This window comes from Bythopirellula goksoeyrii (assembly GCF_008065115.1).
Taxonomy (GTDB): domain Bacteria; phylum Planctomycetota; class Planctomycetia; order Pirellulales; family Lacipirellulaceae; genus Bythopirellula; species Bythopirellula goksoeyrii.
Genome location: NZ_CP042913.1, coordinates 4,496,621 through 4,554,291, shown reverse-complemented (window position 1 = coordinate 4,554,291; position 57,671 = coordinate 4,496,621). Strand labels below are relative to the sequence as shown.

The following is a 57,671-nucleotide window of genomic DNA, read 5'->3' as shown; positions in this document are numbered from 1 at the left end:
CACCGCCCCCCCCTCCACCGAAGGCCGCCAACAATTCGTTGGTGCTGGAGAATGAAATGGCAGTAGGATCGATTTGCTGCAATGAAGCCAACGATGCTCCTGGGCCGACACCAAAGGCTCGGAGGTTGTGCCCGAGGGTGGTTCGTATTGTTTCGACTTCGTCGGTGAACGAACCTCCTTCGTTGGGAAAGCCGTCTGAAAGGAAGACGACATTGGCTGTCCCGTTGGCAATACCGGCTCCACCGATGATGGAGATAGCATCTTGCAGGCCGGCTTCGAAATTCGTGCTTCCCAAGTCTTGGAGCTGCATCAATGCTTCGTCGACGTCACGAATTCCATTGGTGTTCGTATCAGCCAGTGGTGTTGTCGTTAGTTGTACGCCCGCTGCTACGGGGTCCATGTCGACGATCGAACTGTTAGTATCAAACGCAGCGATGCCAACTTGAGCCGAATTGCCAAGCCCGCGATCGATCAGTTGTTGATTGAGCAACTTGAATGCGGCAATCTCAGCATCGAGTATCGTATTGGAAATACCGTCACTGTTTTGATCTCCTACAGGGTCTCCACCAAATGCATTACTAGTACTGCCGGAAATGTCGATTACAAAAATGGCGTTATCGCCGACGATCAGTCCACCGCCGAGGCCGAATTTGCCTGCGAACACAAGGTCATGAACGTTATAGGCTCCGGGAGCCTGTACTCCATTGAGGTCGGCCACTGGCAAAGTAAAAGCAATATCCACGTTGCGGGAGTCGCCACCCAGAGGTGGATTTGGATCCCAATTAAAATTGCCATTGATATCGATCGATATGCTTTGAGCCACAAAGGAGCCGATTTCGGGTCTGGTGTCCACTGTGAAGCGAGCTTGGAAATTGCCTCCAGGAACACCGTCTCCTGACGGGAAACGCGGATTATCGAGCGGCTCGACGCCGTTGGATTCACCGTCCAGCTTGTTACCAACGGGATCGACCAGATTGTCGAGGATCGTCAGAGTAAAGCGGTCGTCAGGGAGCGGTTCTGTGAAGGTGAGAATTACAGAATCGACGGCTGGCTGACCGTCGACGTTGACCCCAGGTACAAACGTGACTGTTTGAATGGGAACGATTCCCACATGATCCCCCACGAGACGATAGTTTCCAGGCGCCTCGGCGATACCTTCGACTAACCCAGGATAGTCGAAACCTGGGATCACTCGGTTGGGGTTGTCCGTGAACTCAATTGTCAATTCATTGATCAAAGGGGTTGGCCCATCTACCGAAGGCTTTGGATCGAACAGATCATATTGGCGTTCATCGGTAATGAAGACCTCGTTTACTTGAGGGCCTTGGGTGTCGATGAAGATCTCAAGAGATTGCTGTGCATCTCCGACTAAGTCATCGGGAAGATTAACGTTTCCAGCGACGTCTTCGGCTGTGACGAGTAAATTGCGAACCCCATCTCTGAGGGCAAAGAATGCCGGGTCGTTGAGGTCGATCGAAGTAGTAATTTCCCAGTAGCCGTCGGCGAACGCAAGATTCCCATCGTAAGGTAGTGCGACTGATAGACCAAGTAGCACATCACCCGCATCAACTGTTCCATCGTCGTTGAGATCTGCATAGACACGGACGATAGAATTTGCTTCGGCAAGTCCCCAGAATGTCGGTGTCGTATCGTTGGTGATGCGGTCATTGAGTGTTGGCGGGACTGTAGCAACTCCCGAATCGCTTCCGGATTTCAGACCATCGAAAGCTACTGCAGGTTCTCCAAAGGAGACGGGTGGTACAGCGGTATCGACTTCAAATGGAAGTAGGAAATCATGGCTAATATTGCCAGCCCGGTCTTCGATTTCTAACTTGAAGTTGTGTACGCCGTCAGGAATCACAGCTCCCGCGGGATTATTAAGCACGAGGGAAATAGTTTGAGTGATCGAAGAAAGTGTCGTGAAACCTCCCAAATCAGAAAAGCTGTCGTAAACCAGAATCTCAGAGGTGGGGATTGCTCCATCAGGCCGCAGATAGAGCCGGAATTTTACATCATTGGGGAAGGGATTGGTTGGGCCGCCGTTAACCGTGTCATTGCCCCGCATAACGACTGTGGGGCGATTGGTGAAAGTAATGTCATCTGCGTTGTCGCGGCCCGTGTCGGAAGTTGCCAAGAGATCAAGGAAAGGAGTATTGGGATCAGTGGTGTCGATCCAGATGTCGGTCGATGTACCCTCGTTCAGGCTTGGATCGATTATCGTGACATTGCCCGCAGGATCTTCGATTTCTAGTGTGATGTCATAGGCACCGTCTGCTAATGGTTCTGTTGTTATTTCCCAGATACCAAAACCGTCGTTATTGGCTCCTCCCAAGCCGTCTATTGCGCCTACACCAACATCGGAAGTGTCTGACCCGGCCACGGTTTGTCCTACAAGAGAACCATTCGCATAGAGTCGTACTTTGAAGCCAGCGGGTGCAACTCCGACAAAGGCCGGGGACATCTTGTTGGTGACATTGTCCGTATCGGACATACCCGTGTCACTCGAGGTGACCAAATCCGTCGTAGCAGTCGCGGGCACGCCATCTGGCAAGATCGTGATAATCAGTGGATCGGAAAGCTGAGCTCTTCCTGTGGATCGGCTCGGATCCTGCTGACCGTCGACAATCTGTACGGCAGAGGAGACAAACCAGTCGCCCGCTGTGAGTGCTTGAGCGGCTGGAACCGTGAATGTCCAAAGAATTCCCGTGGGACCGACCGGATTGGCAAATCCTTGGACGAGGGCACCCGATACGATGTTGATCAGTGAGACGAATACTCCAGCACCATCGTTAGTTGCATCGGTGGCTACGCCATTGCCATCTGGGTCTATCGTGGCCTGATTCAGAAGCGTAATCCCCATGTTCTGGAAGTCTGCCAAATCGGCTTGGATTGCAAACGTGGGAGTCGTGTCGCTTGTAATATCGTCATCGTTCATCATGCCCGTGTCGCTAGAGGGCAAAAGATCGGCAAACGTCGGTTGCGGTGCCGCGAAGTTCTCGATTTCCAGATCGTAGGTGTTCATCACGCCGTCACCGACGCCGAATACTCTCAAGAAGTACATCTCCTGGGTAACAACTGGGATGATGAGTTGCTCGTCGTCAGAGACGCTTGTCGAACTGGCAATTACGTTTCCTGCTGAGTCTTGAATCTCGATGTCGATGTTCCCAACGGCATGCTCGAAAAAGGCATTGACAATTAACTTGCCAGTTTTGTTGGCAGTAATCTTGTAAAAGTCTTGGTCGTCCTCGTTGTGAATGGAGAGGTCTTGAAGCGTAATGGCTGGAAGCGATCCCAAGATCGTGGCTGTGGCAATCGTGTGATTTGGTTCAAACGTGTCGCTCGTGATGAGGTCGAGCTGATAGAGCTGCACGGCGTTGTTTGCTCCGGTGACTCGTACGAAGTAATTCCCTCCAGCGGTTGCTACGAAGTCGTCGATTACTTCGATACCTCCTAGACCATTTGCATCCATAGAGGCTACGACTCCGCCGCCGCTATCGAGGATTTCCAAAGCGAGATCGCTCTGCATAGATGAATCGAAAGAAGTAGGTGCCGGTGGGGGATCGTCGTCATCACCCTGTGGTCCCTGTAGATAAGTTGGTCCCAGAGGCGTCAGCATCACTTTCAAGCCTGCTCCAGCCACCAGTTGCAACTCAAAGAGATCTTCATCGCTATCATCATCGATGCTGAGGAAATCGACATCATTGGCAGCAACGACTACGTCGGGACCGCCATCAGCACCGAGAGTGAGCATAGTTCCGGGAGGCAGCGCGCCCAGATTTGTGGCGGTGCCGGTAGAATCATTTCCGCCGTTCTTTTCGAGCACATCACCGTAGCCCCTTTGCATTGCCAGGATGTCGTCAATCTGGGGGCCATCAAAGTTGGCGGTAATGCTGGGTTCCATCAATTTGGTTTGATCCGTCGGCAGGACATGATTGATGCCGATCCCATGCCCCGCTTCGTGCATGACGGTGTTTCGAAAGTTCACCGAGTTGTTGGCAGTATTTGTGTAGAAGTTAACGTTGCCTGTGTCGATTACCATGTCGCTATCGTTTGGGCCTGCATTGTAGGCAAGAGTACTACCTCCAGAAGGCTGACCATCGACAAATCGACCCCCGATTCGTACGTCACCGCGATCACCCAAACTTCCCGAAGCGGAATTCAGTTCTACGCCATCATCGGCAGCCTCATAAACGTAGGTAAGGCCTGAAACCGCACCCAGGCGATCAAATGCGTCGACAAAGACCTGAAACCATGGTCGATTGGTTAGGTCAGCTCCACCCCCCCCGGCTCCTCGAATGCCATCCAAGAAACTAATGAGATCGCTGGGGCCTTCTCCTCCGCCGTTGTCATCAAAGCTGCTCGCAGGAATATTCGTTCCATCGGGTACGATACTCCAAGTGAGGGTTGTCGCGTCGCCTTGTCCCAAACCGCCGCCGTCGGTTGCTGTTGAGGACCAGCGATTTCCATCTTGGAATTGAAAATAAGAAACAACGGTATCACTCTCAATAATCTCCAGTTTTGCCTCAAAGGTCTCATCGAAGCATGCACCAGGCGTGAGCGCGTCTGCGGCTAGCATGTGACGCTGTTCGAGCGACTCAAGTCTCAAGTGACGACCTCGGTAGGACTTAAATTCGAGGATGCGGTCCAAAGAACGGGACCTTGAGAAGAGAGAGCGAATGCGGCCAACCATGATGTACCCCCGGATGTTCGTGACTTGAACCCTCCGTGGTCACTTGAGCTGGCAAATCTCGAAGAATCATCGAGCGCCTTAGGCTGGACCGCTCCCCAGTCCTCCTGTAGCGATTGCGCCATTACTATAGTCTAGGTAAAATAGGAGATACAAGTGTTTTTTATCCAAACTACGAAAAAAGCCCTGGCGGAACTGCCGCCAGGGCTATGAAAGTGTTTAGGAGTAAGGAGTTACGGCGATAAGCCGCAAGCGGCTGCTTACCAGCGGAACTCGGCTCGCGTAACCAGTCCGCTGAAGGAGAGAGGACCGTTAATGTCCACGTAGTTGTCCGCTTGGACGCCGTTGATTAACGAATCGGTCGTTACGGCATTGAACCAGTGGTAGACCGTGTAGCCTGCAGAAATGCGGAAGCAGTCGCAGGTTCCACAGGAATAGGCCAGTCCCGCTTCGTAATCAAGCAAGGTGGTGATGCGGTCGTCTTGCCAGTTGGCCAATGCCAATTGAGCATCGGTGGAAACATTCGTCATGGAATAATCCGCGTGGAAACGTCCCGTCATAGGTGAGACATTGATCTTGCCATATAGCGACAAGCCACAATCGCCACAACGACGTTCGCCATCCAAACCAAACAGGAGACCTCCGCCATCGAAACTGATGGCAGTCTGAGTGTCGATCTGGCCGGCGGAACCGCCCGCGAAGACTCCAGATTGGAGAAAGTCTTGTTCTAGGTGCCCGTACCGTCCACCAACACTCCAGTTGATGACCTGACAGGGGCCTGACCGCCAGACACGGCGAATACCAAAGTCAGCAAGTTGATAGTCAATGTTGTAGGCACTATTGACCGGTCCTGTAGATGCGGTGATCGCAGCTCCCGGATGATGGACTAGCGAACCAATTGCTCCGCCGCCGCCAGGGATCACAGGAGGTAGCAATGAGTCGAACGATTCGCTTTCGAAGAATGTGTAAGAACCAAAGATGCTGGAGCAATTCGACAAGCAGATCGACCCCCCCACGCGATAACCGGGTTCGTGTTCCAAACTAGCGACACCGATTTGGCCGAACGGAACGGTTCCCGCTCCGCCGATGCCGTTCTGTTGCTGGGCATGCGTGACATCGGCGTCGGTAGGTTGGAGATAAAGGAACTCCCCGAATACCGAACAACGATGTGCCCACCAAGGTGGACAGCAGCAGCACTCGGTGCAGCAAGTGTCGCAACAGGTATCACAGCAAGTATCGCAACAACCTTGAGCAGGGCCGAGATCGCATCCCATGTTGTATGGAGCCGGCTGCATGTACCCTTGGTCTGGGACGGCTGCCAGGTCGTCTTGGACGCTAGCAAAGCCGGCGCTGGTTGGCATGACTTGATTCTGTGAATCGGATTGGGATAGCCAAAAATTGGCTCCTCGAACCTGATTCGATTGAGCGAATGAGTTTTGGACGCTGAAAAGACTGACAAACGTCAGCACTATTTGTAGCGTGGCTACGGGAAAAGAACTTCGCATTGGAAAACCCCCTATTAGCTGATTCTGGGTCGAGCTGAATTCCTGTTATCAGCCTCTGCGATGGCGAATCAGATATGAGGGTTATTCGGAATGTTCCAACCTTGAGGATAATATCGTTTGTTGGGCTAGGCAAAAGCTGCCTAAGCTTCTCAGATTAACAATTAAGTGGTTTGTGCTGGAACCGCTCGAAGAGGGCTTATAAAAGAACTTTTTACCTCGGACCGGTTGCATTGGGGATGCTCGATGTCGACTGCTATCATTATTCATTGCTGCTATTTGCCACGATCAATCGATTAAAGAAGCAGTCGGTTTGCCCATGACATTATTCTTCAGGAAGTTTTTGAGATAGGTCTTGAATGGTTCTGCTTTGAAGGGGTCGCCGCCATGCATTCCGCCTTTGACAACATGGAATTCGGACGCGACACCTGCTTTTACTAGTGCTGAGTGGAGTAACTCACTTTGATTGAGCGGTACAAGCGGGTCGGCATCACCATGGATGATAAGAAACGGTGGATCGGCCGGAGTGATGTAAGTAATCGGATTCGCTTGCTCGGCCAGCTCTGCTTTTTCGTTGACGGTACCTCCCAACAACTGGGTCACCGCAGACATTTTCCTTTCATAACCGGGTGTTTGGGCAGCCTTCATCAGATCGGTCGGGCCGAAGTTATCAACTACGGCACAGACTGCACTGGAGAACTCTAAGTTCTCGCCGACATCAAATTGCCTGCTATCTCCAGTCGTGCCCAACAGCGCCGCCAGATGACCTCCCGCCGAGGAACCGACTGCGCCAATTCGCTCCGGGTCGATTCCATAATCCTCTGCATGGGATCGCAGCCAGCGAATTGCGGCTTTACAATCCTCGATCTGAGCGGGAAAGATGTTCTGTTGGCTAAAGCGGTAGTTGATTGCTACACCTATATAGCCTTGTTTGACATAGCCGGCGACGCCTCGTTGTGCACTCTTATCGCCATGCCTCCAGGCACCTCCATGAATGCGCACCAAGACCGGACGGGGATTGTCGTCATGGATCTGTGGCAAATAGAGGTCGAGCTTTTGCCGTTCGTGTCCGTTGGAGACGTAGGGGACATCGAGTAATTGACGAACCCCTTCAAGCGTCTGCTGGGCAGCCAAAGCAGTAGGAAAGCTAATCAGAGCAATAAAGAAGAATGCAAAGAGAAGAATTGTACTCTCGAAGAGACACGAAGGCAGCAGAGAAGAACCTGAGATTTTCTCTGCGTCTCTGCGTCTCTGTGAGAGATAAACTTTTTTCATGGGGTGAATTACCAAGTTGTTCCCACCTCGGCCCTTGGGATCGCCTCTAGTGGTGTCCACTCGCCATCACTCGTTTTGATCCCATCCACAGGAGAGATTCCTAATTCTTTCCCAGTAAAGTGATTGTCTAGCCAAGTAATCCCATCCAGGTCGCACCGAGCTTCGACAGCGGTGTATTTTGGAGCGTGAATGCAATTACCCCTGAAAATAGTTTCCACCGGGGGTAGACTGGCATTCTTATCATCGCTCAAACCGATCAATAGGGATTGCTCGCAATCGACCAGCACATTGTCTTCGACAAGTGCACTTTTGACCTGGAAATAGCGGTTGAGAGGAGAGTTGGGAATGCCTGTCATGATAGAAAGTCCGGCGCGACTGTCATCACCAGTGAGTTTCTCAAGGTAGTTGCCCCGCACCACATGGTTCTCGCCGATGATACGGATGCCACCAGTGCCACGAGCTTTGTTTCCAAGGAAGACGTTGTGCTCCACCAGGCAATCGTTCCCGTGGCGAAGCGTCAGCGTGCCGCTGACTTCCAGAAATGTGTTGTCACGATAAATATTGCCACAGGATTTATTGGAGATACACTCATTCTCTCCATTGCATTTCTCAAACAGGTTTTTCTCAATCACACACTTTGCATCGATCATCGATGAATTGCTATCTCCAATGCGGATGGTTTCTCCACCATTCTTGCCAAGTTTTTCACGCGGCCCGAAGTAGTTGTGGTCGATTCTGTGTCGGCCGCCACTGCCGTTGCCCAGCCAGACGACGAAAGTTGTTCCTTTGTCGCTCTTTCCCTCGAAGTTGCAATGATCGACTCGATTGTCCGAGCCATAGAGCCCCATCCAACGACTCTCTTGCGAGCCATCGACTTGCTTCGTGCCAATCACGGTGCAATCAGTCATGCGGCAGTTGTGGCAAAGCTCGTCCGAATCCAAGCGAAAATTGATCAAATCGCTCACCGAAGGGTCCGGGTCCTGGAACAGCAGTCCTTCGACGACAAGATACTCACCATGCATACGGAGTATGCTCTTGCCCGTGATTACCGTCTTGCCGGGAGTGGCGGCCTTCAAGATGATTGGAGCAGCGTTTGTGCCCTGGCCTCGGAATACGATTTTGGCATCTCGCCACTCTCCTTCGCGTAGGAGGATGTTGTCGCCAGGTTGAGCCGTTTCGAGAGCCGCTTCGAGAGCCGGTACATCATCGACTAGGATGTCTTCGGCCTTAGCGATCGATACTCCCCAGAGCAGCACTATGCCGAACTTGATCAGTAGTTTGTTAAAAAAGGTGTTTGTAAAGTTCATTTTGTGGAGCCTTACTATGGTTCAGCTGCCCGCTGAAGCGGGCAGTCCGACAGTTACTTTGTGTCGGGCTTGTGGGTTTTGAGCCATTCCTCGCCCTCTTTGGTGAGGAAGAAGTCCATCCACATGTAGTACATCCTTTTTCCATCTTCTACTCGGACGCCATGTAGCGATCCCAGGGGAATGTGTAAGAGAGAGAACTCAGGAAAGGGCGTTTCAGTGTCGTCCGTAATGACGATGGAATCGTTCTTCGACAAGCCGAGAAATAATTGGTCAAGCATCGCGTGACGATGCGCACCCACTTCATCCGGCCCCATGGTTTCAACCGTTCCCATCGCACAGCGAGAAATGTGATCTTTAGGAAGCACCGTGCGACTGGTGGTCTTGGGGCTTTTGATTGCTTCCTTGTAGGATTCGCAATCGGTGAATTTCTTCAGATAGATCCCGTCGGAATCTCGTGCAGCAAACTCTTTCATGTCCTCGATATCTTGCTCCGAGTATTGCTTGCGTATCACCAGACCATGGAGAGTATCTCCATCTTCAACGTGAACGGTCAATTTATCGTTGCTGATTGGCATGGCGATCGTTTCAGGGACCAACTCATAATCCTTGCCTTGGAATTCCAACTTTCCCTTGCCATCCACGAATAGTAGGACGAGTGCATGATCATCGTTGGCCGACTCTGAATAGGATGCCGGTCCAGCAACGGCGATATGTGTTGCTTCGACTCCAGGTATTTCGCCTGTGAGCAACGGTTCGATCAACACTTCACCTGCGGTGAGGGTGTTCATGGTGAATTGTTGCTGTCTTGCTTCTACGGCCCAAATGGGTGCGGAGAGCAGCATCAGAACGCAGACAGCAGAAGGTATTGCAGAACATTCTTTGAGTCGGAATAAGGCCTGCGACGGCATCGCGAATCTCCTTTTAAAGCGTTGCTCAATATCTAGAGAGGGCTAGGACGACAAGTGAGTGCGGCAATCACTACGAGGGATGCTAGAAGTTGACAGCAGTGAGGCTCTGGAACATTTGCCGAGAGTGTCGATGGGAGAGATGAGCTACCAAATTGCCTCTGCCACATCAAGAAATCTGCCGCATCGACATCCCCATCCCCATCCGCGTCGCCATCCTGGTGAGTTGCTGATAGCATACCATAGCCGTTTTGCCAGTCTACGAGATCCGAGTTGTCGACAGTTCCATCGGCATTGAAGTCTGCGGAGTAAAGCACAGAGAGTGTGACATCAGCTTGGTTGTAAGCTAGATTCCATGTTAAGCCGGAAGCTAACTCAGGAAGATTTGTCTGCTGGAATTCTCCATTCACCGAGTTCGCAGAGATGAGTTCAAAGGTGTCACCTGCGGCAGGTGAGAGAAGTTCGTCCAAGTCTACGGTTAGGCTTCCTCCTACATTCGCATTGCCCAACACGTTGAGCGAACCAAGGCCTCCCACAGCAAGCTCCAATGCCAAAGAGCCCGACGAGGATTGAGTGAAGTCGTGCGCAATGGATACGGTCCCTGTACTCGCTAACGCAAGCGTTCCAGGGCTTGCCCCTCCCAGATGGAGTTCTCCAATAGACCCGACTGCAGTATCCACTTGGATTGCCGCACCTCCATCGATGTATACCTTCGTACTAGCAGAATCGTTGAGCGGGGTCGCAGCAGTAATCGTGTAGATCGCCCAATCCACCCCGGTATCGTCGTTGATCTGGACATTTACTGCACCGCTTTGGAGCTGATCTAGATAAGCACCCAAGTCGAGTACTCCGACAAATGTGCCGCTCTGATCGATCTGGGTGTCCCAGCCCAGGTCGCTAAAGTTGAATCTGTGAGCTGGGTCTGTATCGAACAGGCGAATAAAGTCTGTGTCCACCAGCCCGCCGGCACTTTGTTTAAGTCCCAGGGCGACGAAACCATGGACGACCTTTTCACCGACGTCTAGCGCGTGCTGAATCGTAAAGGCAACGTTCTGATTTCCTGACAGGTTGTCGAATCCTGTGATTGGCAGTGCCGAGGAAGTGGTGATGGCAGTTTCCCAGGCGGGGTCGATGAACGCATTGTCGACGCTCGTTGATCCATCGAAAACAAATTCATCGATGTCACCGATCAGATAGTCTCGCAGCGAGACTTTATAGGCATCTTCCGGGGCAATACTTTGATCCCAAGAATTGCCGTCTGTCCATTTGCCCGTACCCTGAGCATGATATTCCCGGATGTCCCGTGAATCATTCATCTGGGCATCGTAAAGGCTGGTCGATCCCCCGGCGATGACGGGTGAGGCACCGGGACCCGATTGGTCGTAGTAACCCTGAGGCTGGGGGCCGAAGGTTGTGTCCTCGATGATGGTGCCCGCAGAGCCTACCAACCAATTCTGCGACGTTGGCGGATTTTGCACGATGAAACTGTCGGCCGTTGAGTTCCAGATCACCATGTTTGCACCGGCCCAACCGTGGCCGGTGCCAAAATTGCCCCGATTGCGGGCGTTGATCTGATCCCCATCGATGGTGATGTTGTCGAACAGAGTACCGGTAGCCCAACGCTGATGGGGACCAGTTTCGTCGAGGGCAGTATGCGCTACGGAGTTATGGAAAACGTTTGGGCCTCCTGGCTGGGTGCTGTTGTTAACAAAGTCGTGGCGTCCTTCGTTAGCCACCGAATTGGTGACCAATCCTAGTTCGCCGCTGAGATCAAAAGTATAGCGTCTACTTCCGGTGATGACACTCACGGGACTTTCATTGATTGCATTATCAACTGTCACCCATTTGGCACTGGGATTTGCAACTACCGCGGAGTCGCCGAAATATTTCGACAAAGTATTCTGGACCCAAACGTTCTGGGCATCATCAATGGAGATAAACTCCCAGCCATGGTTTTCGTCAGTGGGAGATGTGAAATCTGATTCGCCGCGGAGATTTTCTATTCCCACGTTTTGGATGCGATTGTTCCACGTATATCGTCTGATCGTACCACCACCGTAGGTCTGATCGAAGGATTGGGGGAGCGGTGCATCGACAAAAATGCGGTCTCCCTCGATGCGCGTGATAACACGGTCGAACTCCAGCTTTATATTGACGTTCGGATCAGTCCACTGGTACACCGTCCCGCCATCGGAACGAGGTGGGATCATATCCATTCCCAGGTCACTGAACCAATTGTTGGGCGTGGGACGCGTGACGCGAACCGTATCCCCCACTGTAAAACCAGAGGTCGAATCAACCCGGAAACTCCGTGAGCCGACCGGAACGACCTTGTCGATCATGTTTCGAGTCGACCCCGTGAGCGATTGGGAACCGGAACCTTCCACCTCGATAAGCGAGCGCTGCCCGGTACCTCGGGCGTGGAGTACCGTTTCGTTGCTCTCACGGCCTACCCCTCGCAAGACTACTCCGCTGGTATTGATAGTGAGATTCGTGGCGATGTCGTAGTCGCCCGCCTCGAGTAGCACGGCCCCCCGAAAGCCATTGGAGCCGAGCGGCATCGACGAGACTTGGTTAATAGCCGCCTGGATGCTGGCCGTATCATCGCCGGCAACGGGAGAGACAGTGACAACCGTCGGCACATCATTGGGAATCAACTCGATACCTCGGCCACGATAACCAACGTCCGAGAACTCCATGATGCGATCTCCTTCCGCATCAGGCACATAGACGAGTCGGCCCGTTGCACCGGTCTGAACCCATTGGCTTTCCGCAGCATGGCAGGGAATAGCCAACAGCACACATATGGCGATCTTACAGGAGCAAAATAGAGACTTCATGCGTAGCCATTCATTGCTTAAGGAAAAAGAGCATGTCCGGCGAGCGCGAAACGCCACCGCAGAAGAGCAACTCTGTTCTAATACTATTAAACCCACGTTTATCTTCAGACGCACCTAATTGGTTGACAACCAGAAGGAAAGGAAGCGACTTCCGTTTTTTTTACAATCACCAGAGTTGACTATTCTTTCTGCGGATCGGTCGCCGTAATTGGCAGGCTGACTTTCTCAAGCTAGATGCCTACCCCCAGGTATGTCAGGAAATCGGTATCAAATGCTGATTATTTGGATTACCTCTTCAGCCGCAGTCTTGTAGACTTTCTGGAATGTGCTTCCGACTTTATAGCAAGTGCGTTTAGCTCTTCATTGGATTCTGGACCAATAGGCGGTCATTTTGCTTCATGTAGCCTTACTCATTGAGACTTCCAGGGAATATGCGCGGGGACTGCTCCGTGGAGTGGCCCGTTATCACCGCGAATTCGGGCCTTGGTCCATCTTCTTCGAGCCCCATGGACTCCACGATCCACCTCCCTCCTGGTTAAAGAACTGGAAAGGAGATGGCATTCTGGCACGTATCGACGATCAGCAGATGGCCGACGCGATTCTTGCCACGGGGATTCCGGCGGTAGACGTCCGCGGTGCCTATCAGGATTTGGGGCTTCCATTTATCGGCGTCGACAACAAGCCCGTCTCTCAATTGGCATTTGATCATCTCAAAGATTGCGGTCTACGGCACTTTGCTTTTTGCGGGACCCCTCGCGGCGAAAATCCGAATCAGGACCGCCGCTGCGATTTCTTTATTGAACAAGTAAACCAGGCAGGTGCAGAGTGTGAAGTATTTCTTGTCGAACAAAGAAAGAGGAAGACACCTGATTGGGAAAAACAACAACAAAAGCTGGCAGAGTGGCTCAGAACGCTCCCCAAGCCAGTGGGAATCATGGCCTGCCACGACGACTGTGGCAGACAGGTGTTGGATGCTTGCCGTCGGGCAGAGATACAAGTCCCCGACGAAGTGGCTGTGATCGGTGTCGACAACGACCCTTATCTTTGCAATCTTTGCACACCTCCCTTGACGAGTATCGATGTCAATTCGAGCCGAATCGGCTTTGAGGCGGCCAAGCTGTTACATGCTTACATGGAGGGGAAGAAAGTCCCTGCTGAGGCTGTCCTTCTGGGGCCTCCTTCGGGTGTCGCCGCTCGGCAGTCTACCGACATGCTCTCGGTCGAAGATGAAGAGGTAGCGTCTGCTATTCGCTTTATCCGAGAAAAAGCGGTTGAAGGCATTCTGGTCCAAGACGTTTTGAAACTAGCCTCGCGTTCCCCAAGCACGCTGGAAAGACGCATCAAGAAAATACTCGGCCGGACGATCAAGGCAGAAATAACTCGAATCCGCCTTACACGGGCCAAACTGCTCTTGAGCGAGACCGAGCTGCCGATTTCAAAAATCGCGATTCGCACTGGGTTTAGTGAACCAAAGTACTTTTGTGATGTATTCCGCAAGAACGAGAACATGACTGCGACGGCCTATCGTAATCAATTCCGAGACCGGGAATAGGCCGGGAGGTGACTCACAATACAGGCTAAGACAGGAAGAAATAGAACACGGATGAATGCTGATTCGGCGGATTTTCGCGGATCAGAATAACTCCAATTGAATCCGTATCTACCTGCTGGATTAGCGTTTTCCGCGGCCCATTTGTTGCTATTTGGGTTGTGCAGCGTGCCGAAAAATCGGAGTCACTATACGAAATAAAAGATTGCCTGATATGTAATCCATGCCTTTAATGGAAGAAGATCTTATCTATTTAGCATGCGTTGTGCTTCTTTGTTTCTTGTTCACTTTGAGAGGGGAATGATCTAATGAACTCCACTGGACGAACGACTTTTCTACTTTTTTTGGGTGCTCTTGTAGTAGCATCACTTCTTGCTTCTTCTTCAATGGCGGCGGTTATTGTCAATGATAGCTTCGCCGATGGCGATGTCACCCAGACTGGTGCATTAGATACCGATTGGTGGACTTCCAGTTCCTCGAGCGGGATTGAGATTTCACCTGGATCGCTAGGACTTGTCACTGGTACTTCGGGCCGAGGCATACATACGGTCTTCCCGGCCCAAACTTTGGCGAATGTTGGCGATGAGTTGAAGGTGTCCTATACGTTCACCACTCCAGATACCGTCGGCCGGCCATCGTCTTCTTCTATCCGAGTTGGGCTCTTTGACACCCTCGGCAGAGCGGGTTTAGATGACAATGTTTCGGCTTCTTCGAGTTCGCCGAACGATCTTTACGGAAACGCGGCTAATAGTGTCCCTGGTATTCCGGGCTATATGTTAGACATGGATCTTGGCGATGGGACCTCCGAAGATCTTAATTTCCGTGAGCACGATACGGCCAACGCCTCGGGTCGATTGATGGCCACGACCTCGGGGTTTAACAACATTCCAAACAGCGGACCAGATGGTGAGTATCAGTTTTTGCCAAATACAACCTACAACGGCACTTTCAACGTCAAGAGGATTAGTCTTACAGAAATGGAGCTATTTGGCTCACTTAGCCCTGGAGCGAATGGTATAGCTACTCATTTTACAACGGACGTGTTCGATTCTGCTACTATTGATATGCTAGGTTTCCATGTGAATTCAAATATCTTCGGATCATCCAACACTGCAGGAGATCTGGATAATGGGATCGATTTCTCCAACGTGACTATTGAGTTTTGCCCAGTACCGGAGCCCTCGAGTATTGCTCTAGTTCTAGGTGCTCTGATTGCCATGCCTGGAATACGAAGACGCGGCTGAATCCTATTTCGCGTTACGGTCTTTTTGGGTTAGCGGTCAGGATGTTGAATTGTTCAACATCCTGACCCGATACCCTTATATCTAATTAGATCCTCTCAATCAGAGAGATTGCGGCGCACTTATTGCCTTGGTCATTTCGTGATCCGGTTCGCACTGCGCAAGTAGTTTCCAAAACTGAGAGGAAGAAGTTGATCAATTGTGCTGGGTTCTTGGCAGTGAAGTTCGCCAATTAATGTCCGCACAAAGTTCAACACTAATCTTGATAATTAAAGGGGGTGCTTCATGTTGATTACTAAACAAAGTAAACAGACCAGCGTTGTTATTGGAAAATTGGTTCTCATTGGTGCGATCGGCTGCCCGTGGTTGGCAGGAACTAGCCACGCCACAATCATCGGCCAAGACAACTTTAGCGATGGCGACCGAACCACTGCAGACAACACCGCTGGCAATGGTGGAGGGCCGGGGCTGGAATGGTTCGCTTTGACCAACGAAGACAGCAGTACTACTGCACTTACTATTGTGGCGGATGATGGTAGCCCAGGAATCGGTGGCGGCAACAGTCTCAATATGCGGCCCAACTCCAGCAGCGGTAACCGGCCAGTGGTTACCAATTTCGCTCCGACTACCTTGGGAGCTGCCGTGGGGGACAAGATTATCACGAGCATGGATATTCGGCTCATCAGCGGGTTTGATTCGGATGGGTCGAATGTGACATTTCGAGTCGGGCTGTACAACTCCAACGGAACACCAATCATTGCCGATGGTCAGCGATTTGATATGGAGAGCGGGACCGGAAATGACTTCGGCTATTTTGCCCGTATTCCCTTTGGTGATGGTACTGGTTCTGGTAGTACCGATGCTCGGTTGAGTAAAGAAACAGGCGTTGCATCCGGCTCGTCAGAAGATCCGCTCTTTGGACAAGACAACTCGGCTGGCACGGGTGATGACGTAAGCGAACTTGGGCAGACTTCGACATTCCCTGTCACGATAGGTGACGACCAGAAGCATAGCATCCTCTTCAGCCTGGAGCGCACGGCGGGGGGTGTGCTGACTTCGATCCAAGTCGATGGTGCAACTCCCTTCACAGCGGAGGACACGACCTCACCATTTGAGACGTTTGATGAGTTCGCGATGACCAACATGCGTGCTACCGCAGAATGGCGCGTAGACAATGTGGTGATCGAGTCGGTCGCAATTCCAGAGCCTGCTACTCTGGGCCTGTTGATGGCTGGGATCGTTCTTTTGGTTCCGAGGAACCGTTTTTAGGGCAGTGCTACCCCTCCCCGGCCAGTTTTCAGATTTGTGGTTGGGGAGGGGTATTTCCACACGAACTTGTTTTTTACTCATATCCCGGAGTTCGTTGCATGTGCACGATTCGAAGGGGGACTTTGCAAAGATAAGGGATTTAGAGATGAGGGCTCGTTCTGCAAGTACATTCAATGCGCTATCTGCTGCAGTCATCCTGCTTGGTTTCTCGAGTTCGACAATTGCCGCGGATTTTTTCGTGTCGTCCGCCGATGATATCGAGACTGCCATGGAGACGGCCGCCCCGGGCGATTCACTGATCATGACCAATGGCACCTGGACGAATCAGGAGATCTATTTCGTAGGCTTGGGCACTGCGGGCAATCCAATTACCTTGCGGGCGCAGACGCCAGGTGGCGTCATCCTCAATGGTACGTCCCAACTTTTGATTTCGGGTGATCATCTCGTCGTGGACGGCTTGCACTTCAAAGGAGGGAGTATCGAAAACTCGGATCACGTCGTCCAGTTTCGCGGGCCCTTAGGTGAGGCGACCAATAGTCGCTTTACTAACTCTGTGATCGAGTCCTACTTCAATCCGAACGATCTTAACGACAAATGGCACTACGTCTCTCTCTACGGCCAGAACAATCGAGTGGACCACAACCGGTTCCTCGACCAACAGAACAGCGGCCCTCAGGTTGTCGCTTGGCTGGACGAGTCGAATCCACTTTCCGAAGCGCATCACACGATCGACGCGAACCATTTTGGAGACCGTCCACAAGGTTGGGAGAATGGTTTTGAAGCGATCCGACTTGGTCTCAGCGAAACAAGCAACTATGACGCTCACATTCTGGTTGAGAACAACCTCTTCGAGCGGGTGGATGGTGAGATCGAAATCATCTCTAGCAAGGCGAATGACAATGTTTTCCGCTACAACACCTTCCGGGAATCGGCAGGTACCTTGACACTCCGCCACGGGCACCGCGCAACGGTGGAAGGCAACTTCTTTCTTGGCGAAGGCCGAGAAGGATCTGGCGGCATTCGGGTGGTTGGCGAAGACCATATTATCGTCAATAACTACATCGCGGACGTAGATGATGAAGCGGACGGGGCGATCTCGCTTGCCTCGGGAACCACCGGCTCGGATCCAACCGGATACCAGCCGGTGAAAAACGCACTCATTGCCCACAACACGATCGTCAACGTCGGTGGGGCAGCCATCACGACGGACTGGGGGCATGGTTCGAGTGGGCGCTCGGTGCTCCCGCAGGACGTCACTATCGTCCGAAACCTGATCTCCAGCACGGCGGCGCCGCTTTTTGAAGGCCAGCAAGGGAGTGGTTACGTGTATGCCGACAATATTGCCTACGGGGCATCCTTGGGCATTGGCTCACGCCCCGGCATTATGGAGGTAGATCCCCAACTCGTACTTGGTCCCGATGGACTGTGGCGTCCGTCGGCAACCAGTCCTGCTGTTGATGCCGTTTCTGCTGACTATGTCACCGTCGACATGGACGGCCAACCTCGCATCAGCCTGTTCGACATTGGTGCCGACGAAGCCTCCTTCGCCCAGATAGTTCGCAAGCCTCTGACAACTTCCGACGTGGGAGCCTCGTGGTTCAACTACGAAGCACCCGACGTATGGCCACCACCGGTTCAGCTTCCACCAGGGCCTTACCAGGTCATTCAGGCAGAGGATTTTACTGCGATTACCGATCCCGACGGCAATGGGGAAGTCTGGGCCGTCGTTCAGGATAGCGCTGCCTCGGGTGGGTCTGTGATCAAAGCACCTACTGTAGGGGTCTCCACTGCCAGTTCAGCCAATCACGACACTCTGGCACTTTATGACATTTCGTTTAGCGAAGCCGGCGACTACACCGCGTACTACCTCGCTCGAGGTTTCGATGGTTCATCTAACAGTATTTTTACGCCGAGTGGCTTTGGTATCGATCCAACTGACACCGACCATCTCTCTGAGAATGGGGTCTTCCGTTGGGAAACAGGCGACGAATTTTCCATTAGTCAGTCCCACGTCGGCATGCCGCTTGAATTTCGCCTCGGTCGCCGAGAGAGGGGCTCCGAAATCGATGCGATCATTTTTCATCAGAATGGGGGTCTTACCGCCCAACAGCTTGATACATTCCTGGCCAACAGCCTGCCCGCGAGTGCCGACTTCGATGGCGATGGGGACGTCGATGGACACGATTTCTTGGCTTGGCAACGGGGCGATGCGCCCGGGGGAGCAACCCCTGAAAACCTGCAATTGTGGCAAGCCCAATATGGAAATCCCACCCTTGTGGCGGCCAACAGTGCCGTTCCTGAGCCAAACAGCATGTGTCTAATTTTGGGCGCTGTTCTCTTTTTGGTGATTGATCGCGGTGCAATGCAAGTATCTAAGGTTTCCGGAAGATATTCGGAAATTTGATAAAGCATAGTTCTCGCGCTACTATTAACCCAGGGCAATCTGAAGGAATCAAAAAGGGGGAAATTAGACGCGGACAATCGCAGATTTAGCGGATGATGCAGATTGTTTTAAAAGCTTGTTGTCTTCTGAAATCTGTGAAAATCTGCCAATCAGTGTTCATCCGTACCTAGTTACTCTTAGTATTCCCCAACTGCCGGAATTTCAGAATCGATTTCTGAAGAATTGGATTGTCGAATTGGTTGTCTTAGGCAATTATAGGTTAAGGCGAGCGATAACTCATCTGATTCTACTTCCTAGGTATTTCTGTTTTTGTTTGCACTCGAAATGGGCTGCTTGTTGGTGGCTCGATTACACCTCTTAGCATTTTTTGCAGTACTGATCACTATGAAAGGTCCCTCTTATGAAGACGTACCGAATTTTGTCGCTGGCAGCTAATGCTGTCATGTTCTTCACGCTAGCCGTCTCGTTTTCGCATGCAGCCGTTGTTTTTCAAGACGGTTTCGGTGACGGCGATCGCAACAACGACAATGTGCTTGATGGGGCCGATACTGATACGGGCACTGATGGCATTGGTACCTATATACCGGCTCGCTCTTCAAATACCGGCATGGCTACGAATGATGAAGTTGCAATCCCTTTGAACTCAAGCGATACAGGGTTGCGCTGGTTGTCCCACTCTGGGTTTACTGGCAGTAATTCTGGTGATCGCAGGGCCTTTATTGCCATCGTCGATGATACTCAGGGTGCGATGCTTGAGACGCAACCGACTACCACAACGGGCGGACTTAATACTACTGCCATCAATGATGGGTATGCACTCTCTTACAACGCAAAAGGCCGCGGTAACTCGGCTGCTGCAATATTCGGACAAACGATCTCATTGGGACCTCAAGTGGGAGACAAAGTCAAAGTCAGTTTTGATTGGCGCGTTTGGCGAGATGCACCTAATGCGAATTCCTTCGTGCAGCCAGATGATGCGCAATTGCGGTTTGGACTGTTTCAGGATACAGACGGGCAACTCGGCCAGACTAATCCGGTGGCTGGACCCGATGTAGATCTAGATATGAATGGCTCGTTTGAAACAATGACCTCGGCGGTATGGGGGCAAGACGACGGCTATTTTGATGGCACTAGAGGTAGCGTTTCCGTCGCTGGAAGTGACATCGGTAGCACGAACGACCGGGGCTGGTATGGTCAAGTAGTCATTGAAAATCCGAATGGATCTTTTCCACCGTTTTTCCCCAATGGGGGTGATTGGCGCATTCGTGAAGAGACCAATGTCCCTGGTACCGATCCAAACGATAAACGGATCATGCAGGGTACGGGTGATGACGATACTGTCGCTGTACCCCAAGAAATGAATCCAGGAACTGGAGACTATGGTTTAGTCAATCTGAGTGTTGACAAAGTCTACAATCTGTCGCTGACACTGGAACGATTTACCGACGTAAACCCGGGAGATACGATTCTGGCAAGTTTGACCGCGACTGATCGAGCCACCGGTATTTCTTACACACTTTCGGATTACGAACCGATCCTCAATAGCATGAGCGAGCCCGACGGAATTTCTAGCGACTCTTGGGATTACTTTGCAATTCGCAATACAGGACTCGATGACTTCGATATGCTGATCGACAATTTTAAGTTGGAGATTTTTGGTAGCAACGAGCCAGCTGACAATGCTGACTATGACGGCGATGGTGACGTTGATGGAAATGATTTCTTGTTCTGGCAACGAGGGAATTCTACCAACGCCGGTTCACCTGCTGATCTGCAACTTTGGCAGCAACAATATGGAACAAACCCTTTGGTAGCTGCTGTAGCTGCTGTTCCCGAGCCTACATCCCTTGTTTTGTTGAGCTTGTGTGGGGCGGCGTCTCTCGCCTTGCGTCGTCGTAGCAAGAGCTAGTTGTTTCTCGATAACCTTGTAAGCCGGTACGAGTTGAGCGAGTTCCGGCGTGTGTCACGTGCCAGTTAGAGTTCTGCCGCAAATTGCGTAACTCCTCCCGGCCAACAGCTTCCTTATGGAGTATCAATAATGTCTTCTCACAAATCTCAGCAGGAATTCAGGATGAGAATCTCACGGGGCTTTACCCTTGTAGAACTCTTAGTTGTGATCGCAATTATTGGTGTCTTGGTAGCATTGTTGTTGCCAGCCGTGCAAGCTGCCCGCGAGGCGGCTCGGCGGATGTCCTGCAGCAATAATCTGAAGCAATACGGTATCGCGCAGCTTAACTACGAAAGTACTAAGAAGACTTTCCCCCCTGCACGTCCCGGGCCTGATGCAACTGGATCACAAGAAGTGCGTTCCGTTGGACGTCCACCTGGACCTAGGGCCTCTGGAGGCAAAGGTTATGAGCGTTCTGGCGTAAGCGGCTTTGTTCTAGTATTGCCGTTTATGGAACAACAGGCGCTGTATGACAGATTTGACATCGAGAATGGGGATAGTGTCTGGCTGAGTAGCGTAGCTCAAGTCTCGTGGAAAACGCCGCAAAAGGAAGAAGCCATCGGTACTCGACCAAATTTTGTCGTTTGTCCATCCAGCACGATGCTTCCGCAATCGGAAGTCAGTAACTTCCAATCGTGGAATATCGTCCCGGCGACCGGGTCCTATGCATTATGCGCTGGACATCGTGGTATTAATAAGTTCGGCGTGGATGCATGTATGGTGAAGCACCACAATACGGGGATTCACCTGTATTGGACGAGAGTTAAGATGCAACAAATTGAAGATGGAACAAGTAACACAATTTCTGCTGGTGAGGTGATTGATGGTCACACGCAAGATAGTTCTAACATTTGGACTTATACGCTTAGATTCGGCGATTCCTACCGTGTTACCGAGGCGGCGGTAAACACACCTACTGGCGTAGAGTGCGCAGTAGCTGGGGATAATCCAGGATGTTTCAATGGCGCGTTCGCCAGTCGACATCCTGGTGGAGCACAATTCGTATATGCGGATGGTCACGTGACCTTGATCAGCGAGGATATCGACCTGGTTACCTATCAAGACTTGTCGACTATCGCAGGAAAACCGCTTGCCATGGATGCAGTGGATGATGTTTTCTGCTCTCAGCCAGGTTATTGAATCGAGTTGAAAATGGTGACTTCCAAAACTCAGTGGTCCATTGTGAAGCGTTTGTTCCTCGTTCCGTGTGCTATTGCTTCGATATTGATGAGCCTAACCAGTTGTGGTGAGTCTGAGGCAAAACGCGTTCCTGTGGCAGGAGTCGTGTTGATAGATGGCGAGCCGCTTGAGGGGGGAACGATCCGATTTGTGCCTGAACAAGGCCGTCCGGGAAGTAGCACTATTTTGGATGACGGTAGCTTTGAAATTGCTGCCGAGAGTATCGATAAACCCTTTGAAAACGGGTTGCCCCTTGGTATCTATCGGGTGGAAATCGCTTCCTCTGAAATAGTCGATGACGAGACGATAATCTGGAAAGCTCCCCAACACTATGCTGATTTTCGCACTTCTGGTTTAGAAGTAGTCATTAACAATAAGAATGAAGCCTTGACGATTGAGTTGGTTTCCGAGGGATCCAAAGAGGACAGCGCGAAAGTTGAAAATAATGTCGACCCTGAAAGCAAAGCTATAGATGAAGTGGAGTCGTCCAAGATACCCGCTGACACTAAGTCTGAAGAGGCTGAGGAATCATGATGCAGAGTGAAGCATTCGATGTTCAGCAATGCGAGCAGTCCACCTGGGACAAACGCTGGTTTACTATTTTGCTTGCTGTCATCGTGATAGCCGGCTGTAGTGACGGTAGGCCAGAAAGAGTGCCGGTTTCGGGCACAGTGCTCATAAATGGCCAACCACTTACCAGTGGTAATATTAAATTTGTCCCCAGTAATGGTCGTCCTTCCGGCAGCAAGATTGACGAACAAGGCCATTTCAATTTGACATGTTACGACGGAAACGACGGTGCACTTTTAGGCAAACATCAAGTGCAAGTGTCCTCAAACCGCATCATCAGCGATAGCAAGATCGAGTGGTATGCACCCAAGAAATACGCTGACTTTCGAACTTCGGGTATTGAAATCGAAGTCACGGAGCCAATCGAAGGTTTAGAGGTAGAACTCAGTTGGGGCGACAAAAAAGGGCCATACATCGATTGATGGTTCGAGAAGGTTCCCCCATGAGATATTTTTTTTGCATTATATTCCGATTGCGTACAAGGTTTGCTCTGGCCGTGAGTGGTTTGGCGACTGCTGCACTCTCACCTACCCCAGTATTTGCGATCGACTTCATGGTTTCCTCCGCCTCACAGATCAACACAGCCATGCAATCCGCCCAACCAGGGGATACGCTGATTATGACGGATGGCGTCTGGACGAATCAGCAGATCAGTTTCGCGGGATTCGGAACCTCATCGAACCCTATTACTTTGCGAACTCAGACTCCTGGTGGTGTGATTCTCAACGGATCCTCGACGCTAGATATTTCCGGCGACTGGCTAGTGGCCGACGGTCTAAGATTTGAGGGAGGCGCCTTGAACAATGGTTCTAATGCCATCATCGAATTCCGTGGTTCCAATGGCGAAGCCACGAATAGTCGGCTCACGAACTCCACGATCGTGGGTTACAACCCGCCGAGTGTCAATGACCGGTATCATTGGGTCGAATTGTTTGGCCAGAACAATCGTGTGGATCACAATCGATTCGAGAATCAGAATCATTCTGGAGTGACAGTGGTCGTGCGACGGGATAATACGTCTGCCAATAGCCACTTGATTGACGCGAATCACTTTGTCGATCGTCCCGTACCTAACAACCCCGCCGATGGCAATGGATTCGAGACAATTCGCATCGGAACAAGTGATGAATCTTTGAGTGACTCCTTCACCACTGTGGAGAACAATCTCTTTGAGCGACTCGACGGTGAAATAGAGATCATCTCGAACAAGTCTGGCAACAACACTTATCGCTACAACACGTTTCGCGATTCGAAAGGGACTCTTACCCTGCGTCACGGCAACGACACGCTCGTAGAAGGAAACTTCTTTCTTGGGGGGGATACGAACAATAGCGGAGCAATTCGCGTCATCGGCGAGAGGCAGACGATCGTCAACAACTACATTGCCAATGTTGACGATCGCGCCGGTGGCGCGATTTCCATCTCAGCGGGAGTGCAAAACTCAGCACTCAATCAGTATTTCCAGGTAAAAGACGCTGTGATCGCTCATAACACCTTGGTCAATACCCAGGGGGTGATGCTTACTTTCGATGATGGGTTGGGAAGCAGCAGTCGGACCTTGTTGGCAGAGAATGTGACTGTGGCTAACAATATTTTTCGTAGCGATGGTCCGACGATCTTTGAAGGGAACGAAGGTGCAGGTTGGACCTGGGAAGGGAATATCGCGTTCGGTGGTAGCTTAGGGCCCAAGAACGGCAGCGTGGGCATTGGCAATGTAAATCCTCAACTTCAACTCGATGCCGATGGGCTTTGGCGGCTCAGTTCCGGGAGTCCTGCGATCGATAATGCTGTCGTCGGTAGTTACAGCAGCATCATTACCCACGACATGGATGGTCAGGAACGCATCGGACTGATGGATATCGGTGCCGACGAATTTTCGACGGCGCAGATTGTTCGTAAACCACTTGTGGCGGGAGATGTCGGCCCAAGCTGGCTGCAGCCCGTTGATCCACCTGGTGGGGGAGGGGGGTGCTTCGCACGTGGTTGTGCGATCCAAGCAGAGGACTATGCGGCAGTACTCGACCCCGCCGGTAATGGGCTGAAGTGGACCACTGTTGTTGATGCAGAGGCCCTTGGCGGCGAAGCGATTCGTGCTCCCTCGGGATCAATCGTCAATCTGCCTGGCACTCATGACACGCTCGCCGTTTACGACCTGACTTTCGAGCAGCAGGGCACCTATCGGGCCTACTACCGCGCCAAAGGAACCAATGGCAGTTCGGACAGTCTCTATGTTCCCGACGATTTCAATATCGATCCCACAGTGAATGAGGGAACCACTCAAAGTGGGACTTACATTTGGGAAACCGGGGGCCTGTTTACGATTACCTCGTCGAATGTTGGTGTGCCACTCGAGTTTCGCATCGGCAGACGGGAAGCGAACAATCAACTAGATGCCTTGGTCCTCGATTCGGATCATTCCCTCACACCTTCTGAGCTCGACGCCTTGTTCGATGAGATGTTCGTCGCAGGCGACTTCAACGAGGATGGTTTCGTCGATGGGAATGATCTGTTGGCTTGGCAGGCTGGGTATGGAACATCCGGTTCAGCAAGCCACATGGATGGCGATGCTAACGAAGATGGTAATGTCGATGGGACAGATTTCCTCATTTGGCAACGCGGTTTCACGGGGTCAGCGCCGCTGACTTCACAGGCAGTACCCGTCCCTGAATGCACGGGGATGACGCTTTGTCTCCTAGGTCTCTTGGTGCCTGCTTTTTGCACCCGGAGTAGAAATTCAACGCGACTTTTAATCAGGAGTAGCCTTTTCCATGTCTAATCAACACGCCCCTCAAGCTGGATCACGTCGCGAGTTTTTGAAGACTTCCGCACTCGCTGCAGCAGCTGCCGCTCCGTATTTTGTTCCAGCCTCGGCGTTTGGCGCCAATGCACCGAGCAATCGAGTAACACTGGGCTGCATCGGTGTTGGCAATCAAGGCTTTCCGGTGATGAAGCGTTTTCTAGAGAACGATGCATGCCAAGTCTTAGCCGTTTGCGATGTGAATCGTGGCAGCAGTGGCTATAAGGATGATAAACATGTTTATGGCCGTGAGCCGGCACGTGAGGAAGTCGAAGGCTATTACGGCAAATCGAGTGAGTCCGGTTCCTACAAGGGCTGTGAGGCATACAACGATTTTCGAGACATTCTGAGTCGCGACGACATCGACGCAGTAATCATTGCGACCCCTGACCATTGGCATAGCACGATGACTGTGCAGGCTTGCAAGGCAGGTAAGGATGTTTATTGCGAGAAGCCTTTGGGACTTACTATTGGTGATCAACAAGCGATGGTTAAGGCGGTGCGCGAGAATGATCGCATCTTGCAGACCGGCAGTCACGAACGTTCCAACCCGAATGTGCGTCGTCTGGTTGACATCGTCCAAAGTGGTGCTCTGGGTGAGATAAAACGGGTCGTCTGCAATGTGGGAAGGCATAACATGATCAGCCCGGGTCCGGGGTGGAAACCTATGCCAGTTCCGGATGGGTTTGATTACGCCATGTGGCTCGGCCCCGCCCCTGATGCACCCTATCACAAGGATCGTTGCCTGTATCGGTTCCGTTTCAACTATGACTATGCGGGTGGCCAAGTCACTAACTTTGGAGCCCATTCGCTTGACATGGCCCAGTGGGCACTAGGCATGGATAAGTCAGGACCTGTTGAAGTCGAGCATGTTTATGCGGACTTCCTGCCCGAAGGAAGCCTCTTCAACGCTGCCACCTACACGCATTTTCGTTGCACTTACGACAACGGGGTTGTACTCGATTGCATGACGGGAGTCCCTGAGGTGCGTTGCATCGTTGAAGGGACCGAGGGAAGCGTTCGCGTCGAAAACCAGGGCCGTAATTTCTTTACGATCGCGGAGGGGATTAAGTCGGATGTATGCGGCTCGGAAGTTCCTGACGTCTATGTTAGCAACGACGACCATCAGCGCAATTTCATCGATTGTGTGAAGTCACGCGAAGAGCCAGCGGCACCCGTTGAAGTCGGACACCGAAGTGCGACCGTTTGCCATCTAGGGAATATCGCTTTGCGTCTTGGTACCAAAGTGAAATGGGATCCTGCTAGCGAACAGATTGTTGATAACAAAGAGGCAAGTGCCTTTCTGAATCGTCCTACCAACCAATCGTGGAACACCTAAGAAGCGACCCCGAGTCACTTGTTTTCCTAATTGTCACGAGTTTTTTTGAATAGTTTTTGATGACCCCTCCGAACACTTCACATACGCTGAGTACGCAGTCTACGACTGGCAAAGCGACCGATATCACCGTCTCCGGTGTGGAACTGTACTTCTTACCAGTTACCACTCGAGTGCCGCTGAAATTTGGCTCAGAAACGTTGAGCAGCGTGACATGTGCGCGTGTCCGAATAAGTGTTGAAGATCGCTCTGGTCGCAAAGCCGAGGGTTGGGGGGAAACGCCACTGAGCGTCCCATGGGTTTGGCCGAGCACGATTTCGCATCGCAGGAGAGATCTTGCTCTGCGAGATTTTTGTGAACAGCTTGCGTCGGCCTGGTCTGAGTTTCCCGGCTATGGTCATGCCATGGAGATTGGCCACGAGTTTCAAGAGAACACTTTGCCGACGCTTCTGGCTGGGTTCAACCGAGATTGCGCGCCTGAAGAACGCATGCCGCTACTGGCGGGGTTGGTCTGCTGCTCGCCGTTCGATATTGCTCTGCATGATGCGTACGGGAATCTCCACGATCGCCCCATCTACGACTGCTACAACGCCGAGTTTATGAATCATGACTTGTCCCACTACTTGGGTGAGTCCGATGCAGACGGCGTCGATTTTGCGGGCAAATATCCCATCGATTATATGACGGATAATGTCCCCGAAGAACTTCCCGTTTGGCATTTGGTGGGAGGAGTAGACCTGCTTGATCCTTCAGAAATGAATGGTTCTATCCCGCTAGACGGCGAGCCGTTTCTGTTAGAAGACTGGATCAACCGAGACGGTCTGCAAAATTTGAAAGTCAAACTTCGCGGCAACGATGCGGAATGGGACTTTGACCGCTTGGTCCAAGTTGGTCTTATCGCCGCCAAACACGGTTCTTACACGCTCAGTGCGGATTTCAATTGCACCGTTCTTGAGCCCGCTTACGTCAATGGAGTCCTCGACCGGTTATCTGCTGAACACCCTGATATTTACGATTCGATTTTGTACGTCGAACAACCGTTTCCTTACGATCTTGAAGCCAACAAGATTGATGTTTCGAGTGTGTCGAGTCGCAAGCCGTTGCTGATGGACGAAAGTGCTCACAATTGGCAGCTGGTTCGACTCGGCAGGGAACTTGGCTGGACTGGGGTGGCGTTGAAAACTTGTAAAACGCAGACCGGTGCGATCCTGACACTTTGTTGGGCGAAGGCCCATGGGATGAGCATTATGGTCCAGGATCTAACCAATCCTATGCTTGCCCAGATCCCTCATGTGTTGCTCGCAGCAAACGCAGGTACTCTTTTGGGAGTAGAATCCAACGCCATGCAATTCTACCCTAAAGCGTCGTTACCTGAAGCACAGGTCCATCCAGGACTCTACCAACGTCGAGAGGGCAAACTGGATCTTCGATCGATCGATGGTTCGGGATTCGGCTATCGAGTTCAGGAGATCTCAAGAGAACTTGGAGAGCCCGCCGTCAGGTTCGGAAGTTTTGTAATAGACTAGCTCTAACGGATGTAAAAAAGTCCATGATTCGCTCTCTCGCAATCCTCTTGGTAGTGGTTTATCACTCCGCCTTTCCACATGAACTTCGGGCTGATTCGCCGCCCGACTTGCTGATCTGGGAAGCTGACCATCTCGCTAGCACGAAAGCTGCCTTGAAAGATCCGACACCTGAGTTGCAGGCTGCAGTAGATAGGTTGATGCGACAGGCGGACAAAGCCTTGGAGAACGAATCTTACTCGGTGACCTACAACGCCCATGTCCCTCCAAGTGGCGACAAGCACGACTATGCCAGCTTTGGTGCCTATTGGTGGCCGGATCCCTCGAAGGAGGATGGCTTGCCTTTTATTCGCCGAGATGGTGAAACGAACCACGAGCAGAAAAAGCTCGGCGATAAAGGGCACTTCGGAGACTTCACAAAAGATGTCGAGACTCTTTCGCTTGCCTATTACTATCTTGATGATGAACGCTATGCTAAGCATGCCATTCATCTGATTGATGATTGGTTCTTGAACCCTGAAACATGCATGAATCCCCATCTTCGATACGCCCAGGCGGTGCTTGGCCGAAATGAAGGGAAAAACTCTGGCATCATCGACACCCGAGACTTCATGTACGTTCTTGAATCTCTAGAACTGCTCAAGAAATCTCCCAGCTACAGCCAGGAATTTGAAAACGGTTTAAAGCAATGGTTCACTGAATTTCTGATCTGGTTGCAGACCAGTGAGCTTGGCAAGAAAGAATGCCAAGCCAAGAACAATCACGGCTCTTGGTACCATGTTCAGGCACTGCGTATCGCCCTGTTCTTGGGCCAAACTGAACTGGCACGCGAACTCTTGGAGAATGTCCGTGACGAATTGATACCCAATCAAATCGCGAAAGATGGAACTCAGCCAGAGGAATTGGCAAGGACCAACTCATTTCATTACAGCATCTTCAATTTGCAGGCACTAGGCATTGCAGCCCGCTTGGGGGAATCGCTCGACTTTGATCTCTGGCGCTTTCGAGACAAAGATGGCAAAGGAATACAGGATGCTGCCGAGTATCTGCTGCCTTATGTAAACGGCACTGCTAGATGGCCTCATGAGCAGATTAGCGAATATCATATCTCCCCACTGACGAACCAGTTCCTTCGTATGTTGTCGGTGCGATATGAAGAACCAGGATGGCTCGATGTTTCTACTGAATTATTAGAGGGATATCCCACGGTCGACCCCGCAATTCTCATCAGCGCCGCCTTCGACAAGCAGCAAGAGAACTAACCAACATTTCAACTCGCAACGGAGTTCACTAAGTATGAAACCTGAAGATTATGCGTCACCCATCTCTCGACGAGATTTCGGCATGGGTTTGGCCATCGCAGCAGCGGCAACGACGCTTCCCTCAAGACTTGTTGCTGCAGAGGCCGCCCAGCCCAAGCAGCGTAAATTCTGTGCGTTCATCAAATTCTTACAGGACCTCGACTACGATCAACTTGCCGATGCTATTGCGGAGGCCGGGTTTGATGGAGTCGAAGTGCCGGCTCGCGACAATGGTGGTTATATAAAGCCCGCCGTCGCGGCTGATGAGTTGCCGAAACTGCAAGAAGCTCTTGCGAAACGCAACCTGGAGATCACGATTCTCACGACGGAAATCGTTAGTGCGGATCAACCGTACGCCAGGCCGTTGTTAGAAGCCGCAGCGGCACTTAAGATTCCCCGCTATCGGCTCGGCTTTTATCGCTATGATCTGAAAAGACCCATTTTGGAGCAAGTAGCAGAATTGCAGCCGACGTTCCAAGGTCTCGCGGATATGAACCGTGAGATTGGAATTGCCGGAATTTACCAGAATCATTGCGGGGCTGATTTTGTCGGAGCAACCATCTGGGATTTGCAAAGGCTTCTCAAGGACTATCCGGTCTCGGAATTGGGTTGCGTGTTCGACTTCCGGCACGCCCAGGTAGAAGCCGGCGAAGCCTGGCCGGTCTATTACGATGTCATAGAACCACACATCTCTGTTGTTTCCGTGAAGGACTATGTTTGGGACGGCGCGAAATCAAAGCACACTCCATTGGGACAAGGTAGACTGGATCCCAAGTGCCTCAAAGTACTGAACGCATCGAATTTTTCTGGCCCTATCTCCGTTCATGTCGAGTATCTTCCCAAGGGAAGCGTCGATGAAAACCTTCAGGCCCTCAAGTCGGATCTGCAAACATTAAAAAAGATGCTTGCGGCTTGAGGTAGAAGTAAACTTGTCAGGATATGTTGGGGTTTTTAGGGAGTGTTACTAGTGTCACGACTTCAGGGAAAAAAGGCGATCGTCACCGGTGGCGGCCAAGGGTTGGGGCGTGCCATCTCAGAAGAGTTGATGCGACTTGGTTGCGACGTCGCTATTCACTATTACAAGAGCGCAGAAGGCAGCCAGCAAGTAAAACAATGTGCCCCTGCAAGTGTGCGGGCGGAGTGCTTTGCCGCTGATCTAACTATCGAGTCCGAAGCATCTGCGATGGTAGACGCCGCAGTCGAGTTTCTGGGTGGCCTGGATGTCGTCGTGAACAATTCAGGAGATATTATTGCACGTCGTCGCTTGGGCGAGGTTGATAGTGAGTTTTGGAAACGAGTGATGGATGTGAACGTAACCAGCATGATGCTGGTAACTCGCCAGGCATTGTCTTATCTGCAGGGGAGTGAGAACTCCAGCGTCGTGAACATCGCCTCCCTCGCAGGGCGTATGGGTGGCCATGCAGGTTCATTAGTCTATGCAACTGCCAAAGGTGCCGTGCTCACCTGGACCAGGTCGCTGGCGAAAGAACTTGGGCCGCAGGGTATCCGAGTTAACGCCGTCGCTCCCGGGCTTATTCTGGGTACGGCATTTCATGCAACGCATACCACGCCTGAGTCTGCTGCAAAAACAGTTGCCGGTATTCCCTTGGGACGAGCAGGAAACCCAGAAGATGTTGCAAGAGCTGTCGCCTTCTTTGCGAGCGAGTACGATGGCTTTATCACTGGAGCGACTTTGGACATAAACGGCGGCGTATTCGGCTGCTGAAATGCTATGTGGCGATCTCGAGGCTCTCGAAAAATCCACACCTATCAAACATCGGAAACTAGCTGGAACCGTTGTCTAATCTTAAAGCAGTTTCTTTAATTGCTCGCACAACCATCATGCTTCTAATGTTGTCCAGTGGATTCAAAACGCATGAACTTGCTCCTACATACCGGCAGCCAAGGCCTGCAGATGGCGTTCGAAGTGTTCTGCCAGGATTTCTGTGTAGGTATCCGGGTGAGCCACTAACAGATCTCGCAGGCTCTTTCCAAATTCTGGGTGGGTTAGCACAGATCCGAAAGTGCAATGGAGAATCTGTCGCCCCGGGGCAGTGAAGCCCTTCCCTGCAGGGACGTCAGACCATCGCTCCAAGTAAGCTTGTTCAAGTGCGACCGTGTCGGTGATTTCACTGGCAGGTGCTGCTGACTCAAGAGTGGCCGAGACGTGATAAGTCGCTTTGTCGGTATCGTACCGGCCTCGGCAAAAATCGACCATTCTGCGGAAGAATGGTTCGTCATGCCTCAATACGACGCGCAATGCTTCCAGGTAGCTAGTGCCTGCCGTCTTAACGTGGAATTGGCCATTGGTCGCCCGGGCCAATGCCGCATAGATGGACAGCTTGTCGGAACCTGAGTGGAGACTCAACTTGTAGGGTCCCAATTGCTTGGCAATCGCGGCGTGGTCCTGAAGTGACTTTTCTAGCGCACCGATGTCTCCCTTATAATCGACTCCCTTTTCGAAATCGCCGATGAACCGAGGTGCCAGACTCACCAGTTTCATGCCATTTTTTAGGCACTGGTCAGCCACGATGTAGTGTTCGGGTAGCGTAGTGGGTTGATCGGTCTCGTCGACACTCAGCTCAATCTCGTAATCGCGATTGGCAGTTTCCTGTACCTGGCGGATGTGCTTAGCGAGTCCGACTGCATGGTTGATCGCTGGCCCATACTTCACGGCACAGCGGAGGCAAGCCTGCTCATCCAAGGATATCTTTGTTCCCGTGGAGAGGGTTACTTCTTGATTCAGATAAGTGTCCCACCAATTGATAGAATCGCTGACCGCGTCGAATTTCTCTCGGAGGGTCGCTTCGTCGTAATTGTCGGCCTTCTGGTCGACGTGATCAGACGGATCAATCGTAAAGAAGGTGAAACCTGCCGCAGCAGTGACGTCGACATCGGCCGGGGTCTTTAAGTGGTCTGCGTCTGCGCCAGTCGGTCCGGTCCAACCCGCTTGCTTCATGCCTCCGAGGGCGTCAGCCATGACTCCCTCAGCGGTTCTGCTAGTTCGTGCCATCTCGCGGATCGATTGTTGGGGGAAGATCGGAAGAATTCCTTCGCCAGCGCGGTTCATCGCCTCCACATGTCCGGGAGTGGCGAGCCCGATTCGATCACCAAAACCGAAGCTGGCTGCGGTACCCAGTGTCTGGCATTTGTTGTTAGTAGTGCTCATGAACGATCTTTCCTATTCTAGTGCGTTGTTCGTTTGTTCGTATGATAATGTGAGCGGAATGGCGCTTGCCACCGCATATCCGAACCTATCGGCGGCTAGCCGCTCAGCTCAGTTCCAATGATTCCTTGTGCTTCTTCATCAGTTGACTCCAAGTGCTTCAGGGAGTGCCATCGAAAGTGGAGCCCAATAGGTGGTCAGCAGCAACGCAGCCAGCATGGCCACAAAGAATGGCAACATGGGGCGGGTCACTTCTGCGATAGTAGTCTTGCCAACGCCACAGCCGACGAACAAACAAGTTCCTACTGGCGGAGTACACAGGCCGATGCATAGGTTAACGATCATCATCACCCCAAAATGTACGGGGTGCATGCCCAGCTTGGTAACTACCGGCAAGAAAATCGGCGTGAAGATCAACACCGCAGGAGTCATGTCCATTACTGTTCCGACCAACAGTAGAAGAATATTGATCAACAACAAGATGACGTAAGGGTTGTCGGACAACGATAGCATTGCCGAACTGACGGCCTGTGGAATATTCTCGTAGGCCAGTACCCAAGAAAGTGCCTGACTGGTGCCAATCAACAGAAAAATCACGGCTGTGGTAATACCGGTCTGGAGGCAGATACGCGGTAAATCGGAAGGTTTGATCTCTCGGTATAAGAGTACACCGAGCAATAGAGCATAGAGTACGGCAATCGCGGCGGCTTCGGTTGGCGAAAACGCTCCACCCAGAATGCCGGCTAATACAATCACGATCAACGCCATGCTGGGGAGCGCACCGATGGCAGTACGAAAGATCTTTTTCCAGGAGGCTGGTTCTTCCGCGAGCCCTGGTTTGTTTCGGCTTACGAGCAGACACACCAGCATGATTGCTAGTCCCATAGTGATGCCTGGGAGCACGCCGGCAAGGAACATGGCTACCACGGACACATTCCCACCGGTGACCACGGCGTAGACGATCATGATATTGCTCGGCGGGATGACCAAACCTGTGGTGGCAGAGGTAGTGGTCACAGCAACGCTGAAGCGACGGTCGTAACCCTTGCGGGTCATCTCGGGGATGAGCATTCCTCCGACTGAAGAGACAGCTGCCGTCGCAGAGCCTGATATGGCGCCGAACATCATACAAGTGAGTGTGCTAACATAGGAAAGTCCACCGCGATATTGGCCAACCAAGGCGGAAGCAAAATCAATGAGCCGCCTCGCCATCCCTCCTTCGCCCATGAGGATGCCGGCGAGTACAAAAAAAGGAATGGCCAGAAGGGGGAAACTTGCGATCCCGGTGCTTAGACGTTGCGCAATAATCGTGCAAGCGGGTACAGTCCCGAGCGAGACGATCGTGAGTAACGTGCAAACACCAATCGCCACGGCCACGGGTACATTGATCAACACCAAGACAACAAAGCTGGCGATCAGAATGGCGACTTGGATTTCCATAGTGTGATATCGAGGGCAGAGCGATTAATCGAGAGCCGCATCCTGGTCGGGTGTGAGGTTCGAATCGTCTTTAATTGCCGTTTCCAGAAACTGCTCCACACCGTAGATCGCCATAAAGATTCCGCTGATCGGAAGGGCCAAATAGGCGTACCCCACTTTCAAGCCAAGTGCTGGAGTAACCTGGTTAGCAGCGAGTGTTTCTGTCACCAAAATAAATCCACCATAAACCATCACGAGCATAGCGAAAGCCACAACGATACACTGGGAGACCAGGGCCAGTAACTTTTTGACGTCAGGATCAAGTTGTTCCACGAAATAGTCGAAACCTAAATGCTCCTTACGGCCATAGGCAACAGCAGCCCCCAAGAGAGCAACCCACATCAGCAGCAGCTTCGCAATCTCTTCTGTCCAGCGGCTGGGGGAATTCATGATGAAGCGAGTGAAGACACCCCAGAGCACGTCGGCAACCATCACGATTACGACCAGAATCACGAGCCATTCCAGGAGAGTATCCAGGGTTCGCTTGAAGCGGAGCAGTGCTGGCTTCATGGTAACTCCTGGATGCGTTTAATAAGGCTTCCAATTGGCGTTTCTTGCAGCTTATCTACCATTGGCTTGACCCGCTGAGCAAACGGCAACTTGTCCGGATGGTGGACGGTTACTCCCTGTTGCTCGACAGCTTGAAGTACCTCGGCAGTTTTTTCTTGCCAAAGTTTGCGTTGAAACTCTGCTGCCTCATCGGCAGATTCCTTGACCCATTGTTGCACTTGAGGGGACAAGTTTTTCCACACGGGCTCACTGATCAATAGAATATCAGGGACGCGGGCATGTTCGTCGAGAGAGAGATGCTTGCACACTTCGAAATGGCGATTCGAGTAAAAGCTGGGAGGATTGTTTTCTGCGCCGTCGACCATCCCTTGCTGGAGTCCCGTATAAAGTTCGCCAAAACTCATAGGAGTTGGCGAGCCTCCTAAGGCTTCGACCATTTCCATCGCTGTTTGACTTTCCTGGACGCGAATCTTTAGGCCCTTTAGATCATTGGGTGTGAGTATTGGTTTTTTTACAGTGTAGAAGCTGCGCGCGCCTGCATCGAGATAACAAAGTCCTCGCAGGCCAACCTCGCTGCCTTTCAGGAGGAGTTCGTTGCCGATCTCGCCGGTATAAACCTGCCAGGCGTGTGCATCATCCCGGAAAAGATAAGGAACCCCAAAGATGGCGAACTCCGGCAGGAAGCCCTCGAGAGGAGCCGTGGAGGTCTTGGTCATGTCGAGGGCACCGCGCTGAAGTTGTTCGATACACTCAGTCTCGGAACCAAGCTGCCCGTTGGGAAAGATCTGCAATTCGACAGACCCTGCCGATTTCTCTTGGAGGCGCTGCGCCATGTGTTCTAAGGCGAGATGAACGGGGTGTTGTTGATCGAGAGAATGGCCCAGTTTGAGGATCATTCCTGTGCCATTATTCTGACGTTCGGAATTAACATGGCGAACGCATAGGGCAAATACGCCGGTCGACAACAACACACCCAGCAAGAAGCCGGCCAGGAGATACGATTTGCTTTTACCAAGCACGCGAACTGCTTTCGAAGGTGAAGATATAGACTTCGGATAGTACCAAATGAAATTAATGATCGGACCAAGCAGTTTAGGATAGCGATTGTTTGAGAAGAATCAATATCCGACGAGAACAAAGTAGCATGTCTGCCCCGTGGGCCAGCTACCCGTTTGAACAATAAAAAAAGGGGCCTCGATGAACAGCCCCGTTCACCGAGACCCCAGAGAAGTGAACTCTCAAGCTCACTTCAGAGGGAGGTCGCTGCTGTAGTCGATCAGATTGAGATTGATTGGCGTCGCAATCCAATCAGTGACAAAGCTGCAGCACTCAATAGCAGAAGTGAGCCAGGCTCAGGCACTGATCCTATAGCGGCCGTAAGAGGCGGCATGCCGTAGTTGTCTTGCCAGTCGGTCAAACTGCCGACTGCAGTATTGCGCTGCCAGACGAGGAAGTCATTGCCATCAACGTCGCCGTCCATGTCGAAATCACCAGCGAGACCCACCGATTCAGAACCGAGGCCGATGAGTACGACGTCTTTACCGTTGCCAGCCCCCAGGATTGAGCCAACGACACTGTTATCGGCGTCTGTCCATGAGATATCGCCCGTGTAGCTAATCGTCCAGTCATAGCGAACGCCTCCAAAGCTGGCTGAAACCGTATCTCCCTCGAAATAATTAGTGGAAGCATCAGCGCTAGAAAAGACTGGATCGTTCAACGTATCCCCGTTCAGATCACCAGTGCCCTGGATTGATCCATTGAAGATTTCTCCGAAGTCGACGTCGAACAGCCCTATGTCATTGGGTACACATGCTGCCCCTGTGCAAGCCGCTTCGCTGAGTACCAGTTCCAATCGCGAAGAACGTGTTCCACCAGTAGCGGCATCGAATCCGTTGTTGATGGACAGATTATGGGGAACTTGGAAAGGTCGAGTCTGGCCATTCTCGTAGTGAAATTCAAAAATCCCAACACCACGGTTGACTCCATCTGGATCTCGAACGGTGGTACCTCCATCGGTCGCCACGGCGACACCAGCATAGGAAGCAACTGCTACATCAAATGACCGAACATATCCACCTGAATTGGGATTATGAACAATGAAACGTGCGATACCACTCGCACCCGTCGCCTCAAGCGTGACGCCGTTAGTCGAGTTACTACCATGGGACATTCGTAAACCGGCCCCGCCCGTTGCACCAATATCTAAAGTCCCCCCCCGATAGTCGTAGGTGCCGTTGCCGATACCCGCGTTGGAAGTGTCTGGTCCGGCGAGATCAAACTCGTCGTTGGGAATTGAAAAGACTCCACTTAACTGATTGATTCGACCATTGGTTGCCACACCGTCAACACCGCTGGATCGACCGACAACAATTCCGTCAATGAAATTGATGTCTCCCTTGATCGTCAAGAGATTCGAAAGGGTCGTACTTCGTGAAATGTACAAGTTATCGAGTAATTGAGGACCGTATCCAGCAGGAAAACTCATTCCTTGCGCTGCAGCAAAGAAAGGATCATTAGTGGGATCGTAGACTACGCCTTCACCCTGGTCCCAGGCTCCTGTACCCATATTGATCTGTGTGTCGGTCACTGCACCCGATGAGTTGTTAGGAGGTAGCATGTCATCCGACCAATTGACGTTGTTGAACCACCACTGGCTGGCTCCATCGGCATCCCAGCTAACGGCAGCATGGACCGGAGTTGCAATTGTGTGTAGGGTTAAAAGTGCCGCTCCAATAGCCACTAGTTTGCGGCATGCAACCAAATTGTTCCGAGAAAAGATTTGTAACGCTTTCATCAAAAATACTCCCATGGTGATTGTTCACTTTCTCGAAAGGCAACTAACTAGTGCGACCTTCAGGAAAGCGATCGACAGTGTCATATTCATCTAGTTGTAAAAAAATTGGAAACTAAGATCGAAGATAAGCCAGAATTCCTACTTGAGGTTTTCAACCCTCGATTATGGTGGATCGGTTGTGATGTCAAAAACTTTGCTCTCTCCCGCAGCAACCACAAAAGACAATCCTGATGTATTCGGGTCAGTATATTTCTTTGCAATCGTGCGTTTCATCTTCCCTTCTTCCACGCCATGGTCTTCGATGAGATACACAACGTAATTACCAGGAGGGATACCTTTTTCCTCGGTTCCAATTGCAATCTGATAGTATCCGTCCCCATCCGTGGATCCATAGGCAGTCTTGCTGTTCTCCGGGCAATTGGCGATCACTTTGGCTAACACCAGTGGAGTACCATCTGCGTGAACGATTTTCCCAGAAACATAAGCACGATCTGACGCCCCACATCCCAAGCAAATAGCAAGCAAGCCTACTAACCCAAATCTAATTGAAATACGAAAAAAAAAACTTAAAAAAACTGCCATATTTCAACCATGATCGTGTTTGAGGACTACCGGCCGCTTGCGCAATAGTCAGTTGCTACGGACAAATCGATGCACTGCTATTAATATCCACAACTTCGCCGCCATCTCGCGTAGCCATGCGATCCAACATGTTTAAATCAGTTTCCCGCGAGATCGATTGCACACTTGCGTCGCACATCCCAAATACGACAACGCCAGGGTGATTTCCGCCAAATCCACTGTCGCCTCCTTCATCTCGATTTCGATCACACCTCTGACAGAAAGGTGCTCGATTTCCGATAGGGGAGTAAGAGGAATGATCTCCATTGAAGGCATGGACGGTTTCCGAGCGGTTCCTCCCTACCTCCCCTGCCAACAGCGTATTGCTGGTGCCGTCGGTGATGTTCTTTAGGCTGGTCGCACCGCGCCAACCTAGAACTCTATCTCCATTTTTTATCAGTCCAGTATTCCTATTGATCTGAGGTACCGGGCCATCGACAAGATGTGCCGTACCGGAATCAAAGCCGTTAAAGCTATCCCACGTCCTCAGATTTCCAACATCATCATACAAAGAACAAGTGGACCCCGAGACAGGTTGGTAGTCGGAAATCGAACCGTAGTACCCCACGGGAGTGCCAGGGACCTCGGGATCACTTCGAGGGTGACTTCCCCCATCACCAGGGAGTAGAGGAACGAGTATCACACGTGATTCGTGCGTCTGCGAAGGACAGTAAAATGCATCAACCGTGGCAGTGCGGGCATCGTAGGACTGATCGTAAAAGCAGCCGTGGTTTCCTTTGGTCGTATCCCAGAGTCCTCGAGCTTGTGATTGTTCCATATAGTCCAAGAGCAATGCCATGAATGTCAGATTGCCATCGGCAACTCGCATTGGAGGAAGTTCTTTGCGAGTGTTGTGATAGTTCTGTGTAGCCAAACCCACTTGCTTCATATTGTTGATGCATTGGGTACGGCGTGCTGCTTCGCGTGCCGCTTGGATTGCGGGGAGCAACAGGGCGACTAGAACACCAATGATTGCAATTACCACCAACAATTCTACCAAGGTAAAACCGGTCGATCTTTTGCTTTTGGTTTGCATAATTATTGAAACATCCTTTTCCAGATTAACAGGTGCATTTCAAACTACACTCTAAGAAAAAGAGTGTTGAAATGACGAAAAAGCTAGCGCTGACTTCTTCTCGTAGAGTAGGTCACTTCAGCGAGTCGCTGTGATCATCTTCTCTTTACATTCCATTTGCATTATAGATCGGAGTGGCAGTGTCCATAGTCTGTCTTTTTGCAAAATGTCCTTTCCGAGTGCTTTTGTCGAATCTCCGACCATCTGCACTCGGAGGGCGAACGGACAGCCCTTTTCGGGCGGACCAAATCAATCGTAACGAAAGCAACATAAAGGTTGTAAACCGGAGACGCTTCGTATGCCGTGGTAGACGCTCCAATTGCTAGTTCTATTGAGCGCATCAAGGAATTATCATTTTTTTCTAGAAAAGTTCGTAACGCTCGGTTATTTCAGGCTTAAATGTGTGTAGATAAGGTGCCCTACTAGCAATGGATAGGCTGGACGCCAAGCTTTTCTCTGTCAGGGATTCTACGTGAGCAACAGCGACGCAAACACGGAAAGATTTGTGGAGTTGCTAGGTGCGCACGAAAGGGAATTGTTTGCCTATGTCTACGCCTTGACGATGAACTGGGAGGATGCCCAGGAGATCATGCAGCGCGTTCGTATTCGGTTATGGCAGCAGTTTGATTCCTACGACGAAGCGAAGCCTTTTGGTGCGTGGGCTAGAGCAGTGAGTTATTATCTTGTGCTTGCATTCCGTAAGGAACGGTCTCGTCAGCGCGAGTATTTTGCTGAAGGTGTTTTGGAGCTAGTGAGCGATACCTACGAACAGGGTGTCGATCAATTCGTGCAGCGCCGCGAAGCGCTGCTAAAGTGTCTGGAAAAGCTGACTGACGAACAGCGGGGCATGGTCGACAGGTGCTATGCCAACAATGAAAAAATTGTTGATGTAGCGGATCAGCTGGGAGTAACCTCTGGGGCATTGCGGCAATCTTTGTTTCGGATTCGAAAATCCTTGCAGGATTGTGTGCGTAGAGTTGTCCGAAGTAGTTGAACATCTTGATGAGGGAATTGATGCCATGTTAGAGAATTCTTGTACTCAAGCCGATGCGGATGATGCCTTGAAAGTGGTTCGTTTGCTAAAAACTCGCTCGGGTGAAGCACTTGTATGGGAGCAAGTTGAAAAAGTTCTCCTCTCTGAAGATGGATCCAGCGATTCTGAAGAGTCGACCGACTCGTTGGCTTCGCGAGAGTACGAGTCTGCCCAGGCTAATCCCTGCTGTTGTTCTCATAGTGTTGCTGATGAGGATGGGCATTCTTTGGTCCGATATGATGACGATCGACTTCATAAGGCTCTGCTTTTTATCCATCGGCATCTTGATGAATCCATTAGGGTTCAGGATATTACAAGAGAGGTGTGCGTGTCACGGCGGTGGCTGGAATATGCTTTCCGTGCGGCGTTCGGAATCACACCGTTTCAATATTTGCGTTGTGTTCGACTGGAATTAGCTCGCCTACAGTTGATAAGAGAGCCTCAGAGCAAAGTTCATCAAATTGCTATGAATACGGGTTTCTCTTCCGCGAGACAGTTTACGATGACCTTTCGGCAGTATTTTGGGTATAGCCCCAGTGTATGTCGCAGCCAGGGGGATGGTGAGTTTTCAGCAGGGTATGGTCCACTTGCTGAAGCGTGCTGAATTGATTAGATGGGGAATCCGGTCGAAAACGAACAATGGCCGATATCGACGATCGGTAGGTCGCCGGGCAGAACATGTGATAGGATGTCGAGATTTCAATGACTGAAAATGAATTATCAGTTGAAGTATTATCCCTCAGCTTGCGATGCCAACAGGGTGTTGCCAGCGAGGAAGATCGTGCGCGGCTTGAATATTTATTGAGTGATTCCGAACAAGCTCGCCTAATTTATTCAGGTGTCGTTTCGGATACGGTCACCCTTTCTGAAGTGGCCAATAAGAACGCAATGTTGTTCCCCAGTGGGGAAAATGCTGAGGATGTTTCGGGGGCGGTCTCGCCTGTTGCATTGGGAAAGGACCTACGCCCCGTGCGTAAAGGTTCCTGGCAGTTCTTGTTAGCACTAGCGGCCTTGGTGTTGATCGCTACTTGGGCTGTAGCAACATTCAGTGAGAAAGAGTCTCGAAATGTCGCTCAGCATCCAGCAAGACCTCTGGCACGAATTGTCCATCTGGAAGAAGTTCAGTGGCATGCTGGCTCGGTAGAGTATGACGAATGGTCGGCGGTAAACTCTGGGGATACTCTGAAGTTTGATTCGGGGATGTTGGAGTTGGTCGTCGAGGACTCGATTCAGGTTGTCATTCAAGGCCCTGCAGAGTTTGAGTTGGTTTCTTCGGAAAAAGCGATTGCCCGTTCGGGAAAACTCGCAGCTCGCATTGGGGAAGAAGGTATTGGATTTGAAATCGAAACGCCTCATGCCCATGTTGTTGACCAGGGGACTGCATTTAGCATTTCGGTTTCACCTGATAAGCAGACCGACGTGGTCGTCTACGAAGGGATGGTTGATTTGGCGGCCCGAGATAATAGCAAAGCCGATCTTGAGGAGAGGCCCACTTATCGGAGGCTTCAGTCGGGAGAGGGGTTGCGAGTCGATAGCCAGGGTGGTCTCAATCGTATCACTTCGGTGGGAGCTCGTGATTTTCTCCCTCCATTGCGACTAGGGCGCGAAGCGGTGCGACCCTCACGCTTGATTGCGTCTGTGACCGACAACGTTTCCTCGATGGATACCTCGAAATACTATCGTGTGATGGGAAAAGGCTTTGCAGAGGATTGCTTGAGCTATGTGGACCGTTTACATCAATGGAACGGCATCGATCATCGTGGTATCCCCGCGTTTCTACGTGGCGCAGACTATGTGATGACATTTAATGACGACAAAGTACTTGGTGATCTTCAGATTGCTATTGAGGTGACTCAGCCTGTATCCATGTATGTGCTGTGGGATGACCGGATCGAATCCCCTGAGTGGCTTACGAAGGATTTCTCTGACACTGGTTGGGACATTGGTTTGGATGAAGGTTACAACGATCGCGTGCCGGACAAGTCGCGAAAGACGGCAATCGGTTCGGGAAAGAGTGTTGATTTTGTGTTTTCGATTTGGAAACAAGATGTCATGCAGGCCTCGACAGTTTTGCTCGGATCGGTGCAGCAAGACCACATTGACGAGATACCTCGCGAGGTCTCTCAAAGCATGTACAGCATTGCTGTTGCGCCGTTGCGTGGTCAGGGTTACAATGCATCGAAATAGAGGAGAGAAGACTTATCAAGTCCCAAGGAAAGTAGTGATTTCTTACCGTTTTTTGCAAGATTTGTAACTAGCTGGCTCTGTAGTGGCTAGCTAGAGTGAAAATAGGGCTCTTAGAGTCTTTTTGCTTTTTCTGGGTGTGGCTCCATTTTTGGTAACTCATCTATTGTTTTGACTACTTTTGATATTGGAGGAAGTACTAATGAAATTTGAGTATTGTTCGACTCTTGCTACGCGACTCTTCGCAGGCGCCTTGGCGTGCTGCAGCTTGGCTACTATGGCCAATGCTGCGATCGTCGTCAGTGATACCTGGCGAGACGGTACCGACACAGATCCAGCGGCTCCGGCGTATTCCGAAAATGGTGTCGACAGCGATGTTGATGGCGATGTCGAGTCAGTTTGGTACGAAGGTGGTGGCGGAACACTAGACCCTGTTGGCGCTGGAGGGCCCCTTCGAGGAACTGTTAGTACAAGTTCTTCGAGTTGGACGACTTACTTCACGCCAGAAGGCAATGAAGTCAACCTAGCTAACACTGGCGACTCCGTCAAAGTGACATGGGCATTCTCAATGGACGCTATCAACGCCTCAAATACTAGTCAAAACTTGAGAATCGCTTTAGTTGATAGTCCAGCCGCAAGTCGGCTTGTTGCAAGTGGGGCTCCGGGCTCTGACGCCTACAATGGTTATGGAATGTTCATCAACATGGGGCAAACTCTTGGACGTGACTCTGCCTTTCGTCTCATGGAAAGATCAGGAGCAAGCGGGAATATCTTAAGCTCTTCTGGCGATTGGGCGACGGTTGCTGATGCCCCCGGAATTTCAACTGGTAATGCTGGGTATACTGACGGAGCAACGTACACATTAGAAATGACCATCACACGTGCTGCTGGCAATCTGCTAGATGTGACATCTACTATGACAGGTGCAGGACTTAACGGAACTGGTAGCGTCTCAGTCAGCTCTTCAGGGCTCGCTCCAAACAATGGAAGTTTCCTGTTCGACACTTTTAGCCTTCGTCCTTCGAATGCAGTTACGACTGCGCAAGTTTTCGATACCAGCCTGTTTCAGGTCGAGTTCACGGCTATTCCTGAACCTGCCTCGCTAGTCCTCGTAGGCTTGAGTGGTCTGGCATTGATTTGCCGTCGCCAGCGCTGAGTTTTTAGCTCTGTTTAATTTAGGAAAAACTGGCGGTGCTCCTGCACAGGGGCACCGCCTTTTATTTAGCACATACCTTTCTCACCACAAACCGTAATGGCATCCATTCGAAACAGAGATTGTCCGAGTCGCCGAGTACCCTGGGGCAGCCCTTGGCGGCTCGGGGTGATGTTGTGCGTTGTGATGGTCACTTTCATCGACCAGGTTAGTGCTGCCGGGCTTACAGCCTTTCCTGGAGCTGTGGGGCAAGGAGCGGCTTCGACAGGTGGACGGGGCGGTGATGTTTACCACGTCACCAATCTCGAAGATTATAAGCCTCATGAGGATAAAAAGATCCCAGGAAGTCTTCGCCACGCGATTCGGTCCGCCGAAGCGCCTCGCACGATCGTGTTTGACGTGGGAGGGCCAATACTGTTAAAGGCACCGCTGCAGATACTCAAGAGCGATCTCACAATTGCTGGACAAACTGCGCCGGGGGATGGGGTTACGCTGTGGGGATATCCGTTAGAGATTTCCCGAGGGAAGGATGTCGTCATTCGCTATCTGCGAGTGCGGCTGGGCGATTTTCATGCAAGGGTAGGGGATAGCAAGAAACTCCATCCCTACAAGGGCAATGGCGATCTCGACTCTAGCAGTGCAAACGCCATCAATGTGGGAGGAGACTGCGAGCGCGTGATCCTAGATCACATTTCGGCTAGTTGGGGAATCGACGAAACTCTCTCGGTGACAAAGTGCCGTGACGTCACCGTACAAAATTGCATTATTGCCTTGAGTCTCAACGATTCGTTTCACCCCAAAGGTCGGCACGGATATGGGACCCTGATACGCGGCGAATTAACGCCTGAAGACCAAGCCGCTGGAGTGGGGGGATTTACTTTCTATCAGAATCTGTGGGCACACCATCGTGCTCGTAATCCTTCGATTGGTGGCCAACAGCGACTCGATCCGGGACAAAGCGAAGCGGATCGTCGCCGGACCGACGTTAATCTGGTGAACAATGTGATCTACGATTGGCTTGATCAGCCAACTCACCGTAGTGGAAAAGGAGAGATTCGAGTCAACCTGATCGGAAACTATTACATCAACGGTCCCGCGAAAGATGCAGATCGAGTCTTCAACGAAGATGATCCGGCACAAACACTCGTTTATCAAAGAGAAAACTGGATCGATCATGATCAGGACTCTGAGCACAACGGCACTCAGATAGCGACTGAGAAGCAAATCGCTAGAACTTTCCGCAAACTTGGGCCGGAAGATCAGTTGCTGAGCAGCAATGACGATTCTCCATTTCCGTTTCTGAAAGACCTTGGAAAGAACTTATATCCTGCAGAAGCCGCCTATGAGAATGCTTTGGATTCGGTTGGGTGTTCATTGAATCGTGATACAGCAGACCGGGCTCTTCTCGAAACAGTTATATCGCGTAGTGGAAGGTTGATTGATTCTCAAGAGGAGCTTCGCGACAAGTCGGGTAACCTACCCGGGATCGATGATATAGTGCCTGAGGAGAGAGCGAAGGATTTTGATACCGATGGAGATGGGATGCCCAACACTTTTGAGTTGGAGAATAAGCTCAATCCCAACGACCCCGCGGATGGTAATGGAAAAAAATTGAGCGATGTAGGGTACACCAATTTGGAAGTGTATCTTGCCAGAGTGGCGACCAGCAGGAACTGAAAAGCTGGATAGCCAAGTAAAACGGAGCAGAGGGACTATGAGGCAGTTGTTTTTTAAGTTCGTGGTCGTATTGTGCTGCGCAGTGGGTATTGCTTCGACAGATGCGGCAGAATTCTACATCTCCCCAGGGGGGAGCAATGGTAACAATGGTTCCCAGGGCAGTCCTTGGGGGACCTTTGACTACGCAATCGATCGCATCAACCCTGGTGACACTCTGTTCGTGCGCGGCGGTACTTACAGTCTCAATAGCCGAATCCAGATTCGTAGCGACGAAGGCGGCACTAGTAACAATCCCATCAACATCTGGTCCTATCCTGGTGAATCGCCTGTTTTGGACTTCGACTCGATGTCAAACGGCTCATGGGGGCAATCGAGTGGAAGAGGCATCCAAATTGATGACGGCGCTGATTGGCTGCATATCAAGGGACTTACAATCCAAAACGCCAGAGACAATGGCATCTGGAGCGGGGCGAACAACGGCATCATCGAGCAAGTTGTCACGCGCTGGAACGGCGACTCGGGAGTTCAATTGAGTGGGTTCGCTGCGTACAACCAGATTATCAATACCGACTCCTACGAAAACTATGACCCTTCGTCCAACGGCGAGAATGCCGACGGGTTTGCTATCAAATTCGAAGACCTTGGGCCGGGCAACTCGGTGCGAGGAAGCCGGGCCTGGGGGAATTCCGACGATGGCTGGGACATGTGGGGAAGCAATGGCGGAGCCCTGGTCGAAGATTCCTGGTCGTTCGACAACGGCAAATTACTGCCCCAGTTCTTCGACAAGGATGCACTCGAAGACAATGACCTGACGGCAGGCAACTTTCAAGGAGATGCGACTGGCTTCAAGCTTGGCCAGGATGGCGGCGCGCATGTGCTCAACCGCGTGCTGGCTTGGGAGAATAAGAACGGCATCGATATTAACGGCAACGGCACCGGTGTGATCGTCAACAATTCGGTTGGCTTCAACAACACGAGAAATTGGTATTTTGATGAGACGGCCTCCGAGACGGATAATCTGCACATTCTGAAGAATAACATCTCCTATGATGGCAATAGTAGCGATGTGTTTCTTTCGGGAGTAATCCACTCGTTCAACACTTGGAATGGTATCCCTGTGAATAGTGCTGATTTTCTTTCGCTAGACGACGCGATCGCCCGAGGTCCTCGGAATCCTGATGGGAGCTTGCCGACAAGCGATTTTCTTAGATTAGCCTCTGACAGCAACCTGATCGACGCAGGAACCGATGTTGGTCTTCCTTTCAATGATTCTGCACCTGATTTGGGGGCGTTTGAAACGTCGCCAATTGTGTTTGCAGCAGGTGATTTTAACGAAGACGGTTTCGTCGACTCGACGGATCTTATCAGTTGGCAAGCAGGCTATGGCACTCCAAGTGGTGCGGCTCATGGTGATGGCGATGCGGATGAAGATGGCGACGTCGACGGGATTGATTTTCTGGTGTGGCAACGCGAATACGCTCCCGCCTTGCCTCTTGTTTCAAATGCGGTCGCAGTACCGGAACCTACCACACTTTTATTCGTTATTGTGGCGACGTTTGCACTATGCATTCAACGTCCTGCTGGTTTTTAGAAATATCTCGACGGAGAGCCAGGACGGGTCGTTCGTCACAACTACACTGCTACAATTCTGAGGGGAATACGTAGATGCTTAGTTTTTCAAGTGCAAGTTCTTATGGGCGTTGTTCGCTGGGCGTTACTTTCTTGCTAGTTAGTTCGGTGTCAGTCAGCTGGGCCCAACTGCCTTTTTTTCCTGGTGCTGAAGGTTACGGTGGTTCTTTTTCAGGCACCGCACCAGCGGCTGGCTGGTTTTCTAATGCCACTGTGTATCGTGTGACCAACTTGAATGACAGTGGTGCAGGTTCATTGCGCGGTGCATTTCAAGAGAATAGTACGAACAAGATTATCATTTTCGATGTCGCAGGCACGATTAACCTAACCTCAGATAACCTCGATATCAAAAATCTTTCCAACTATTACATCGCCGGCCAAACTGCGCCTGGGCCCGTAACTGTCTATGGGGATATGGTGCAATTGACACATAGCGGAGGTAAGGAAAACCGCAATGTTATATTGCGTTACATGTCATTTCGCAAGGGAACAGGTGATAATTCAGATTCCATCACATTTGCAGGAAGTGGATTGGGAACCAACATGATTCTTGATCACGTGTCCGCATCTTGGTCGGAAGATGAGATTCTTTCAGTGGCGAACAACAATACCAATGTTACCGTCCAGTATTCAACGATTCATGATGCGTTGGTGAGTAATCATGCTTATGGTTCGCTGATACGTCCTCGGATCAGCTCACAAGTTACTTTTCATCATAATCTGTATGCCCACAACGCCAGTCGGCAGGCGCGGTTCGGAACTTATAACGGGGAGACCTTGACGGCGGACTTCCGCAATAATGTCGTCTACAACTTTCGCGATCGAGCCAGCTATACCGGTGGCAGCAGCGAATCAGATCAAGAGAAATCTGATATCAACTATGTCGGCAACTACATCGTGGCAGGACCTGGCACGCAAGGTAATCCGAATGTTGCTTTCAGCGTCGATAAGAATGTCGATACGCGAGTCTATCAATCGGGCAATTTTATCGATCCCGATAAGGACGCAGTGCTTGATGGGTCCAACACGGGCATGGCGATGTTTGTGATTAATAATCAGACCGACCAGACACTTGAGTTTATGGGGTCCCCTTTTGCAACACCGCCCGTTGCAACTCAAACGGCTACAGATGCTTATCATCAAATCGTCGACTACGTGGGGAATTGGTGGTGGGCTCGTGATGCGATTGATAGTCGTGTGATTGGAAATGTGACCAATTTCACGGGAGTTCCTCTGGGGGCTGCGGCCCCTAATGCAAGTGAACTCAATGGACTGCTCGCGGCCCCGATGACTTCGCACCCCGTTGGTTACGACGCCGACAACGATGGCATGGCTGATGCATGGGAGACTCTGCACGGTGGAAATCTGGTATGGAACGCCGACTTCGACAACGATGGATACATTAACCTCATCGAGTTCATTAACGAGAAGGGAGAGTTTCCTGCTCCCGCACCGATCGTGTTTAACGGCGGGTTCAATAATCGCTACGCCCATATCATGAACTGGAAAACTGATGACGGCGGCATTACTGCCGGTTCCAATTGGCAGCCTTCTAAGTACGACTTGGCCGTAATCGAGACGGGCTCGGTCGTGGTGGATGCCGTCGGCCAACACGCCGGAATGCTGCTGGTGGCTCCCAATGCGGGCAATAACGCAACCTTGAGCATTAACAGTGGATGGCTCAACGCAGCCGAGAGGGTCGAGGTCGGCTCCGCCATGGGTGAGGGTACCCTAGTGATGGGTGCTTCGGGGACTTTGTTTGCTCCGATGGTCTCGGTTGGAGCGATGGGTGAGCTTAGCGGCAGCGGAGAGATCATCGGCAATGTCCTCAATGAAGGTCTTGTCTCGCCCGGTGCTTCGCCAGGCACAATGGATCTCTCAGGCAATTTCGTTCAAAACGCTGGCGGCACGCTCAAGATGGAAATCGCGTCGACTTCCAGCTTTGACAAACTCATCATCGGCGGGACGCTGATGGCGGGAGGAACTCTGGATATCGACCTCTTGAGTTTTACTCCCGAAGCGGGTAACTCTTTTGATCTGTTCGATTTCTCAAATTCAATCGGCGCTTTTGTCCTCGATCTACCAGGACTTACTAGTGGACTGGCTTGGGATGATTCCAATCTGCTCACTAGCGGTGTCCTCTCGGTCGTTGCGTCAGTGGTCGAGAACGCTGACTTCGATGAGGATGGAGAGGTCGATGGACGAGATTTTCTCATCTGGCAGCGTGGGTTCGGCAGTGCCGGCTCGCTAGCCACGGGGGATGCCAACAACGATGGGAGCGTCGACGCCATTGATTTGGGGATCTGGCAGAATCAGTACGGCACATCGGTAGCTCTAGCCTCTGCTCACGCCGTGCCTGAACCAGTTGGGTTGACGTTGCTGCTCTGCGCTTTGGGAGCGTTTTTCCAACTAAGATCCGATCGAAGTTGCTGATCGTATTTTCATCATCTTCTGATTCGTATTTCATCTGACAATCGAGGTACTTGATGCGTTTCTTATGTTTTGTTTTCTTTCGTGATGCCACTCTGTATTCAGTGCTTATCGCAGGCCCAACTGCCCGCATTTCCAGGAGCGGAAGGAGTTGCGAAGAACATCACCGGCGGACGGGGCGGGGATGTGTATAAGGTGACCAATCTCAACGATGCTGGCGCGGGAAGTTTACGCTATGGTATCCAGAATGCGCCTGCCTCTGGCCGGACGATTGTATTCGATGTCGCAGGTACGATCAATTTGGCAAGCAGTCTCGACTTCAATGGCAAGGATAACATAACGATCGCTGGGCAAACGGCGCCAGGAGGTGGCATCACGCTGTCGGGAAATCGACTTCGGATCAACCCGTTGTTCAACGGTAATAGCATCGTTGACCCAATAAGTAATGTGGTAGTGCAATTCCTTCGAGTGAGACCGAGTGAAGCTGCTGATAACGCTGACGGAGTTTGGGTGCAGACGGCCGACGATGTGATTGTCGATCACGTAACTACTTCCTGGTCTGTCGACGAGAGTATATCCGTGACTCACGATTCGGATAACGTGACCGTTCAATGGTCGACAATGACGCAGGGACTGCTTAGTCACAGCTATGGTTCGCTTCTCAACGGTGGCACTTACACATACGCGCACAACCTCTACGCCCACAACAGAAGTCGAAACCCGCGACTGCAACAAAGCCAAGACATGATTATGGAACTGGATTTCGTCAACAACGTGATTTACAACCCAGGTGACCGGTTCGCGTACGGTGGCGATGAATACTCGGTGAACTGGGTGGGAAACTATGGTATTCGCGGTCCTGAAACAGGAGATACAAATCATGCCTTTGCCAGAGATACCGACATGGAATCGAGCTTCTTTGTCGAAGGCAACTTGATGGATAACAACACCGATGGAATGATCAATGGGGTTGTTCCCGTTCTCGAAGGTGGTAGTCACGAGGCGGCAATGTTCCGCACCGGCGCTGACTACACACTTTTGGGCTCGCGAGTTCCCATACCGGAAGCCAACGTAACGTCTGCTCAACAGGCTTACGTACAGGTTCTCAGTCGTGCTGGGGCAACAAACTTCCGCGATGCGCACGATCGCGATATGATTCGCGACGTCATAAATCAACAGCCAGGACAGATCAGCTCCGAGAGCGAGTGGGGATCGCTGCCTTCGCTGCCGACAGGTACACCTGCTGCCGACACCAACAACGACGGTGTCCCGGATACCTGGGCATTGTCCGCCTATGGCGATGCCTCAACGCCACTAAACACGACTTACGCATCGTCTGGCTACACCTACTTGGAGGAGTACATTCACTCGCTCACACCTTATGCCTACATGCCTACAAACACTCAATCTCACACTATTACAACAGGATATGGATTGGGTGGCGACGCTCAGGTGAACGAGAATGGGGGCACGAGCGCCATAAGCAGTGGTGATGGAACAGGAAACGCGCTCAATGCACTTTGGGACGGTGCTAGTGGTTCGAAGAATCAGGCGATTTTACTGAAATTTGACCTCTCAGAAATCGCTCCCGGCACAGTAAAAGAAGCTGTGCTGGAATTGACTGCAGCCGAGGCTGTCGTCGGCACACACACATTTAAAGTGTACGGACTGGAGCATGATGGTGACGACTGGGACTGGGATGAGTCAACTGTAGATTTTGCTGATGCACCTGGTCTGGCATTCGATGGCAACAGCCGCACACTCGGTATCGATCCTCGCTATACTGCCGACGGCGAACCATCTGAAAAGGACAACTTTCCGTTAGACACACCGGGGGTCTATTCGCTGGGCGAATTTTCGATTGATTCCCTAGTCGCAGGAGAAACGGCTTCTTTCGAGGGTTTGAATTTAGCGGTGATGTTGAACTTAGCTGCTTACTATGAGGGATCACCGCACGCAGGCTTGGTTACACTAATCCTGGAGCAGACGAACGCCACGGGAACGAACGACGCCACGTTCTTTTCTCACGAAGGCGATGCACTGTTGGCACCTCGACTCATTCTGGATGCCACTCTGGCAACGCCGACTGTTGTAGAAAATGCCGACTTCGATGGAGATGGTGACGTAGACGGTCGCGATTTTCTCATTTGGCAACGGGGCGCCGGCAGCGTCGGTTCACCGTCCACAGGAGATGCCAATGGTGATGGCAATGTGGATGCTATCGATTTAGGGGTCTGGCAAGATCAGTACGGCCCTACTAACTTGGGGGTCGCAGCCCAGGTAGTACCGGAACCCACTGGGATGACTCTCATGGTGATCAACTTATTGGTCTGGTTAAAAACTAGAAGTACGAGCTGGCATGTGTGAGTATTGGGTCCCGTCGAATCAATAACGAAACTTACTTAGATTCTTCCAATCGATCCTTGAGCCGTTTCCTGAAAGCTTCGACGTCGGCCTTGCGGATAGCCTGACAATTAACATTGATTGCTCCGCCCCCCACGATCGGCAATTCTCGTGACTTGCCGTTGTGCAATAAAGTCAGCATACGAACGGCTTCATAGCCGTACTTATAAGGGTCTTGAGCGACCGTGGCGTAGATGCTCCCAGTTTCTATGCCCTCGAGTGTGTCATCGAGTTCGTCAAACACGACGAGCTTGATTTCCCCAATTTTCCCTGCCTTGGTCAAAGCTTCTAAGAGAAGCGGGCCCTGATAGGCATTCATGCCCACCAGGCAGGCGAGATCGTCGTGATTTTCCAATGCCTTGGTAATATTTGCTTGGGATTTCGCTGTATCCCCTTCGTCTGTCAAGTATGCAACGGTTTGCCAAACAGGAGCAGATGCATCCTGTGGTGGATTATCGGACTGGAGTTTCTTCTCACTCTCTTCGTAGCCTGATTTGCGCTCCAACATGTTGTTCTTGGTAATGTTAGAAAGAAAGACGGCAATTTTGCCTCCTTCTGGGATCGCTTCGCGAACTAATTCGTGGCTAATCTTGCCCGCGAGGTAATTACTAGTTCCTATGTAGTATTGGCGTTCAGAGATGGGCGCGTCAGAATCGTAGGTCACTACATTCATCTTCCTGGCCAACCGATTGATCAGCAATGTCTGACCTTGAGCATCCAGGGGGCTCACGGCACAGCCATCGATTTCATCCTCGTTTAGGCCGAGGAGAATCTGGGTCTGCTCTTCCAGGCCACCCTCACGGGAGACCATCTCCGTTTTCAATTTGGCATTGTGCTCAAGTGCAGCAGCTTTGGCACCTTTGGCAGCGAGTTGCCAAAAATCGTTATCTCCCCCCGTAATAAAGACAACTCGCGTCGTCTGAGGTTGATCGTCAGCTGTTGCTGGCAAGATTTGACTGCGATACCACAAAGCAGCACCAATTGAGACTACCAGCAGACCCCACAACCAGAATCGATTTTCTGACATTCAAACACCTCGCAAAAGAGAGTATTCGCAAACTACTGCGTGGACTGTCATTATCTATCGTAGCCCGGCAGGTTATCAAGTCATCCTGGTTTAGATTGAGATATATTTGCAAATAATCACTACCTGTATCTTTCTGACCGAACTCGTATGATTTGTTACCTTCTCACAAATTACTTTCCTTATCGTGCGACATTCAGGTTTTCTACCATGCTGAAGCGATTTATTGGAGCTAGAATCCACTCTCAAGCCGTGCTCGCATTCGGGGCATTTTTTGCGACTTCTGGTGCAATGGCAGGCGATTTATCTGTTCTGACCTCTGATCGGATTGCTGCCGATTTGATCGTAGCGAGCGACGGTAGCGGTGATTTCACGACATTGCAAGCCGCCATCGAAACGATTCCGGCCAACAACATTGAGCGCATCACTATCTTTGTTCGCAACGGAATCTACGAAGAAAAAGTCTTGTTGCGGCAGAAGCGTGTCTCGATTATTGGAGAGAGTCGCGACGGGGTGCGACTACAATTCAACGCTCCACGCAGCGAATACGACCGCCGTTACGACCGAATTGGGCCTGCGGTATTGAATGTTTTCGGATCAGACAACATGGTTCGCAATATGACCATCGAAAACACCCAGCAAACTCCGGAGCATGCTTTTGCGATCTATGGTCAACCACAACGGTTTATTCTTGATGATTGTGACGTACTGGGTGTCGGTGGCGATACTCTTTCGCTGTGGAATACGTCTTACGGCATGTATTACCACCGCAATTGTCGATTCAAAGGGGGGGTCGATTTTGTCTGTCCACGGGGATGGTGTTTTGTACGCGACTGTCACTTCGAGTCCGCTAGCCAAAGTGCTGCCTTGTGGCAGGATGGTCATATGGACCTCGATATGAAGTTCATATTGCGGAACTGTACCTTTGATGGTCCACCTGAATTTTGGCTTGGTCGCAATCACTATCCATCACAATTCTATTTGCTCGGCTGTCAGTTTTCGGAGAACCTTGCTGACAAGCCGATAGGAGTTGTAAAGGATTTGAGTGGAGTCGCAAATCCTGAAGTTTATGAGCGAAGATACTATGCTGACTGCCACCGTGAAGGGGGTGACTACGCGTGGCACTCGGACAATCTTGAGACGGCTGCTGGGAGTCCCACGCCGGATGAGATCACTCCCGCATGGACCTTTGATTGTCGTTGGGACCCTGAATCTTCAACTGCTCCGATAGTTGTTGAGAACGAGTACAAGGGGAACGAGGTTTATCTTCATTTCAGTGAATGCGTATCTGGAGCCGAGTTGGCTGAAATCTTTCGAGAAGATGGTTCTATTGCCACCCTGAAAAAAGGAGACGGAGCGGACTGGCTCGTGTTTATGGGTGGCAATGCTGATTCGATGCCAGTTCGGCTGGAAACCAAAGGTGATGAGATCCTGGGAACCGTTGCCTCTCTTGCGCCGAGAAGGATTAATTCACAGACTCTTCCGAAAGCTTCGCCACGCAAGCAAGTTAAGATTGTTCTGGTGGGAGACTCGACGGTTGCCACCTACGATGCAAACCACCCTTACCAGGGCTGGGGATGGGCTCTTGACCGGTTATTTGATGATCGGGTGGAAGTAGTCAACGAGGCGCGAGGAGGGAGGAGCTCTAAGAGTTTTCGCACTGAGGGCCACTGGGATCGGGCGATTGGCCACCAGGCAGACTATGTGCTTATCCAATTTGGCCATAACGACAATCCAGGCAAAGGCCCTGAGCGAGAAACCGATCCAACGCCAGGAGGTGACTTCCGCAAGAATCTCGCCCACTATGTTGAAGAATCGCGCGCGGCGGGCGCAGAACCTATTCTCGTAAGCCCACCGACTCGGCGCGTATTTGTTGAGGGCGCCATAATTAATCCAACCGAAGGGAATCTGCCATATGCGGAGGCCGTTCTCGCCGTTGCCCAGGAACTCGAATGCCCCGTGGTTGATTTGAATCGGCTCACGAGAGAGTTATTCGAGCGACTTGGCCAGCAGTCGAGCGATTGGATCCAGCCAGTGGGAGATTTAACGCATTTTACACCGCCAGGTGCAAAACGCATTGCTGCTACACTGGCTAGCGAATTGGTAGAAGCGGCCCCGTCACTCAAGATCTACATGCGCCCTGATGCTCTGGTATCACCTTGAAGATGAATGAGTCAGATTCAACATGATGTGCTTAACGAGGCTGACTCACATCTTGGAAGTACATGTGGTCAACATGCTCGATAATGCTTGGCTGCGCCGCGTTATAGAATTTGCAATTCTTCAAGTAGACAAAATCAATCGGTTCTTCCGGAAGCCCAACTAAATACAGGGGGTATTTACTTTTCTGCGAAGTAACGTTTTCAATAAAAATATTTCGTACCGTCGGGAAGAATTCGCCACTTTCGCCCCAATATTGCAGGTTGATACTGACGATTGCTTCGCTCACTTCGCCCACATCGATATTGCGGACGAAAAGATTTTCCAGATAACCGCCACGGAGCGAATTGGATTTCAAGCGAATCGCTCGCTCCAGGTTGGGGCTATCCATCTGGCAATCTTCAACAAAGATATTCCGAATACCACCGCTCATTTCACTTCCCAAAACCACACCGCCATGCCCATCTTTCATAGTGCAACCCCGGACAATGATGTTCTCACTCGGTGTGGCTAGACGTCTGCCATCCACGTTGCGTCCCGATTTGATGGCGATACAGTCGTCGCCGGTGTTGAAAATGCAATTCTCAATCAAGACGTTTCGGCAGGATTCGGGATCGCAGCCATCGTTGTTGGGTCCGTGACTGTCGACCGTTACGCCACGAATTGTCACATTCGAGGATAGTACCGGATTGATGACCCACATGGGTGAGTTAACAATCTTTACTCCTTCAATCAAAACTCTCTTCGAGCGATACGGTTGAATGAAGCTTGAGCGAAGGTAGTGGTCCGCGCCAAAGATTCGCTCTCTTGGAGGTACTCCGTCGTCGGCAAGCTTGCAAAGCTTCGCAACATCTTCGATCTGGTCAGAATCACCCCTTTTCCAACCCGTTTCGTCGGCACCGCCCCAATGTCCCTTCCAATTCCACCACCGACTTTCGCCCGCCTGCCCGTCGAGTACTCCTTCGCCCGTAACGGCGATATTCTCTTTCTCGAAAGCATAGATGAGCGGCGAGTAATTCATCAGCTCCGTTCCCTCGAAGCGTGTAAGTACTACCGGCAAGTAGTCCTGTGGATTGGTGCTAAATGCGATGGTGGAATCTTTCTCTAGATGGAGGTTAACATTACTCTCCAAGTGAATTGGCCCCTTAACAAGCCACCGACCAGCAGGTGCTACAACCCGGCCGCCACCTGCTTTTGCACATTCGGCAATCGCTGCCTGAAATGCGGCAAGGCAATCTGTGCTGCCGTCTCCAATGCCACCAAAATCCGTTACGAGAAAATCTCGTTCTGGAAATACTGGAGGATCAATCTGAGCAATTATATTGGAAACAGATTCCCAACTGGGGTCTTTCAGCTCAGCTACCACGACTGCCGTGGCTGTAGTTGAAAACGCCGTAAGGAATAGAATTGAGCTGACGGTTTGCCACAGGAATGATTTCAAAAGGGAATCCTTGCGAATTGGAGTGTGAATGGAACCAACACTCAATTCTACTGGCTCTACAAGCGAATTTCAGCGAGTCTTTTTTGCAAAAAAGTGCGGATCATCATATGGAGAGCTGCTGATTTGCGGGAATGATTTCACTAGAGAATATGCGCTGAAACTGACCAGAATTCCTTTTTCACATTAAGAATTGGCCTCAAACTACTTATACTAAGCATTCTTCATCATATTCATGTCCCTTACATTCGAGTGCCCTGCCGCGGACTTTGACCAAAGTTCGCCGTTCTGGAGAATGGCTGCGAATGTCAGTACTATTTGAGTTCTTGGATGAATCCATCAAGTACTCAGCATTAGACTACGACTTCCAGCATTGTGCATTGAAGATCTGAGTCTTTAGATGAGTTGCCGACCATGATCTTGAATTCACCGGGTTCGACAACATGGTTCATGTCAATGTCATAGAACGCCAAGCTTTCTGGTGTTATTTCCAAAGAGACCGTGCGTTTTTCCCCAGCTTCTAAGGTCACGCGTTGAAATCCTTTGAGTTCTTTGACAGGGCGTGTTACCGAACTGACACAATCGCGAATATACATTTGCACCACCTCATCGCCAGGCAGCTTGCCAGTATTCATTAGTTCGACTTGAACAATCGTCGATTCCCCTACCGCGATCTGTGACCGAAGCAGTTTGGGTGGTCCAATTTCGAATTGCGTATAGCTCAGGCCGAAACCGAAGGGAAATAGGGGTGTGACTTCGTCAAATAAGTATCCGCGTCTGGCAGAAGGCTTGTGATTGTAGAAGCAGGGAATATGCCCAACTGATCGCGGGATTGAGATGGGCAGTTTTCCACCTGGATTCACATCGCCGAACAGTACGTCAGCAATTGCTCTGCCAGTCTCTTGTCCAAGATACCAGCACTCGAAGAGACCGTCCACTTTTTCCGCCAGATTACTAAAAGCCAATGGCCGACCGTTGAATAGAAAAGCAACCATCGGTTTTCCCAGCTCGGCCAGAGCATTTACCAGAGCGTCCTGCTTGCCAAAGAGCTCTAGGCTTGCGCGATCGCCTAGGTGATTGCTCATCCAGGCTTCCCGAGAAGTCTGCTCATTGCCGCCAAGAGCGAGTACAATCAGATCGGCAGCCCGGGCAGCTTCGACGGCATCTACAATACTTCGACGGTCTTCCTCTGCGTCATACGGTACGACCTCGTCTTCGAACCATGACCCTCCCTTGGTAATCTTGCATCCTTCGTGGTAGAC

Annotated in this window: 39 protein-coding genes (2 of these 39 running past the window's edge); 23 read left to right on the top strand and 16 right to left on the bottom strand. The window is 51.2% G+C overall.

Annotation, left to right across the window (positions count from 1 at the left end; genetic code table 11):
- The 6 genes from Pr1d_RS17940 to Pr1d_RS17915 form a co-directional block, all read right to left on the bottom strand.
- Positions 1-4,648: the 5' portion of an Ig-like domain-containing protein gene (locus Pr1d_RS17940; protein ID WP_148074813.1), read on the bottom strand. It extends 1,451 nt beyond the left edge of the window; the window shows 4,648 of its 6,099 coding nt (coding positions 1-4,648); the start codon lies at positions 4,646-4,648; the stop codon falls past the left edge of the window.
- A 299-nt stretch (positions 4,649-4,947) separates the two neighbouring features.
- Positions 4,948-6,192 (bottom strand): Lpg1974 family pore-forming outer membrane protein, encoded by a 1,245-nt coding sequence (locus Pr1d_RS17935; protein WP_168205330.1) that lies wholly within the window; start codon positions 6,190-6,192, stop codon positions 4,948-4,950.
- A gap of 285 nt (positions 6,193-6,477) precedes the next feature.
- On the bottom strand, positions 6,478-7,464 hold the full coding sequence (locus Pr1d_RS17930; RefSeq protein WP_148074811.1) for an alpha/beta hydrolase: 987 nt from the start codon (positions 7,462-7,464) through the stop codon (positions 6,478-6,480).
- Between the two features lie 8 nt (positions 7,465-7,472).
- Positions 7,473-8,771 carry a polysaccharide lyase 6 family protein gene (locus Pr1d_RS17925; RefSeq protein WP_148074810.1) on the bottom strand — a complete coding sequence of 433 codons (1,299 nt, stop codon included), beginning with the start codon at positions 8,769-8,771 and terminating at the stop codon, positions 7,473-7,475.
- A 53-nt stretch (positions 8,772-8,824) separates the two neighbouring features.
- Positions 8,825-9,559 (bottom strand): hypothetical protein, encoded by a 735-nt coding sequence (locus tag Pr1d_RS17920; RefSeq protein ID WP_148074809.1) that lies wholly within the window; start codon positions 9,557-9,559, stop codon positions 8,825-8,827.
- Positions 9,560-9,711: 152 nt separating this feature from the next.
- On the bottom strand, positions 9,712-12,516 hold the full coding sequence (locus tag Pr1d_RS17915; protein ID WP_148074808.1) for a hypothetical protein: 2,805 nt from the start codon (positions 12,514-12,516) through the stop codon (positions 9,712-9,714).
- 391 nt (positions 12,517-12,907) lie between these two features.
- Here Pr1d_RS17915 and Pr1d_RS17910 point away from each other — a divergent pair, with 391 nt between their 5' ends.
- The 14 genes from Pr1d_RS17910 (at position 12,908) to Pr1d_RS17845 (ending at position 31,359) form a co-directional block, all read left to right on the top strand.
- On the top strand, positions 12,908-14,068 hold the full coding sequence (locus tag Pr1d_RS17910; protein WP_148074807.1) for a XylR family transcriptional regulator: 1,161 nt from the start codon (positions 12,908-12,910) through the stop codon (positions 14,066-14,068).
- Between the two features lie 305 nt (positions 14,069-14,373).
- Positions 14,374-15,309 (top strand): hypothetical protein, encoded by a 936-nt coding sequence (locus Pr1d_RS17905; protein WP_148074806.1) that lies wholly within the window; start codon positions 14,374-14,376, stop codon positions 15,307-15,309.
- 282 nt (positions 15,310-15,591) lie between these two features.
- On the top strand, positions 15,592-16,575 hold the full coding sequence (locus Pr1d_RS17900) for a PEP-CTERM sorting domain-containing protein (protein ID WP_148074805.1): 984 nt from the start codon (positions 15,592-15,594) through the stop codon (positions 16,573-16,575).
- 145 nt (positions 16,576-16,720) lie between these two features.
- Entirely contained in the window at positions 16,721-18,979 is a 2,259-nt protein-coding gene (locus Pr1d_RS17895) for a polysaccharide lyase 6 family protein (protein ID WP_148074804.1), read from the top strand.
- 400 nt (positions 18,980-19,379) lie between these two features.
- Positions 19,380-20,888, top strand: coding sequence for a PEP-CTERM sorting domain-containing protein (locus Pr1d_RS17890; RefSeq protein ID WP_148074803.1), 1,509 nt, complete (start codon positions 19,380-19,382; stop codon positions 20,886-20,888).
- Positions 20,889-21,050: 162 nt separating this feature from the next.
- A complete protein-coding gene (locus tag Pr1d_RS17885) occupies positions 21,051-22,067 on the top strand; it encodes a DUF1559 domain-containing protein (protein ID WP_168205328.1) in 1,017 nt (338 codons plus the stop codon).
- Between the two features lie 12 nt (positions 22,068-22,079).
- Entirely contained in the window at positions 22,080-22,640 is a 561-nt protein-coding gene (locus Pr1d_RS17880) for a hypothetical protein (protein ID WP_148074801.1), read from the top strand.
- On the top strand, positions 22,637-23,098 hold the full coding sequence (locus Pr1d_RS17875) for a hypothetical protein (protein ID WP_148074800.1): 462 nt from the start codon (positions 22,637-22,639) through the stop codon (positions 23,096-23,098). The genes Pr1d_RS17880 and Pr1d_RS17875 overlap by 4 nt, the downstream gene beginning before the upstream one ends.
- Positions 23,099-23,118: 20 nt before the next feature.
- Positions 23,119-25,452 (top strand): chondroitinase-B domain-containing protein, encoded by a 2,334-nt coding sequence (locus Pr1d_RS17870; RefSeq protein WP_168205327.1) that lies wholly within the window; start codon positions 23,119-23,121, stop codon positions 25,450-25,452.
- On the top strand, positions 25,445-26,812 hold the full coding sequence (locus Pr1d_RS17865) for a Gfo/Idh/MocA family protein (protein WP_148074798.1): 1,368 nt from the start codon (positions 25,445-25,447) through the stop codon (positions 26,810-26,812). Before Pr1d_RS17870 ends, Pr1d_RS17865 begins: the two co-directional genes overlap by 8 nt.
- A gap of 59 nt (positions 26,813-26,871) precedes the next feature.
- Complete coding sequence (locus tag Pr1d_RS17860) at positions 26,872-28,335, top strand: enolase C-terminal domain-like protein (RefSeq protein WP_148074797.1); 1,464 nt, start codon at positions 26,872-26,874, stop codon at positions 28,333-28,335.
- A gap of 23 nt (positions 28,336-28,358) precedes the next feature.
- Positions 28,359-29,594 carry an alginate lyase family protein gene (locus Pr1d_RS17855; RefSeq protein WP_148074796.1) on the top strand — a complete coding sequence of 412 codons (1,236 nt, stop codon included), beginning with the start codon at positions 28,359-28,361 and terminating at the stop codon, positions 29,592-29,594.
- 34 nt (positions 29,595-29,628) lie between these two features.
- Positions 29,629-30,549: a sugar phosphate isomerase/epimerase family protein gene (locus tag Pr1d_RS17850; protein WP_148074795.1), complete on the top strand. Its 921-nt coding sequence runs from the start codon at positions 29,629-29,631 to the stop codon at positions 30,547-30,549.
- A gap of 51 nt (positions 30,550-30,600) precedes the next feature.
- Positions 30,601-31,359 (top strand): SDR family NAD(P)-dependent oxidoreductase, encoded by a 759-nt coding sequence (locus Pr1d_RS17845; RefSeq protein ID WP_148074794.1) that lies wholly within the window; start codon positions 30,601-30,603, stop codon positions 31,357-31,359.
- 162 nt (positions 31,360-31,521) lie between these two features.
- Here Pr1d_RS17845 and Pr1d_RS17840 read toward each other — a convergent pair whose 3' ends face one another.
- The 7 genes from Pr1d_RS17840 to Pr1d_RS17810 form a co-directional block, all read right to left on the bottom strand.
- A complete protein-coding gene (locus tag Pr1d_RS17840) occupies positions 31,522-32,802 on the bottom strand; it encodes a tagaturonate epimerase family protein (protein WP_148074793.1) in 1,281 nt (426 codons plus the stop codon).
- 138 nt (positions 32,803-32,940) lie between these two features.
- Positions 32,941-34,239 carry a TRAP transporter large permease gene (locus Pr1d_RS17835; protein ID WP_148074792.1) on the bottom strand — a complete coding sequence of 433 codons (1,299 nt, stop codon included), beginning with the start codon at positions 34,237-34,239 and terminating at the stop codon, positions 32,941-32,943.
- 24 nt (positions 34,240-34,263) lie between these two features.
- Positions 34,264-34,788, bottom strand: coding sequence for a TRAP transporter small permease (locus Pr1d_RS17830; RefSeq protein ID WP_148074791.1), 525 nt, complete (start codon positions 34,786-34,788; stop codon positions 34,264-34,266).
- A complete protein-coding gene (locus tag Pr1d_RS17825; protein WP_210417764.1) occupies positions 34,785-35,807 on the bottom strand; it encodes a TRAP transporter substrate-binding protein in 1,023 nt (340 codons plus the stop codon). The genes Pr1d_RS17830 and Pr1d_RS17825 overlap by 4 nt, the downstream gene beginning before the upstream one ends.
- A 257-nt stretch (positions 35,808-36,064) precedes the next feature.
- Positions 36,065-37,582 carry a PEP-CTERM sorting domain-containing protein gene (locus tag Pr1d_RS17820; RefSeq protein ID WP_168205326.1) on the bottom strand — a complete coding sequence of 506 codons (1,518 nt, stop codon included), beginning with the start codon at positions 37,580-37,582 and terminating at the stop codon, positions 36,065-36,067.
- 162 nt (positions 37,583-37,744) lie between these two features.
- The gene (locus Pr1d_RS17815; RefSeq protein WP_148074789.1) at positions 37,745-38,107 is read right to left on the bottom strand and encodes a carboxypeptidase-like regulatory domain-containing protein; all 363 of its coding nucleotides are present in this window, start codon (positions 38,105-38,107) and stop codon (positions 37,745-37,747) included.
- Between the two features lie 112 nt (positions 38,108-38,219).
- Positions 38,220-39,239 (bottom strand): DUF1559 domain-containing protein, encoded by a 1,020-nt coding sequence (locus tag Pr1d_RS17810; protein WP_148074788.1) that lies wholly within the window; start codon positions 39,237-39,239, stop codon positions 38,220-38,222.
- Between the two features lie 511 nt (positions 39,240-39,750).
- On the opposite strand from Pr1d_RS17810, the gene Pr1d_RS17805 reads away from it, so the two are divergent.
- From Pr1d_RS17805 to Pr1d_RS17770, 8 genes are all read left to right on the top strand, one after another.
- Positions 39,751-40,272, top strand: coding sequence for a sigma-70 family RNA polymerase sigma factor (locus Pr1d_RS17805; protein WP_148074787.1), 522 nt, complete (start codon positions 39,751-39,753; stop codon positions 40,270-40,272).
- Positions 40,273-40,297: 25 nt separating this feature from the next.
- Positions 40,298-40,915, top strand: coding sequence for a helix-turn-helix transcriptional regulator (locus Pr1d_RS17800; protein WP_148074786.1), 618 nt, complete (start codon positions 40,298-40,300; stop codon positions 40,913-40,915).
- Positions 40,916-41,013: 98 nt separating this feature from the next.
- Entirely contained in the window at positions 41,014-42,498 is a 1,485-nt protein-coding gene (locus Pr1d_RS17795; protein ID WP_148074785.1) for a FecR domain-containing protein, read from the top strand.
- 199 nt (positions 42,499-42,697) lie between these two features.
- Entirely contained in the window at positions 42,698-43,651 is a 954-nt protein-coding gene (locus tag Pr1d_RS17790; RefSeq protein WP_148074784.1) for a PEP-CTERM sorting domain-containing protein, read from the top strand.
- Positions 43,652-43,747: 96 nt separating this feature from the next.
- Entirely contained in the window at positions 43,748-45,325 is a 1,578-nt protein-coding gene (locus Pr1d_RS17785) for a pectate lyase family protein (protein WP_148074783.1), read from the top strand.
- A 37-nt stretch (positions 45,326-45,362) separates the two neighbouring features.
- Complete coding sequence (locus Pr1d_RS17780; protein ID WP_148074782.1) at positions 45,363-46,916, top strand: right-handed parallel beta-helix repeat-containing protein; 1,554 nt, start codon at positions 45,363-45,365, stop codon at positions 46,914-46,916.
- Positions 46,917-46,990: 74 nt separating this feature from the next.
- Positions 46,991-49,387, top strand: a complete 2,397-nt coding sequence (locus Pr1d_RS17775; RefSeq protein ID WP_148074781.1) for a dockerin type I domain-containing protein — start codon at positions 46,991-46,993, stop codon at positions 49,385-49,387.
- Positions 49,388-49,471: 84 nt separating this feature from the next.
- Positions 49,472-51,751 carry a pectate lyase family protein gene (locus Pr1d_RS17770; protein WP_148074780.1) on the top strand — a complete coding sequence of 760 codons (2,280 nt, stop codon included), beginning with the start codon at positions 49,472-49,474 and terminating at the stop codon, positions 51,749-51,751.
- A 31-nt stretch (positions 51,752-51,782) separates the two neighbouring features.
- Here Pr1d_RS17770 and Pr1d_RS17765 read toward each other — a convergent pair whose 3' ends face one another.
- Entirely contained in the window at positions 51,783-52,814 is a 1,032-nt protein-coding gene (locus tag Pr1d_RS17765) for a substrate-binding domain-containing protein (protein WP_148074779.1), read from the bottom strand.
- A 207-nt stretch (positions 52,815-53,021) separates the two neighbouring features.
- Between Pr1d_RS17765 and Pr1d_RS17760 the strand changes: the two genes are divergently transcribed.
- Complete coding sequence (locus tag Pr1d_RS17760) at positions 53,022-54,974, top strand: pectinesterase family protein (protein WP_168205325.1); 1,953 nt, start codon at positions 53,022-53,024, stop codon at positions 54,972-54,974.
- A 31-nt stretch (positions 54,975-55,005) separates the two neighbouring features.
- On the opposite strand, the gene Pr1d_RS17755 is transcribed toward Pr1d_RS17760, so the two are convergent.
- Both Pr1d_RS17755 and Pr1d_RS17750 read right to left on the bottom strand, forming a co-directional pair.
- Entirely contained in the window at positions 55,006-56,412 is a 1,407-nt protein-coding gene (locus Pr1d_RS17755) for a glycoside hydrolase family 28 protein (RefSeq protein ID WP_210417763.1), read from the bottom strand.
- A gap of 350 nt (positions 56,413-56,762) precedes the next feature.
- A protein-coding gene (locus Pr1d_RS17750; RefSeq protein WP_210417762.1) for a glycoside hydrolase family 3 N-terminal domain-containing protein crosses the window boundary here: on the bottom strand, positions 56,763-57,671 show its 3' portion. 1,425 nt of this gene lie beyond the right edge of the window; only the last 909 of its 2,334 coding nucleotides appear in the window; its start codon lies beyond the right edge, outside the window; its stop codon occupies positions 56,763-56,765.

What these genes read in the sequence shown, in the direction of transcription:
- Pr1d_RS17865 (WP_148074798.1), top strand. Translation starts at nt 25,445, where the DNA reads ATGTCTAATCAACACGCCCCTCAAGCTGGATCACGTCGCGAGTTTTTG.
- Pr1d_RS17935 (WP_168205330.1), bottom strand. Translation starts at nt 6,192, where the DNA reads ATGCGAAGTTCTTTTCCCGTAGCCACGCTACAAATAGTGCTGACGTTT.
- Pr1d_RS17880 (WP_148074801.1), top strand. Translation starts at nt 22,080, where the DNA reads ATGGTGACTTCCAAAACTCAGTGGTCCATTGTGAAGCGTTTGTTCCTC.
- Pr1d_RS17790 (WP_148074784.1), top strand. Translation starts at nt 42,698, where the DNA reads ATGAAATTTGAGTATTGTTCGACTCTTGCTACGCGACTCTTCGCAGGC.
- Pr1d_RS17885 (WP_168205328.1), top strand. Translation starts at nt 21,051, where the DNA reads ATGAGAATCTCACGGGGCTTTACCCTTGTAGAACTCTTAGTTGTGATC.
- Pr1d_RS17775 (WP_148074781.1), top strand. Translation starts at nt 46,991, where the DNA reads ATGCTTAGTTTTTCAAGTGCAAGTTCTTATGGGCGTTGTTCGCTGGGC.
- Pr1d_RS17895 (WP_148074804.1), top strand. Translation starts at nt 16,721, where the DNA reads ATGAGGGCTCGTTCTGCAAGTACATTCAATGCGCTATCTGCTGCAGTC.
- Pr1d_RS17780 (WP_148074782.1), top strand. Translation starts at nt 45,363, where the DNA reads ATGAGGCAGTTGTTTTTTAAGTTCGTGGTCGTATTGTGCTGCGCAGTG.
- Pr1d_RS17830 (WP_148074791.1), bottom strand. Translation starts at nt 34,788, where the DNA reads ATGAAGCCAGCACTGCTCCGCTTCAAGCGAACCCTGGATACTCTCCTG.
- Pr1d_RS17820 (WP_168205326.1), bottom strand. Translation starts at nt 37,582, where the DNA reads ATGAAAGCGTTACAAATCTTTTCTCGGAACAATTTGGTTGCATGCCGC.
- Pr1d_RS17905 (WP_148074806.1), top strand. Translation starts at nt 14,374, where the DNA reads ATGAACTCCACTGGACGAACGACTTTTCTACTTTTTTTGGGTGCTCTT.
- Pr1d_RS17890 (WP_148074803.1), top strand. Translation starts at nt 19,380, where the DNA reads ATGAAGACGTACCGAATTTTGTCGCTGGCAGCTAATGCTGTCATGTTC.
- Pr1d_RS17770 (WP_148074780.1), top strand. Translation starts at nt 49,472, where the DNA reads ATGCCACTCTGTATTCAGTGCTTATCGCAGGCCCAACTGCCCGCATTT.
- Pr1d_RS17800 (WP_148074786.1), top strand. Translation starts at nt 40,298, where the DNA reads ATGTTAGAGAATTCTTGTACTCAAGCCGATGCGGATGATGCCTTGAAA.
- Pr1d_RS17875 (WP_148074800.1), top strand. Translation starts at nt 22,637, where the DNA reads ATGATGCAGAGTGAAGCATTCGATGTTCAGCAATGCGAGCAGTCCACC.
- Pr1d_RS17925 (WP_148074810.1), bottom strand. Translation starts at nt 8,771, where the DNA reads ATGAACTTTACAAACACCTTTTTTAACAAACTACTGATCAAGTTCGGC.
- Pr1d_RS17835 (WP_148074792.1), bottom strand. Translation starts at nt 34,239, where the DNA reads ATGGAAATCCAAGTCGCCATTCTGATCGCCAGCTTTGTTGTCTTGGTG.
- Pr1d_RS17900 (WP_148074805.1), top strand. Translation starts at nt 15,592, where the DNA reads ATGTTGATTACTAAACAAAGTAAACAGACCAGCGTTGTTATTGGAAAA.
- Pr1d_RS17785 (WP_148074783.1), top strand. Translation starts at nt 43,748, where the DNA reads ATGGCATCCATTCGAAACAGAGATTGTCCGAGTCGCCGAGTACCCTGG.
- Pr1d_RS17870 (WP_168205327.1), top strand. Translation starts at nt 23,119, where the DNA reads ATGAGATATTTTTTTTGCATTATATTCCGATTGCGTACAAGGTTTGCT.
- Pr1d_RS17760 (WP_168205325.1), top strand. Translation starts at nt 53,022, where the DNA reads ATGCTGAAGCGATTTATTGGAGCTAGAATCCACTCTCAAGCCGTGCTC.
- Pr1d_RS17855 (WP_148074796.1), top strand. Translation starts at nt 28,359, where the DNA reads ATGATTCGCTCTCTCGCAATCCTCTTGGTAGTGGTTTATCACTCCGCC.
- Pr1d_RS17860 (WP_148074797.1), top strand. Translation starts at nt 26,872, where the DNA reads ATGACCCCTCCGAACACTTCACATACGCTGAGTACGCAGTCTACGACT.
- Pr1d_RS17795 (WP_148074785.1), top strand. Translation starts at nt 41,014, where the DNA reads ATGACTGAAAATGAATTATCAGTTGAAGTATTATCCCTCAGCTTGCGA.
- Pr1d_RS17840 (WP_148074793.1), bottom strand. Translation starts at nt 32,802, where the DNA reads ATGAGCACTACTAACAACAAATGCCAGACACTGGGTACCGCAGCCAGC.
- Pr1d_RS17810 (WP_148074788.1), bottom strand. Translation starts at nt 39,239, where the DNA reads ATGCAAACCAAAAGCAAAAGATCGACCGGTTTTACCTTGGTAGAATTG.
- Pr1d_RS17765 (WP_148074779.1), bottom strand. Translation starts at nt 52,814, where the DNA reads ATGTCAGAAAATCGATTCTGGTTGTGGGGTCTGCTGGTAGTCTCAATT.
- Pr1d_RS17915 (WP_148074808.1), bottom strand. Translation starts at nt 12,516, where the DNA reads ATGAAGTCTCTATTTTGCTCCTGTAAGATCGCCATATGTGTGCTGTTG.
- Pr1d_RS17920 (WP_148074809.1), bottom strand. Translation starts at nt 9,559, where the DNA reads ATGAACACCCTCACCGCAGGTGAAGTGTTGATCGAACCGTTGCTCACA.
- Pr1d_RS17850 (WP_148074795.1), top strand. Translation starts at nt 29,629, where the DNA reads ATGAAACCTGAAGATTATGCGTCACCCATCTCTCGACGAGATTTCGGC.
- Pr1d_RS17930 (WP_148074811.1), bottom strand. Translation starts at nt 7,464, where the DNA reads ATGAAAAAAGTTTATCTCTCACAGAGACGCAGAGACGCAGAGAAAATC.